Below are 57,671 nucleotides of genomic sequence, written 5' to 3'. Positions count from 1 at the left end.
AACTGGAAGTTTGATCTTGAAAGTGGAGACACGCTGGTGGGTGGCGATAAACTCCGCCGTTATCCGGTGCGCGTGACCGATGACGGTGTTGTCGAACTTGATATGACCGACCCGCCGCAAGATCAGCAACGTGATGAAATCCTGTCCAATCTGGATGTTGCCTTGCACGAACATGATTATGATCGCTTGTGCCGCGAATTGGCACGGCTGGAAATGATCGGTGTGAACCCGCTTGCGGCCATTAAATCGGCCTTTGCCCTGCGTATGGACCGGTTTGAATATGGCACCACCCACGCCATGCCCGGTGCGGCGGACTGGCTGGCCTATCGCGAAGAACTGAGCGATGACTATGAGCGGTTAGCCAGCCTTGCGGAAATCGTCGGTCACATCGCCTGGGATAGTAGCTATCGCCCGGTTTACCCGTTTACATCAGACGTGGCAGATTGGTCCGAACCCGAATTTTCCCGCGCGGTCGAGGCCGAAGATGAAAACACCGCCGTGGCGCTGGTGCGCGGGGCAATGGCAGCGGGCCTGTCGTGGGAGGAGCTGCGCCCGGCTTTTGCCCGCTGTGCCATGCGCCATTATGCCGGTTTTGGTCACTCGGTGATCTATGTTTCCAAAGTGGCCCCTTTATTGGCAGCACTGGGGGCAGATGCGCTGGAAAGCCTGCTTTTGCCGTTAACCCGGCATTTATGCACGGTCACCCGCGAAGATTTGATCCCCGAATTTCGGGCGTTTCATGTCGTGCGCAAAGATTGGGATAATCTTGTGGGCAGTGATCCGGTGACAAAGGATGATTTTCTGGGGTTGCCTGTTGCGCGGGTATTGGCGCGTGTCCGTCGCTCGGCGGGGGATGTGCACGGGTGCTATCACGCCTTGCTGGGGGCGGCAGCCTGGCAGGTGCGCCATTTTGATGAAAGCGTTATGTATCGCACCAATATGCCGATTGGCACGAATGTAAACTGGCTGGATGTTACCCACGCTTTGACAACCGCGCAGGCAGTGCGTGAACTGGCAACCGAAATGCCCGAATTGTGGGCCGATGGCCTGTTGCAAATTGGTTGTTTCATTGGCCGCAATGTTAAATATATGAATACAGACCCGGACCAGCCCGATCATGCCGCCAGTCTTGGTATTGGCGGGGATCAGGAGGACGAAACCATCCTGCGCGATCTGCTGCGCGAACGTGTGTTAAACCATGGTTGCAGTGATTATATTGAACCCGTGCATCGCCTTAAAACCATCATGATGGCCCGGGCGGAACTGGCCGCTTTTCCCGATGCCCCGTGGCGCGAAGATTTGCTTGTTGCGGTGCACCGTTATGTCAACGGTGAATTCCCCCGGCGGCGTGCGGTGCGCATCGCCTATCAATCCATGAGTTTTGTCGGTCGGGAATAGGCGATCTTCGCCGCGTTCCCTCACGCCCGCATTTCCGGCTGACAAATGACCCCGTTCCGGCGTGAAAACCGGAACGGGGTCAGTTCTGTGCGGCGGCGTTTGGGATGGGGGCAGGTCAGGCGATGGTATCGACCACACCGCCATCAACCCGCAAGGCGGCACCGGTCGTTGCCGATGATAGCGGTGATGCGACATACACCACCAGGTTCGCAACTTCCTCGACCGTGGCGGCGCGCTGAATGATCGATGTCGGGCGGGCCGACATAACAAAATCGGCGGCAACTTCTTCAAGCGGTTTGCCAGATTTTTTCACATCATCGGCCAGCATGGCCTCAACCCCTTCTGACAGGGTCGGTCCGGGCAGAATGGCATTTACGGTAACACCGGTGCCTGCCATGCGTTTGGCAAGGCCGCGCGACAGGGCCAGATAGGCGGTTTTGGTTACCCCGTAATGGATCATGTCAGCCGGAATATTCAGTGCGGATTCAGACGACAGGAACAAGACCCGTCCCCATCCCTGTTTTTCCATACTTGGCAGATAGGCCCGCGACAGGCGCACACCCGACATCACATTGACATCCATAAAGTTCTGCCAGTCGCTATCGGGGGTTTCAAAAAAGTCCTGCGGGCCGAAAATCCCGACATTATTGACCAGAACATCGATATGCGGCACCGCTTTTACCAGCGCGTCACATCCTTCTGCCGATCCCAGATCGGCGGCAACCCCGCGAATGGAGGCATCGGGAAATTGCGCTTTCAGCTTTTCAACCGCCTTGGCTGTTTTGTCATCCTTGCGACCATTGACAATAACGTTGGCACCGGCACCTGCAAGCCCGGCCGCAATGGCAAAACCAATGCCACCGGTCGATCCGGTAACAAGGGCGGTTTTTCCAGTCAGGTCGATTTTCATTATTCAATCCTTTGGTTTCAAACGGCTAAACGTAAGGTAATCTTTAAAAGAACTTCGGCAAGTCAGAATATGTGCTCAAGGTTAAGGACGTTGATGTGCTTGTGCCAGGGGACGCGTATTGCGGGGCCGGAGCCGGTCCGTATTTGAATTGCCTCCTTGCCCAAAAGCGGCAGACACCGTAAGTTAACGTAAACGTCAACTTGTGTTGCAGGGCAAAAATGAAATTTCAGGGTACGGAAAATTATGTTGCGACCGAGGACCTGATGGTTGCGGTGAATGCTGCCATCACGTTGCAACGCCCCCTTTTGGTCAAGGGTGAACCGGGTACGGGCAAAACCGTGCTGGCCGAAGAAATTGCCAGATCGCTGGGTAAAAAACTGATCACATGGTCGATCAAATCCACCACACGCGCCCAGCAGGGCCTTTATGAATATGATGTGGTGTCGCGCCTGCGCGACAGCCAGTTGGGCGATGCACGGGTGCATGACATTGCGAATTACATTGTCAAAGGCAAGCTGTGGGATGCGTTCGAGGCCGATGACGCCCCGGTATTGCTGATTGACGAGATTGACAAGGCCGATATCGAGTTCCCCAACGATTTGCTTCAGGAACTCGACCGGATGGAGTTTTATGTTTATGAAACCCAAAAGATGGTCACGGCGGTAAACCGGCCGATAGTCATCATCACCTCGAACAATGAAAAAGAACTGCCCGACGCATTTTTACGCCGCTGTTTCTTTCATTACATCCGCTTTCCCGATGCCGATACCATGATGCAAATCATCGATGTGCATTTCCCCGACATTCAAAAACGTCTGGTGGCCGAGGCGTTGAACCTGTTTTATGACATGCGCGATGTTGCCGGGCTTAAGAAAAAACCCTCCACATCGGAATTGCTCGACTGGTTAAAACTTCTGATGGCCGAAGACCTTTCGCCCGAAGCCCTGCGCGCCAAAGACGTCAAATCATCCGTGCCGCCTTTGCATGGTGCGCTTTTGAAAAACGAACAGGATGTACACCTGTTTGAACGCCTTGCCTTTATGGCGCGACGCGAAGGGCGCTAGACCATGTTTATCGGCTTTTTCTATAAGCTAAAAGATGCGCGCGTGCCGGTTTCCCTGCGCGAATATTTAACGCTGCTTGAAGCCGTTGAAAAGGGTGTTGCCGGATATTCGGTCGAGGATTTTTATTATCTGGCACGCGCTACCCTGGTGAAGGACGAGCGCAACCTTGATAAATTCGATCAGGTGTTTGGTGCGCATTTTAAGGGGCTTGCCAGTCTGGCCGATGCAGGCGCGGAGATTTCGGCGGAAATCCCCGAAGAATGGCTGAGCAAGCTGGCCGAGAAATATCTCAGCGAGGAAGAAAAGGCGCAAATCCAGTCGCTGGGCGGCTGGGACAAGCTGATGGAGACGTTAAAACAGCGTTTGGAAGAGCAGCAAAAACGCCATCAGGGCGGTAATAAATGGATTGGTACGGCGGGCACATCGCCCTTTGGCGCCTATGGCTATAACCCCGAAGGGGTGCGGATTGGCCAGGATAAATCGCGTCATCGCCGCGCGGTCAAGGTGTGGGACAAGCGCGAATTTAGAAATCTGGATGACAGTGTTGAAATCGGCACCCGCAACATCAAGGTGGCGTTGCGAAAATTGCGTAAATGGGCGCGCACTGGTGCGGCGGACGAGCTGGATTTGGCGGGCACCATTCGATCAACCGCCCGGCAGGGCTGGCTCGATGTGCAAATGCGGCCCGAACGGCACAATGCAGTTAAGGTGTTGATGCTGTTTGATATTGGCGGCTCGATGGATGATTACATTCGGATATGTGAGGAACTGTTTTCTGCGGTGAAAACCGAGTTCAAACACCTGGAATATTACTATTTCCACAACTGCCCCTATGAAGGGTTGTGGAGGGACAATGCGCGCCGTCGTAGCGAACAAATATCAACCCTTGATGTGATCAATACCTATTCCAGCGATTACAAGCTGGTTTTTGTCGGTGACGCCACCATGAGCCCCTATGAAATCACCTATCCCGGCGGCTCGGTTGAACATTGGAATATGGAAGCCGGGCAGGTATGGATGCAACGCCTGCTGGATCATTTCAACCATGCCGCCTGGATCAACCCGCAGCCGGAAAAATGGTGGCATTATACCCCCTCGATCCAGCTTCTGCATAAGATGATGGCAGGGCGGATGTATCCGTTAACCCTGGAAGGGTTGGACCGGATGACCGGGGAGTTGAACCGTTAACACCATTTAAGGGCAACGGTATTTCCAATGGGTCTAGTGTAAGCTATAAGGTTGTATCGTGCAACTTTATAGCTGGTTCGGTTATGGATGACATGACGGTTGATCCCATTCGGGAGGCTTCGCGCCGTTTGGTGCGCGAGCTGGGTTTTATGAAGCCAACCCTCGCCCGGACAGATATGCCACCCTCTGCCGTTCATGCGCTGGTTGAGGTCGGGCGGCGGGGGAATATGACGGCGTCGGAGCTGTGCGAAGTGCTGGGGCTTGAAAAATCAAGTGTAAGCCGCCTTTTGCAAAAACTGGTGCGGGCCGGGGAACTGGCCGAAGGGGCGTGCGCGCATGACGGGCGGGCCAAGCCGCTTTGCCTGACGCCAAAAGGGCGCGAGACTTTATCCCGGATCGATGCCTTTGCCTGTGCCCAGGTGCGCGCAGCCTTGCAATTTCTTCCGCCCCATATTCGTATTTCGCTGCATCAGGGCCTTGGCGCTTATGCTGATGCCTTGGCGGCAAGCCGCACCGAAGCATCGGTTTTGGCAAAAACGGCTCCGAAAATGATGTGGGGCTATCAGCCGGGCATCATCGGGCGTGTGGTGGAAATGCACGCAAATTACTATGCACGCACAACCGGTTTCGGGGCCTTTTTTGAAAGCAAGGTGGCATCGGGCATGGCAGAGTTTGCCGGGCGGCTGGATCGCCCGGTTAATCAGATATGGTCGGTGATGGACGATGGTGGGCGCATCGTCGGCTCCATCGCTATCGATGGCGAGGACCTTGGCGATAATAGTGCCCATTTGCGCTGGTTTATTGTCGATGACGGGCAGCGTGGCGGTGGCGTGGGACGTTTGTTACTTATAGAGGCACTATCATTTTGCGATGCTATCGGGTTTGGTAAAACCCGGCTTTGGACATTCAAGGGGCTTGATGCCGCACGTAAACTCTACGAGGCCAATGGCTTTATTCTTGAAAATGAACAGTCAGGCCAGCAATGGGGCACGGAAGTGACAGAGCAGATTTTTGTGCGGCATTCTCAGGCTGAGAAAGTTTAACCTCTGGCCGGTTCTCGCTATCTTCAGGCAGGCCCCAAAAACAGATAGGTTTCGGTTTTGGCAATACCGTCCATGCTGCGGATATGGGTGACGATGCGGTTGAATTCGGGCAGGCTGCCAACTTCCACCTCGGCGATCAGGTCCCATTCACCATTGGTGGTGTGAAGGGCGCGAAAGCCCAGGGTTTTGCGCAATGTCGCCACCAGCGCCTTCACATTGCGGGTTGAAAGTTCCATCATCATCACCCCGCGAATGGTGCCGTCGCTGGCATCTTCGCGCAATCGCACGGTGTAACCGGCAATCACGCCGGTTTCTTCCAGCCGCGTCATGCGGGCCTTTACTGTGCCAGGTGCGACGCCCAAAAGGGCTGCCAGTTTGGGCACGGATGCGCGGGCATTGATGCGCAATTCGGCGATCAGGCGGCGGTCAAGATCATCCAATTTATCCTCCATTGCCGTTTTCGGCAATTTGTCTGCTGATTTAAGCAATTTATGCCACATAATTGCATCGAACTGGCATTTTTATTGATCCGGTGTCGGGGTAATCTGGGTTAACCACCATAAACAAATCAGGGTAGTGCCTTGTCATGACGACCGTCTTTTCCCCTTGGGGCCCAGAAGTCCGCACCCGCGAAATTGCCGACCGCCTGACCCGCTGGCCCAGTGTGACCGGCAGCAAGGACGAGGCCGATTTTGCCGACAAGCTGGTGGGGCTGTTGCGCGAAATTCCGTATTTTCAGGAAAACCCCGACGACATTGCGGTGATTGACAGCCATCTTGTTGCCAATGGCACGGCGATGGCGAAAAATGTGGTGGCGCTGGTGCGCGGTCAGGGGCGTAAAACGCTGGCGTTGGCGGGCCATTTTGATGTGGTGTCGATTGAAAATTACCACGATTTGCAACATCTGGCCTTTGCGCCGGACGTGCTTTGTACGGCCCTGATCAAAGATTTATCCGAACGGAGCAACCTGACAGCCAAAGAAAAACTGGCGCTGAAAGATTTGCAAAGCGGCGATTTTATTCCCGGTCGCGGGTTGTTGGACATGAAAAGCGGCGATGCTGCCGGGATTGCTTTTCTGGAGCATTTTTCGCAGCTCGCCGATCGCACCGGCAATGTGGTGTTGTTTTTAACCCCGGATGAAGAACGCAATAGCTGCGGGATGCGCAGCCTGCGCAATGCGCTGCCCGATTTGGTGCGCCGTTGGGATATTGATATTGTGGGTGGCATTAACCTGGATGCCAGCAGCGATTACGAAAATGGCGATACGGGCCGGGCAATTTTTCATGGCTCCATCGGTAAAATGATGCCCTTTGCCATGATTGTGGGCCAACCCACCCATGTGGGATACCCGTTTGATGGCATTAGTGCTCATGTCATTAGTGCCGAAATCATGCAGATGATTGAGGGCAACACGGATTTTTCTGACACCGCACGTAACGTTATGGCCCCGCCGCCGGTATGCCTTGAATGCCGCGATTTGCGCGAAAATTATGAAGTCACCACGCCCGAACATGTGTGGATGGCGTTTAACTGGCTGATACAGGGAAAAACATCAACCGATGTCTTGGCCGAGTTTGCCGCGATTGTTGAGGTTGCGGCCAACCGGGCGTTGACCCGGCTGTTTGAACGGGCAAAAATCCATGCGCAGGCCAATGGCGAACCCGCCCCAATGGAATATCGCCCGTTGGCGGTGGTTTCCTATGCCAGGTTGCTAGACATGGCCCGCGATATGGGCGGGGAAGCGGCCCTTGCCCGTATTGCCGCAGTGGAAGAAGAATATCGCTATAGCAATAATCCGCTTTTGCGCTCCCGCGTGCTGGTGCAAGCCACCCTGGCCGAGGCCCGTCTGTCGGCCCCGGCGATTATCACGGGCAATGCCAGCCTGCATTACCCCGCCGTGCATCTGGATACCACCCGGCCGCTGGACCACGCATTTATTGATGCCATTCATGCCGCCCGGCAGGTGATTGAAGCCCGCCATGACACCAAAATCATTGATCGGGGATATTTTGGCGGCATTTCCGATATGTCGTTTTTCGGAAAGTGTCCAGAAAGTGACGAATCGAAAGTTATTGCCGAAAACACTCCCGTGGGCGAACTGGTCGATCATCCGGTTGTCGATGCGCTGGAATATCCGGTGGTCAATATTGGCCCGTGGGGACGGGAATATCACCAGCGCCTGGAACGGCTGTATGCGCCCTATTGTTACAAGGTTTTGCCCGATTTTCTGGCCGAAATTGCGCGAAAATTGCTGGGGTAAGATCGGCGAGACTGGCTGAAAACCGATCTTAACCAGTGAAATTTCGATGAAATCTGTTCGGCAGGTACGATAAACCGTCGATTGTGCAACCGAACTGCCTTGATCCTGCCGCTTGGGCGCGTCACTATCGCGCAAAATTTGTTCGAGATTAAGGAGTTGCAGATGTTGAAGGCAGTGGCGTTGGCAGCAGGACTATTTTGTGCGGCCTTGGTGCCTGTGTCGGGGGCAGGGGCACAAACCATAACCGACGATCATGTTGTGATTGCGCATCGTGGGGCGTCCGGTTATTTGCCTGAACATACCTTGCCTGCGGTGGCGCTGGCATATGGCATGGACCCGGACTTCATCGAACAGGATGTGGTGATGTCCAAAGACGGCGTGCCGGTGGTGATGCATGACATTCACCTTGATACCACCACCGATGTTGCCAAAAAATACCCCAAACGGCACCGCAAGGATGGCCGATATTATGCCATTGATTTTACCCTGGCTGAGTTGAAAACCCTGAATGTGCATGAACGGGTTGATGCCAAAACCGGCAAGCAGGTTTATCCGGCGCGTTTCCCGCTGGAATACGGCATTTTCAAAATTCCGACCTTTGAAGAAGAAATCAAACTGATTCAGGGTTTAAATAAATCCACCGACCGCGATATCGGGATTTATGCCGAAATCAAGGACCCGGCCTGGCACCGTGCGCAAGGGCAGGATATTTCCAAGGCCGTCATCAAGGTGATGGAAAAATGGGGATACGGCACGCGCGAGTCCAACGGGTATATTCAGTGTTTTGACTGGAACGAAACCAAACGCATTCGCAACGCGCTTAAATATCAGGGCCGCATGGTGCAGCTTTTGGGGGAAAACAGCTGGAAAGTCGCCCCCAATGTCGATTTCGATTTTTTGAAATCCGACGAGGGTGTGGGCGAAATGGCCAAGGTCGTGGACGCCATCGGCCCGTCGCTTAGCCAGGTGATCGAAGGTTTAAGCGAAAATGGCCATGCCATCATGACACCGACCCTTGTCGCCGCCCAGCGCCGCCATCTGCCGGTTCATGTTTATACTTTGCGGGCCGACCAGTTGCCACAATGGGCCGGTGATTTTCGCATTGTCATGACGGCGGTATTTGACGATGCCGGGATCGACGGTGCCTTCACCGACTTCCCCGATCAGGTGGTCGACTATCTGGCAGCAACCCCGGAATAAGACCGTTCCGCACGGATTGCCAAAGACCCGATTAAAAAAAGGACCGGGGCACAATGTTCCGGTCCTTTTGCCATTTCCGGGCGAAATTCACTGTTTCCATTCTTGCCCTTTTCGTTGCCGGTCAAACAGCCCATGATGTCATCTGACCGGATTAAAAATGGTCCAACCCTTTAAACAGGAGTCTCGGAATGGCAAAAGTATTGGTGCTGTATTATTCGATGTATGGACATATCGAAACAATGGCAAAGGCGGTTGCCGAAGGTGCGACCGGTGTTGCGGGCACCACGGTTGATGTGAAACGTGTGCCCGAAACCATGCCCGAAGACGTTGCAAAAGGGGCGGGTGCAAAACTTGATCAGGATGCGCCAGTCGCAACGGTTGCCGAACTGGCCGATTATGATGCCATTATTTTTGGTGTGCCGACCCGTTTTGGCAATATGTGCGGTCAGATGCGCACCTTCCTTGATCAGACCGGCGGCCTGTGGGCGCAGGGTAAGCTGATTGGCAAGATCGGGTCTGTTTTTGCCTCTACCGGCACCCAGCATGGCGGCCAGGAAACCACCATCACCTCGACCCACACCACGCTTTTGCATCACGGCATGGTCATTGTCGGTGTGCCTTATAGCTGTACCGGCCTGACCAAAATGGACGAAATTACCGGTGGGTCACCCTATGGTGCCACAACCCTGGCCGGGGCCGACGGATCGCGCCAGCCTTCGGAAAACGAGCTTGAAATTGCCCGTTTCCAGGGCAAGCATGTTGCCGAGCTGGCGGCAAAACTGTCAGCCTGATAACGGTCGATTTTAAAACAGGAAATGCCGTGTTGGTTGTATGACCGGCACGGCATTTTGCGTTAACGCGCAAGGCATGGCGGCGTTTTAGATCAATCATAGAACAAATCTATTGTGCCACCCTGAAGTTCGTTACCTGCATCAGGGGCCGGTAATTTCAGAACCTTGCTTGATTAAAGCATATTTCCTTTAATATGACCCATTTTGCCAGCTCAGTCTGCCGCCTGGCAAGGAGAAGTCCGCCGGGCGTAATGGGTTTACGGACAAGGATTTCGACGCGGCCAGGCGGCAGACTGCGCTGGCCCACAGGGTTTGATTTTGGCGGTGTTTGGCGGCGTTACACCGCTCGCCCGATGCGCCGCATCGCGCAGCGCGCTGTGCCTTGCCAAACGACACGCCAAAAACAAACAAAATGGGTCATATTAAAGGAAAAGTACTTTAAAGGGCATCCGATTGACGTGCTGTCACGACACTGTCGTTCGCACCTTTGCCCTTTGCCTTGCCCCAACGTCAATCTTGAATAGATTATCGCTCTCTTTGTAGATATTATAAAGACGTCTTCATTGCATTTTGACGTCGGGAACAGCGCATTATTCGGGGGGATAGACATTGGGGGCGGCAATGACCTATCTACAAAACCACAAGATTTTATCTTCGACCGATTTAGATCAGGTTCGAGAGTCCATCATGAATTTGGCCTCTCGACATGACCTGGATGTCAAGGGCTGTGATGCGCAATTTAAGGCCTGCGTTGCCGCTGTGCAGTGCGGTGACCTCAGCCTTATGCATGTGACGTTCGGGGAGTCCAGACTTAGTGTGAAATCTTCGGAAGAAGATCCCGACGGGCTTCTTTTATATATGGTTACCAGTGGCCTGGGTGTTGCCCAGCATTGCGGAAAAGAAGTCGAATTTTCGTCGGGTGAGGGCTTCATGCGTAATTTGGCGGCCCCGGTCAGCGCTACTGAAGATAATTTCGGCGCATTTGTTCTTCGTTTATCCAAAGATAAATTGAAAAACCATGCACGTTCTCTGGTCGGCGAAGATGTCGATTTGATGGGACTGAGCTTCGATCCTGTGATTGATTCCAGTGCACCTGGCTGGAATGTTTTTCGCAATACCGTTTACTATGTGGCCGAAGTGCTTGATGGTCCATTGCGCGAATTGCACAATCCAATCGTCACAGCACAAATGGAAGACATCCTGTTAACCCAGTGCCTAAGCCTGTTGCCCAACAGCTATCAGGACCTCATGAATGGCCATGACGTCACAAAGGTTGTTCCCTATTACATTAAACGTGCGCGTGATTACATCCATGCTCATGCGGACAAGAAAATAGGGCTTGCCGATATCGCAGCAGTGGCCGGATGTGGCTATCGCGGCATGCAAAGAGGATTCATGGATGCGTATGGGACAACGCCGATGGCCTATTTGCGCATTGTTCGATTGAAACGCATCCGCGCAATCTTGCGCGGCGAGTTGGACGGACATGCGATCTCTGATGTCGCGAAACAATGGGGCTTTACACATATGAGCCGTTTTGCTCGGGATTATTGTCGGGAGTTCGGCGAACTTCCCTCCGAGACTGTGCGTAAAAACGCATAGAGTATGGGTCCTCAATATCCGAAAAACGACCGCAATATCTCAAATGCGTCATAAACGTATGACAGCTTGTCAATACGTGTTTCCTTATCGCTGCACCTGTTCAATTCTCTGCACGGGGACTGAGCCATCTTATCTTCTTTTGCAGATTTGACGGATATTGGGGCGCGATTTTGCTTACGGAAAAGTCCGGACATCACGTGGGCTTTTCCATCTGACGGTCATCCCGGCGTTGGCCTTGTTCTGTAACCAGACCTGGTGTGTCGCGGTATGGTGTGCTGTTAGGTAAGCAATCCGAATTCTCATAGCGTTTCTCATCCCCCACGCAGTCCATGGGCAAATCTCATGGTCTTTGCGCCGTTAGTCTTGGCTGCTTTACCGCAGGCAGGGCGCACCACGTGTTGATTGGATGAGGAACACCCTATGAGAACCTGTTTTAAGTCTGCGGGCGCAATTCGGCGGGCTTTGCTTGTGCTGATTTTGCTGACCGTCGGCGTATTGGCTGGCGCATCGGATGCAGCAGCACAGCAGACGCAAGCACCGTTTACAGAACCGGGATATGCCATTTGTGGCGCAATGGATTTGCGCACCAACACCCTTTTGGGGGCATGCGGTTTTGCCTCGGCAACCAAAACAGGCAAGGCCGTTGGTGAATGCCCACGGGGATCGTTCTTTGATATCGGGACCTGGGCCTGTTTTTCGTGCCCCAGCGGGTACAATAGAACCGGTTTTGCGGTTGATACGCCCAAGGCCTGTTCCAAGACCGTTAGCGCCCAATACAAATCGGCAACACGCGTTGCTGCACACAAATCCTGTCCGGCCGGGTCGTTCAAAGATCCGCGCAATGGTGGTGAATGCTGGTCGTGCCCAACTGGTTTTGGCCGGACTTTTTCGGCGGTGAATGAATGGGATGCCTGCGGCGCGTTCGGCCAATCGGCCCGCCGCGCGGAATTCATTGACCGGGTTTGCCCCGAAGGTTCGTTTCCGGACCTGAATGGCAGTTGCTATACCTGCCCTGACGGGTTCCGTCGCACGGCCAATGCGGTAACCGCGAACAATGCGTGTTTCCGTAATGAAAGTTTGGTGCCCGCAGAACAAACGGCGGCCCTGACCTGTAAGGCGGGCGAGCATTTCGATTTTGTCGATGGCGGAACATGTTGGTCCTGCCCCGAAGCGTCGGTCCGGTCCGTTTTCGGTGTCAAGACGAACCAGGCCTGTGAATACACAAATATGCGCTGGAATTCGGTCAAGCGTACACCGAATGGTTTATTTGGTTTGCCCGGCGGCCATGAGATCGCCGCTCAGGTGATTCAGGAACGTGTGAGGATTGATGCCGCCATTGCCAAATTCATTTCGGAAAGCAAGCTCAGCAAAGCCGAAGGCGCTGAGTATGGAACTGCTGCCTGGCAACTGATCTTAACCGAACCAGAGAGTTCGCCGATCCTGATGGCAGCCGTCTATGATCATACTTATGACATCATCAAAAATGGGGCAAAGACCAAGGCTGAACGCGATTTATTGAACTATCTGGCGGCTTACGTTCAGAAGTCCCGTCTTCTGGTTGCAGAAGAGATGAATAATGTCTGGGAAAGCTGGCAGCGCGGCCGGCAGGCGTGGCGGCAAACGCGCGGGAACAATATGGTAGCGGCATATGATACTGGCGTCGCTCCGCCAGATATGAAAAATATGGTTGATGATGTGTTGCTGATAGCGCCCCCTGGCTTGATTACCATGACATTTATTGGCGCATCGGCACTCTCAGCTGCCGCCCCCGGAGTCAGCAAGCTAACGCTAAGTCTGGCCCAGGCAATCCTTCCATACCGCAAAGCGCTTAGTGCAGGATTGGCTACGGCACGAGGAGGAACAGCCAGTGCCGCCGGAGCTGCTGCCCTCGGACCACCAATGATTATTCTGACGGTCACGTCGATTCTTGCAACAATCGCAACTGACATCGCCCTAGACCAGAACAAGCAGGAAGCGATCGTCAAAGACGCCCTCGCCGTGGCGCAGCGTCCAGTCAATCTCGCCCGTCTGTTAAAGACAGATGAAGGACGAACCGAAGTTGCGAGCAACTGGGCCCTGATGACCCAAGAGCCCATCAAGCCGAACACACGTACCTGGGCGCAATTGATGCCGTCTGATAAGGCACCGAGTGCCGACGATTACAGCGTAACGTTTGAAGACGGCAATGTTGTTGTCGACAACTTCGAAATTGATACCGTTATTGATGGCGGCCAAACTAAGACGGACACGATCACGTTAACCCAGGTTGGATCGACCAGCACAACCAGCAAAGCGAGCGCTGCTGGTAGTGCAACGAAATGGGATCTCATACGCGGAGACGCCACCGATGTTGCGATCGGCACCGACGGCACCACCTATGTCATCGGTGTGGCCCAAGCCGGCGGCGGGTATGAAATCTATAAACGCGCCAAGACCGCAAAGAAATGGACAAAGATGGCCGGTGCAGCAAGCCGGGTTGCCGTTTCCGATAAAGAGGCGTGGGTCGTCAACGAAACGGGCCTGATATTCGCCCAATCAGGGTCCAAATGGCGACGTATTCCTGGCCCGGCGGCACAAGACATCGGCGCCAGTGCCAAGGGTGTCTGGATCATCGGTGTTGATGGCAGCATCCATGTCCGGGATGGAAACCGGTGGCAAAACGTTCCCGGAACGGCAAAGCGGATCGACATTGATCAGAATGGCCGTCCATGGGTCGTGAACGACCAAGGCAACATCTATGTCCATGACAACAACAAGAAGTGGGAGAAGCTTCCTGGTTCTGCCGTTGATATTGCGGTTGATATCCCGGGTGCGGCCTTAATCATTGGCACGGATGGCAAAACCTATCTGTTTAATGCCACGAAACGCGATTGGGATCCGATTTCACCAGACACGGATTCTAACACCATCGGTGCGGGCGGCGGGCAGGTATGGCGGCTGACCAAAAAGAATGAAATTTACCAGATGAACTAAGGGAAAAGGGCTGAGGCAATTTCAGCCCTTTTCGTTCTGCTTTCAATTTTTGATGGCGTGGGCAATCCGGACAGTCTTGCACCCCGGATTGCCAAAGACCGAATTGCAAATGACTGTCGGTGCTGGGGGCGCTCTGTTTTCAAGCAATAAGGTAGTTGATTTTTTGTGGGGAAGTGGCGGTTGATCCAGATACGTAAACAATTTAAGCGCGAACCTATGCTTAAAACGTCTTTTAGAGGGGCATTGGTTTTATCGACATTGCTGGTTGCCGGTTGTCAGACCGCCGGTTCGATGTCTGACGGTTCGCTGAACGCCAGCGGCGTGCAGTCAGTGGGGCACGAGGGGGCGCAACAACCGGCTTTCACACATTCCATCACCCAGGATGATGCCGTTCAGGTCCTGGTGCGCAAAAGTATTGACGCGTTGGAAGCCCAGAACATGGATGAAGCATCACGCTTGATCAATCTGGCTTTGAAACTTGATATCACCAACCCGGATTTACAGTTTCTCAATGGCTTGACCTACCACCTGATGGGGGTACAGGGCGACACCAGCAAGTTTGATCTGGCCGAGCAAGGCTATAAGCAGGCGCTTAAATTCGACCCGGGCAACTTGTCGGCCAATTACCAATTGGGTCTTTTGTATATGGACCAACGGCGTTATGGCCTGGCACAGGGCTATTTCGCAGCCGTCGCCCTTCATCGCGGGGATGACCCGGCGGTGCTTTATAGTCTGGCGTCGGCATCCTATTATGCGCGTGATCCCAAAACGGCAGAAGCCGCATTAAAGCACTTGATGGCTGTGGCACCAGAGACCAAGGAACAACCCGAGATCCTGAAAGCTGCGGCATTGTCGCTGGCGGCAATGGATGATCGCGCGGGGGCATCGTCGTTTGTATCGGCCTATCGCAAGGCGGTTCTGGGACCGGAAAACATCGCCTATCTGGAAAGCCGGGTTCAGGGGTGGCAGTCGTTTTATGACAGCGATGCCACGGTTATGATGGCGCAATATGGCAATGATCCATATGGTTCCGGAAATAATCCATATGGTTCCAGCGATCCCTATGGTGCGGCACCTGCGCCTTATGGCACCCAGCCGCCGCAGCAGCAAGGTGCATATGGGGCGCCTGCCCCGCAAGGTAATCCGATGCAACAAGGCTTTGCGGATTCCAGCATGGTGGTGGTTGATGTTGTCTTGATCGGCACGCAGGAAGATGTTCGCAATTCGCGTGGGATCAATTTGTTGAACGGGTTGCAATTGCAGTTTGGCGACCCCCTGACCGGGACAACCGGGTTTGGCTATGAATCAACACGCACCAAGGATTATTTGAATACCGGGTTGGAGCAAAGTACGCAAACGATCACCCGCGCAATCAGTATTCCCGCCGTGACATATTCGCTCAATATTGCCAATTCCGCCGATGCCAACAATCAGGTTCTGGCCAAACCAAGTCTGGTGGCACAGGCCGGGCAAACGTCGGAATTTTTCTCGGGAACTGAAATTCTTGCTGCGGCGGTTTCGGGCGGCAATGGCGACAGCGTTTCGGTGCAAAAGGAGGTTGGCGTCAAACTTGCGGTAACACCGGAAATTTTGCCCGATGATATGATCCGCTTGCATGTGGTCGCAGAACGCACCTTCCTGACCGATCCGTCCAATTCGGTTGTGTTTGAATTCCGCCTCGACACCACCAAAACCAATGTGAACTCGACCGTGACCATGAAGTTCGGCGAAACACTGGTACTGGGGGGATTGAGCGAGCGCGAGACATCCAAATCGGCCGATGGCGTGCCGGGTTTGATGGATATTCCGATCCTTAATCTGTTGTTCTCGCAGCGGGTCGAACGCCACTTCGAACGGTCTGTCCTGATTTTGATGACGCCACGTCGTCCGCTTTATGCCCGTCGGGCGCAGGCTGATCGGGATGGCGTGATCGAGGAAATGTCCGATCTGGAACGTGACATTGAGCGTCTGGAGCATCGCCACAAGGATTGGTTCACACCGCGCGCGACCTTTAACGAAGTCATCGAAAAACTGCAAGGACGTGAATTTTTTGAGGAATTCAGAAGCGGGGATGTGAAAATTCAGTCTTGGCAAAACGATGCCAACGGCCAGCAACATATTGCGATGGTGCGCGACCGATTGCTTGACCAATAACGTTTTTGTTACAGAAACTATGATGCGAGGTCGTCGAATGGCGCGGGCAAGGGTGCGGTTTTGTCGGGTTGTGGTCTGTATCGTATTTGCGACAGGCCTGCTTGTTAATAGCACTTGGGCGCAAGACAGTTCAACGTCTGTGACATGGACCCGCTTGCCCGGCACTGCGGTTGATATATCGATCAACAGCCAGGGGCAGGCTTATGTCGTTGCCCTGAATGGCACGCCGTGGCGGTGGGATGCGCTGGAACAACGCTGGCGCAAAATGTCCGGGGATTTTGTCCGGATTTCCGCAGCTGAGGGAAACCGCCCGTGGGCGGTCAATCCCGAAGGCGTGGTTTTTCGCTATAATGGTTTGTGGTGGGAAAACAAAGATACAGATGTTGTCGATGTCGCCGCCGATGCGCTGGGTAATGTCTATATCGCCAAAGTGAGCGGCCAAATCAAAAAATGGAATCCGTTGCGCAGTGAATGGCACCCCATTGAAGGTCTGGCGTTTCGCATGACACTGGACATGTCGGGCAATCCCTGGGTCGTGACCCGCGATGGACGTATTGCTGCGTTTGATGGCAAGGCTTGGGGGGCGATGCCCGGACGTGCCGTCGACATTGCCGTTGGCGGGGACAATACGGTGGTGATTGCCGATACCGAGGGCCGGATAAGGACGTGGAACGGTTTACAGCGCAGTTGGCAGGCGGTCGCCGGGGTTGAAGGTGTGACAGCGGCAGCAGCAGCACCCGATGGCGGGCCATGGGCCGTCATTACCGATGGCGTTATTATGGCAACCACCTTGTTGGTTACGCCAGAGAAAATCAAAACCGAAGAAGGGCGCGCACCTGATATCAAGGCACCGCAGGCGGTCGCACCTGTCGATACAGCGCCTGTGGCTGTTGCGTCGGGGGTTTCTGCGGCACCTTTAACACCGTCAACGGTTGTTGCGCCGCCAGCGCAAGTACCACCGGCTACAGCAGCGCCAGTTGAGACGGCAGCGACACCAAGCGCGTCCCCGATGCTCCCTCAAACAAGCGGAACAGGCGGAACCGGGCAAACTGCCGTCAATATGGTTGCCCCGACAACGGGGAACAGTGCCAGCCTTGATCCGGCAACACTAACAACCAACGAAGACATTACCTTTGTAAATACCCAAAGGAGCGCTGCAACGCTGGCAATCGGTCGCGACGGCAGTGTGTTTGGTCTGGATGTCGCGGGCAATATCCTGCGCTGGTCAAACAGTCGCAAACAATTCGAAAGCTTCCCCGGCACATTGGTGCGTCTTGCGGTTGATGCGCAGGGCAACCCATGGGGCATTTCCACGTTGGGACGGGTGTTTCGTCATACCGGACATCAATGGAAACAAATCCCCGGTGCAACGGGTTCTGACATTGCCGTTGGCGCGGATGGGTCGGTGGTGATTGCGGATGCTTCTGGCACCTTATCCAGGCTGAATGAGGCAATGACCCGGTTTGAGCGTATTTCCGGACAGGGTCTTCTGGTGGCGGTGGCCCCGGATGGCACCCCTTGGACCATTCGTGCTGATAATCTGGTACAGCGGTGCGCATCATCACCCTGCGAAATCTTTGCGCAAAAAGCCAAAAGCATTGCGATTGGCCCGGATGGCAGCGTTTATGTGGTGTCAGACAGGGACCAGCTGATGCGTCTGGACGCGGATGGCAAAAGTTTTAACGTGGTTCGCACCCCCGGCCATACGCCGCAAAATGTGGCGGTCGGACCAAAGGGTTTTCCTTGGGTGGTTACCGCCGAGATGCTCGCACTGGCATCGACATTCTTTGAACGCGATGAGCTGACGGATCGTGCCGTCGCCGCAGCAACAATCGGGAATACCACCGGCAGCGGAAGTACTGCAGCGGTGGTCGATGTCGCATCGAACAATGCCTTTACGTTTTCAAAAAATATTCGCTTTGAAACCTATGTCACCGACCTTAATACAATTGAAGAATTGGTCGTTGGGCAAAATGATGATGTCTATGTCTATGGCGCGCCGCTAAATCAGGGCGCGAACCAGTTTTTGAAATTCAACAACACGACCAAGAAATTTGAGGAAGTCTCGCTTTCATTTAGTCAAAACCTGCAAAATATCGACGTTGCAAGCGATGGCAGCATTTGGACGGCCCAAAACGGATCGGTTTATCAATTGTCATCGACAGGCAGCCTGCGACGCACCTATGCGGTCACATCGGGCGGTATCGGCGGTTTGTCGATTGGCGTGGACGGCACCGTTTACGTCGTAATTGCGGAAAAACTTTATCATCTTAAGCCGGGAACCCGCACGTTTACCAGGTTCGGCAATGATGACGTCCATAAAGTGGCGGTTGGCCGGGCGGGCGATTTGTGGATTACGGACTCTGGCAACATCGTCCAACAATTTACCGGAACGAAATTTGAAAATCGCCCGCGAGGTCAAAGCATAAGCGTCGAAGACCTTGGTGCAGGGACGGATGGCAGTGTTTATATCACTTCATGGAGTGGCAGCCAGTACGTTTTGAAGAAATGGAATGCCACGAACAAGGCGTTCGACACGGTCAAAAATACAAATGCCGACCGGGTCGATGTGATGTCCGATGGCCGTCCCTGGATTGCCAATACCAGTTTAAATACAGATGTGAAGCGGGCAAAATTGCCGTTCCGGTAATCTTTAAACGCTTGCATCAGGTCTTTACTGTCAGCCTGATAACGGTCGATTATAAAACAGGAAATGCCGTGTTGGTTGTGTGACCGGCACGGCATTTTGCGTTAACGCGCCATGCGTGGCGCTGTGCGATTGCCGTTTTAAAATAATTTCAAATTCGGCCCATTTTAGGCGCAATTACCTTGATTGTGTCGCGGAATTGCCTTGGTTCGGGAGCATTTGATTTTTTCAAAGGGTCTTTGAAAAACGGAGCTTCCAGTGTTTCAGTCATTTTTTCCCAAGCCCGGACTGTTTTTTTCCAGTGCGATATTATGGACCGCTATTGCTGCTGCGATATGGTATGGCGGTGGTGATCAGTGGGGGCAATATGTCGGGCTGGGGGTTCCGTCGGTGGCGGATGCAAATGTCGTTGGTATTGGTTATTTTGTGACGCCAACGTTTTTGTGGTTCAGTGTTTATTATACTGTTTCAGTTGCCATTTTTGGACTTTTCTGGCGTTTGTTTTCGTCAAATCCTTGGCAGTTATGGTCTGTTTTCGGGTCGGCGGTTATTATTTTTACCACTTTTTTCGATGTTGAAGTTTCTGTTGCGATCAATAATTGGCGTCGACCGTTTTTTGATGATGTGCAAAACGCTTTGTCGGGCAAAGCTCTAGTTACAGCAGTCGACCTGTATGTTTTGATTTTGCAATTCGCCGAAATTGCCCTGTGCGCGATGTTTTTGTTTGTGGTGACCCGGTTTTTGGTCAGTCACTGGATTTTTCGCTGGCGCACCGCCATGAACAGTTTTTACATGACCCACTGGCAGAAATTGCGCACCACCGAAGGGGCCGCCCAGCGTGTGCAAGAAGACACAATGCGCTTTGCCAGTGTCGTGGAAGGTTTGGGTATTTCGCTGGTTGGCGCGGTGTTAACCCTGGTGGCATTTTTGCCCTTGCTGTGGGGGTTGTCAAAATATGTGACCCGCCTGCCGCTGGTCGGCGACATTCCCGCCCCGCTGGTCACGGCAGCAATTGTCTGGTCTGTGCTGGGCACGTTGCTGTTAGCGCTGGTCGGGGTCAAATTGCCCGGGCTGGAATTTCATAATCAGCGCGTCGAGGCCGCCTATCGCAAGGAACTGGTCTATGGCGAAGATAACCCCAATCGCGCAGAACCCGCGACGGTCAGCGAATTGTTTCACTTTGTTCGCCACAATTATTTCCGGCTTTATTGGCATTACACCTATTTCAACGTGTTTCGCGGCTTGTATCTTCAGGCCGACAACGTTTTTGCCCTGGCGATCTTAATTCCCACCATTGCCGCAGGCTCCACCATTGGTTTTACCTTTGGCGTTTTGCAACAGGTTTTAACGGCGTTTAGCCAGGTTTCAGGATCGTTTCAATATCTGGTCAGTGCCTGGACCACCATCATTGAATTGTTATCCATTTATAAGCGCCTGCGGGCCTTCGAGGCATCGATATACCTGACCAGTCATTAGGGTTTTGCAATATTAGCATTTTTTGGGAAACAATAAGGTGCCTGAATGGCGGTTGTTTGCGAACAGGTTTGTGCCACATTGACATCATGTGATGGCTGCCAGACAGGGCAGTCCCCCTCGGTTCAGGAATGGGAGTTATCCCGATGAAAGATGATGGCGTGAATTTGCGTAAAATATCCCGAGTGATTCGGGCGATGGATACATCAGACGGGGCCGGTGTGCGCTTGAAACGGTCGGTGGGCTCGCCCGCCCTTGATATGCTTGATCCGTTCCTGATGCTGGATTCCATTTCCAGTGACAAGGCCGATGACTATATTGCCGGTTTCCCCGAACACCCGCATCGTGGCTTTGAAACCGTAACCTATATGGTTGAGGGGGCAATGCGCCATAATGACAGTATTGGATCGGAAGGCGTTTTGCGCTCTGGCGGGGTGCAATGGATGACGGCGGGCAGCGGGATTATCCATTCCGAAACCCCCGAGCAGGAAGGCGGCCTTTTACAGGGCTTTCAGTTGTGGATCAACCTGCCTGCCAAAGACAAAATGCGCCGTCCGCGCTATCAGAACCTGGAAGCCGACAAGGTTGTTGAAATCAGCCCGGATCGCGGGGTGGATATTCGTTTGGTGGCAGGCAAGGCCTTTGGCAAAACCGGCCCGGTTTCGGGCATTGCGACCAAGCCGGTCTTTATGGATGTTAAACTGGCAGCCGGGGCAGAAGTGACCCTGCCGGTGCCCGACGGACATGCCGCGTTTGTATATGTCTTTATTGGCGATGCCGAAGTTGCCGGTCGGGATGTTGCCACGCACCATTTGGCCGTTTTGAAAGATGGCAATTCGGTTTTGCTGAAAGGTGGCACCAAAGGCGGGCGGATGTTGCTGATAGCCGCATTGCCGTTAAATGAACCTGTCGCCCGTCATGGCCCGTTTGTGATGAATACCCGCCAGGAGCTGATGCAGGCCTTTGAAGATTTTCAAAAAGGCCGGTTTGTGCGGGCCAAAGCCACAAGTTAAGCTGGTATCGGGTTGAAAATGCCATTTCAATAAAGCACGTTTCCTTTAAATAGCGGGCACAGGGTTAAAATCCTGCGCCCGCTATTTTTATCTATACCCGTCTTGAACCCCGCAGATCGATTACAGGTTCTGATGTGTGGCCAGTGGTTCTGGTCCTAAATCAACCCCTGACCCGGGAAACAGGCGGTAAACTGTTTGCCAGCCTTCTTTGGGGTCGCGGCAGGCACGGCCAAAAAAGGTAATCGGTTTTTCCTGGCCTAAATCAATATTGGCGCGATATTCCCGGCAAAATCGTCCTTGAAGCTGAAAGGTGCGCAGCGGTTCGATCGTGGTTTGACCGATTTTTTCCGAATTGGTGGCAAGGGCTGCACGTTTGACCTGACCGCTTTGCGTGGTTTCCAGTGTCTCGTTGATCAGCATGTCCAGCCCGGCATTATCGACCTTGGTGTCGCTGCCATTGGCGGCAACCAGCGGGGCCATCGGCGATGTTGTTCGTCCATACCATCCGCCAGCAACAAAGGCCACGGCAAGGGCCGCGGCAATACCGGCACTGGCCCACCAGCGCGTTGTTTTCGCGCGCCCTTGCATCGGGGCTGTTTCATGGGGCTGGTTTGTCGTCATCGGCGTATCGGCGATGCGATTGCGGTTAAAATGGGCAATTTGCGGATTATCCCGGCGGGCAAGCGACCCTGCTACGAAGGCGGCTGTCTGATTTCCTTTGTGCAGGGTCACGTTGCGATGACGGGGCGCTCGACCGTTAAGGTTGTCTTCGTGATCATTGTCGTGTGCGGGCTGGGATGGGGCGAAGTCGGCTGCGCCATCATCCATTCCTGTCATGGTGTCATCTTGCGTGGCTTTTATTTCGAAGCCTTCATCAAGTATGGCATCGATCCGGTTTTGCAACTGGGCCGGAACATGATCGTCACCGGGGTTTTCCAGAATATCGGCCTGTAGCGCCATGATTTCCAGGCGCGCGCGCAGGGCGGCGTCGGTATCAAGGCGGTGTTCCAGTTCCTGGCGCGGGGCCGGGTCCAGTTCGTCGTCCAGCCAGGCTGATATCAGCAAATCATCATTTGGCGTAAGGGTTGCAGTCATGGAGTCCCCCGTTTTATATCGCACGGTGGCACAGCGTGATCGGCGTCGTGTAACTCAACCAGCGCACGGCGGGCGCGGGCGACGCGGCTCATCACGGTGCCATCGGGCACTTTCAAAATCTCTGCAGCTTCGCGGTAGCTGTAACCTTCGATCAAAACCAGTGTCAGTGCTGATCGCTGGTCGGTCGGCAGGGCCGCCAGGGCGGCGCGCAAAAATACGCGATCACTGCCCCCGTGGCCCTGAACCGGCATTCCGGCATCGCGCGCATCCTGAAGCGAGATAACGTTTCCCGCCCTTTGTGCGCGCCGTTTTTCGTCAATCCAGGTGTTTTGCACAATTTTAAACATCCAGCTATCTAACCGGGTGCCGGGTGTAAATTGGGCAAGGCTTTCAACGGCCTTCATATAGGCGTTTTGAACCAGGTCTTCGGCAGCCGCGCTATCGCGGGTCAGGGACCGGGCAAAACGAAGTATGCGTGGCAACAGGCGGGACATTTCGTCGCGCAGGGCCGGGTCGAACCTATGTGTCTGCATGGCATCCAGATAAGTCGGTTAATGGGACAACGTACCAGGTCAAATTTTTATTCCGCACATTTTTTAAAAAGTTTTTGGAAGAAATAGGGCAACGTGAGCGTTGTTCATCAGAAAGCAGACAAAATCAGGGTTTCGCATCGGGAGAAAGCGGATGGCCCAGGGACAGATGGCACTGCTTAAACGGTTATTGCAAGGCAGCCTTGGCGGCATTGTAATGATTATTTCGGCGGTAACGCCCTTGTCGGCCCATACGGCGCGTGATGGTTTTTTGCCTTTTGTCACGCCGACGGTTGGCCCGGCAGGTGATACAGGAATTTGCACGCATCACATTTCGGCGGGGGCCGGAAAATGTGCGGGCGTTGCAGATCGGCCAGGTGCAGGTAACAGTTTTGAAACCGCAACTGGCCCGTCTCCCAATGGGGACGACACGGTTGGTGCGCCAGATACGGGTTCATTGCCGAACAGTGACACGGTGGCAAAAGGGCATGCCGGGGCCGGATACAACGATCAGGGCGCAGTCGCGAGCAGCGGTTTGCCGCCCGGTATTCGGGATATTCCAGGCATGGCGGGGGAGTTGTCCCATGTCATATGGCACGTTTTTGGCGCACCGGCCGGGTCGGACATTGGATTGGAACAGGAACGCAAGTTTATCAGGGACGGGTGGCAAATATCGCCGCAAAAAACCGGGCAAGACAAAAACCTGGTGGCGAACACGCCCTTGAAGAAATTATGCAATGACGGGAAATGCCCCGCCATTGTCGCGCCGCAAGGCGCAAAAGGTGTCACGGGAAGCACGACCGGGACCAGCGGCACCTGACGGCTCGAAACGTTTGATTCTGTCGTTTCTGAGCCCTGCCGCTCGTTGGGACACGTGCAAACTAACACCCCGCCAGATTTTGCTCTGGCGGGGTTTTTTTTGGTCGCGCTATTATTGGATATTTATATGCGCAGCCTTGAACCTGGCAGACCGCTGTTCGCCGTGCGGCATCGTCGCAGCGGCCCGTTAATTCTGTCAAACAAAACCCCGCCAGAATTTAGTCTGGCGGGGTTTGTCAGCTTGGCAAGACTGCCAGGCAATTACATGCCCATCGCTTTTTTCAGACCTTCATCCAGTTTGTCGAGGAACTGCGTGGTGGTCAGCCATTTCTGGTTCGGGCCGATCAGCAATGCCAGATCCTTGGTCATGAAGCCGGCTTCGACGGTGTCGACGCAAACTTTTTCCAGGGTTTCAGCAAATTTGACGACTTCCGGGGTGCTGTCAAATTCACCACGGTATTTCAGGCCCTGCGACCATGCAAAGATCGACGCAATCGGGTTGGTCGAGGTTTCTTTGCCCTGCTGGTGCTGGCGATAGTGACGGGTCACGGTACCGTGGGCGGCTTCTGCTTCGACGGTCTGCCCATCCGGGGTCATCAGAACAGAAGTCATCAGACCGAGTGAGCCAAAGCCCTGTGCCACGGTGTCAGACTGAACGTCGCCGTCATAGTTCTTACAAGCCCAAACGAAACCACCATTCCATTTCATGGCACATGCGACCATGTCATCGATCAGGCGGTGTTCATAGGTGATGCCGGCAGCTTTGAATTTGTCGGCAAATTCAGTCTGATAGACTTCTTCGAACAGGTCTTTGAAACGGCCATCATATGCTTTCATGATGGTGTTTTTGGTCGACAGGTAAACCGGCCAGCCAAGGTTAAGACCATAGTTCAAGCTGGCACGGGCAAAGCCCTTGATGCTGTCATCAAGGTTATACATCGACATGGCAACGCCCGAAGACGGGAAGTCAAACACTTCGTGTTCGATGGGCTCCCCGCCGTCTGCCGGCTGGAATTTAATCGTCAGTTTACCTGCGCCCGGAACTTTGAAGTCGGTCGCACGGTACTGGTCGCCAAATGCATGACGGCCAATAACGATCGGCTGGGTCCAACCCGGAACCAGACGCGGCACGTTGGAACAAATGATCGGCTGGCGGAAAACGGTACCGCCAATGATGTTGCGGATGGTGCCGTTCGGCGACTTCCACATTTTCTTCAGGCCGAATTCTTCAACGCGCTGCTCATCAGGGGTGATGGTCGCACATTTGACGCCAACGCGATATTCCTTGATGGCGTTTGCCGCATCAATGGTGATCTGGTCGTTGGTTTCATCGCGTTTCTGAACGCTCAGATCGTAATATTTCAGGTCGATATCAAGATACGGCAGGATCAGTTTGTTCTTGATGAAATCCCAGATGATCCGGGTCATTTCATCGCCGTCAAGCTCGACGACCGGATTGGCCACTTTAATCTTGGTCATGCAAATATACTCCCTTTCTGGCCGCGGCCCGTTATCAGCGCGGCTGCCATTTGACAAGGCGGGTCAAATTTCATCCGGCGCGCGAGGGAGCGCCCTGGCCGCGTCGGGAGAACGCAACATACAGGATGCGAACGCAAAATCAAATAGGCTGGCTTCACTTCCCTCGCAAGTTCTTTTCATCGCAATGTATCGCAAATCGTCATTGCCATTTGCTGGGGTGGCAAGTATGCGGTTGTTGCCGGGCAAAAGGCCGGTTTGCACTGTTTTTTGGACTGTTTTTGCAAGGGTCGCACGGGATCTGCGTTGTTGTTCCGGGTTGGCCGGCGCCGTTTTTTATTGGGGATTACGCCTGTGATGACGGGGGCACGTCCGTGCCGGTGCCAATTGGCTGCCCCAAACCGTAACCGGCCAGAAACAAATCCACGGCAATCGTGACATGTTCTTCCAGGTTCGCGGTTCTGGGGACCCACTTGATAAAGGTGACCTGGCGGATATCATAGTCCGACTTGATCAGGCTGATCAAAAAGCTGGCGGCAAGTTCGGGGTCGCCCTTGGGGAAGTTACCCAGGTGCATTTGCTGTTCAAAATAGCTCGACATCAGGCGCCGTCCGGTCATCAGGCCGCTTTCGTAGAAAATCTGACCAAGATGGGGAAAACGCGATACTTCCGCTAAAAACATCCGCATATAACGTAGCGTGTCGGACCCGGTTAAGGCCGTCATCAGGTTGTTGCCAAACTTGATCAAGGTGTCACGCAGGGGTTTTTGGGACACGGGCAAATCGCGCATGATTTTGGTAATCCGCCCTGTGCAGTCGCGAATCACGGCTTCAAAAACACCGTCCTTGTTGCCAAACAATTCATAGATCGTACGCCGTGATCCGCCTGCTTTTGCGGTGATCATTTCCAGGGTCGTTCCGGCAAGCCCATGCTCGCAAAAAAGTTCACGGGCCGCTTCAATGATGGCTTCGCGACGTTTTTCAGTGCGTGGGTCAATTTTTTTCATTTCAGACAAGCTGCCATTCCATTTTTAGATCAATTTAATTCTTGACCGGGGTACTGACCAGTACCATATTGCACGAAATGGTACTAATCAATACCAAAAGGAATGACGCTAAAAAATGAACGCTAAAAAAATCGTGCTGCCTTTAATTGCCCTGGCTGCAATTGGTGGCGCTGCTTATTACGGTTTCTATTGGCTGACCGACGGTCGCTATCACGAAGAAACTGATAATGCCTATTTGCACGCTGACCAGGTGGCAATTTCGCCCAAGGTGTCGGGTTATATTGACCGTTTGCTGGTGGAAAATAACCAGACCGTCAAAAAGGGCGACCTTTTGATGGTGATTGGTGACGAAGATTATCAGGCCAAATACAATCAGGCCAAAGCCGCCTTTGAATCGCGTATGGCTGCCCTTGATACAATGGACAAGCAGATTGACCTGCAACAGGCCTCTATCGATCAGGCTGCCGCAAATCTGGCCATTGCCAAGGTTGACCTGAAGACAACCGGCGAAGATTTTGACCGTTACAAGGATCTGGTCAAAAGAGGGGCCGCCAGCCGCCAGAAATATGACTACGCCGTTGCCGACCGTAACAAGGCCGTTGCCCAGGTCAATGCATCAAAGGCAACGCTTGCGGTGCAGCAAGGGCAGCTTGAAGTTCTCAAGGCACAAAAGATCGAAGCAGAACGTGCTGTGTCCGAAGCCGGTGCCGATCTGGATCTGGCCCAGCAAACCCTTGACGATACACGCATTTTTGCACCGTTTAGCGGTGTCATCGGCAATCGGTCGGTGCAGTTGGGCGCATTGGTGCAGCCCGGCGAGCAATTGCTGGTTTTGGTGCCGTTGCCCGGCGTTTATGCGGTGGCCAATTTCAAGGAAACCCAAATTGGCCATATGGCACCGGGACAGAAAGTGACGCTTGAAGTCGACGCCTTTCCTGACACGGAAATTACAGGCGTGATCGATAGTTTTGCCCCGGGCACCGGCGCACAATTCAGCCTGTTGCCGCCTGAAAATGCCACCGGCAACTTTACCAAAATCACCCAGCGTGTGCCGGTGCGCATCAAACTCGATCCCAGCCCCGTTGCTGATGCGCTGCGCCCTGGCCTGTCGGTGGTGGTTGACGTTGATGTGCGTGATGCGTCGGGTGACATGCATGCCTCGGGCACCGGGCTTGCGCCGAACCAGGCCTTGGTCCGCGACCTGTCGGAACTGCAATAATGGCCGAAAACACCCGTTACCCGGAACGTGAACAGCACATGGCAGCAGATGCCGGTGCCGCGAACGTAACGGATATGGCAAACAACAATAACCCTCCGGATTTGCGGGCCAGCGCCGATGACCGTATCGCGTCAAGTGCTGATGCTGGATTTGACTCTGCATCTGTTCGCGCATCGGGCAGGGCAGGTGGTGGTGCTGATGGCGGTAATGGGGGAAAACCCGGCGGGCCCCCCCCGCATGGCCCCGACCATATTGATCCGCTGCACTTTATTGGCTGGATCGCGATGGTGATCGGCATGTTTATGGCGATCCTTGATATTCAGATTGTTGCCAGTTCGCTTGAAAATATTCAGGCCGGGCTGTCGGCCAGCCCCGATGAAATTGGCTGGGTTCAGACATCCTATCTGATTGCCGAAGTGGTGATGATTCCGCTATCGGGCTTTTTGTCGCGGCTGATTTCAACGCGCTGGCTGTTTGTGCTTTCGGCTGCCGGTTTCACGATCATGAGCGTGTTTAGCGCCATGGCGTGGTCGATCAACAGCATGATTGTGTTTCGGGCATTGCAAGGTTTCCTTGGTGGCGCGATGATCCCGACGGTTTTTGCCACGACCTATATCATTTTCCCCAAATCCCGCCAGAACGGGGCCAGCGTCATTATCGGCCTTATTGCTACAATGGCACCCACGGTCGGCCCGACTTTGGGGGGCTATCTGACCCAGTCATTGTCATGGCATTGGCTGTTTTTGATCAATATTGTTCCGGGGATCATTGTTGGTATCGTTGTTGCGATGACCTTGCGGATCGACAAGGGCGATCGCTCTTTGCTGAAGGGCTTTGACATCGAAGGTCTGGTGGCAATGGCGGCTTTTCTGGGCAGTCTGGAATATGTGCTCGACGAAGGGCCGCGCAATGACTGGTTTGATGATCGGGCGATAACCTATGGCGCGGTGATCTGTGTGCTGTCGGGGCTGTATTTTCTGTGGCGCATGTTTACCTACGAAAAACCGATTGTCGATTTAAGTTCGTTTACCGACCGTAATTTTTCCATGGGCTGTATTTTCAGTTTCACCCTGGGGATCGGCCTTTATGGCAGCGTTTATATTTTGCCGTTGGAACTGGCCCGTATCCGCGGGTTTGACAGCCTGCAAATCGGCACCATCATGGCCGTCACCGGCGCATGTCAGTTCATTTCCGCGCCGATTGCGGGGCGCCTGATGAAGGTTTGGCCACCCCGTGCGTTGCTGGGGCTCGGGTTGGCCTTGTTCGCGCTGGGCCTTGGCCTGAACGGTTTTCAAAACAGCCAGCTTGGCTTTGATGAATTGCTGGTTCCCCAGGCAGTGCGCGGCTTTGCCCTGATGTTTTGTATGCTGCCCATTACCAGTCTGGCACTGGGCACCTTGCCACATGACAAAATCAAAAACGCCTCGGGCCTGTTTAACCTGACCCGTAATCTTGGGGGTGCCATCGGTCTGGCCTGCATTAATACGCTGCTTGATAATCGTTCCGATCTGCATTGGGCGCATCTGGCTGAATATATCAACCCGGCCAACCCGATATATCAGAACTACCTGAAGATGTTGACGGCACGTTATGAAGCACTTGGCATCGCGGAACCGGCTACGGCGGCGATGAAGTCGATCAGCGGCATTCTGACCCGTGAATCCAGCATGATTGCCTTTAATGATGTGCATCTGGCAATGGCGGCGGCGTTTGTTCTTGCCCTGTTATTGTTGCCGTTGGCGAAAAAACCCAATGCAATGGGGGCTTCTGCCCCGGCCCATTGATATTCTGATTGGTTCTTTGCCGATATGGGAATGAACCGAAGGAGAAAACCGCGCTGGACTCTCCCCCCGACCCCGCCTGCGCGGTTTGCCGACCCCCGAATTGCCTTGTGCAGTTCGGGGGTTTGGTTTTGGGGTGTGGTGAAGCACGACAGGGCGAACAGGGATTGCACGTTTACCGCGATACCCAAAACCCCGGTTCAGGCGTCACGGTGCGGCACGGGGAAGCGTATTATTATTGGCTGGCAACGGCCAGCCGGGTGGCACGAATTTTGGCCCCCCGTCGTTTGCCAAATGTGATCATGGTAATGCCACATACCACCAAACCGGCGCATACCCAGAACACACTATCTGGTTTGGGGCTGGGGGTTGTGGTGAAACGTGCCGCTGCGGCTTCGATGGCCAGCAACACAAATGGCAAAGAACTGGTGGCGAGGATATAGGACTCAATACCTGCCAGTTTGATGGACCGAAGGGTCAACACCATGGCCGGGCCGCGCAACAGGGCACCAATGATCAAACCAGACAGCACGGTTTCGAGGCCAAAGAATTTTTCCAGCGACAGGGACGGCAAATCAATCGGCGAGATGATGCCGATCAGGGGTGGGAAAATCAGAAACATGGCCGACGTGATCAGCAGTAAAACCCCGGTAAAGCGCAAATGCGCCCAACTGTCGCTGACCTGGTTATGCGGGTGTTTTTCCGCAACGACCGAGGATGAAATGGCGGTAACCTCGCTTGCGAGCATCAGCCAGACTGCAGGATTGGTAAAACCGCCGGGCAGGTGAAAAGCCATCCATCCCGCCCCGGTCAGCAACAGGGCATGGCCGATCCATTCGCTTTTATGGGGGGGACGACCTAAAATAAAGGTCGCGGCAAGGGCGGCCATCGGCATGCCGGTTTGTGATAAAATACCGCTTTGCGGGGACGAGATGTAAATCAGCGCTGCTGTCCAGGTTACGCCGGTCAGCACGCGCAAAAAACCGTAAAACCAGTTTACCGGCAGGGTAAATTGCCGCCACGGAATGGGCCGCCCGGGCGACAGCATAATTAATGCCAGTCCGCCAAAGGCCAGTTGCCAGCATGTCATGGCATAGGCATCGGCATTGAATTGAACCAATGCGACCCGGTTGGCAACCAGCAAGCATGCCCATATCAGTGTTGTTAACATCAGCAGCAGTAAAACAGGCATATGAAAAATCTCAAATTTGTATGAACATGCAGAGTATTGCTGTTTCAGAATTGAATATCTATGCTGCTATTTTTGATGCAGCTATTCATTTTTGTATCACCGGTCCATTTTTGCGCACCGTTTGCAAATGGGCGAGCCGTGTACGGGCAGGGAACGACGGCAGATAGAAAACAAAAGGGGGGCAGGACCATGATGCTGGCAGGAAAAACACCGGACTGGGACCATGTTCGCATGTTTCTGGGCATTGCGCGGGCCGGTAGCCTGCGCGCTGCATCGCAGGAAATGGGCATAAGCCAACCCACCGTGGGTCGCCATTTATCCGCCCTTGAGGCCAGCCTTGCCGTCACCCTGTTTGATCGCCTGCCGGAAGGTTTGCGCCTGACCGATGCCGGGCGCGATTTGATGCCGCGTGCCGAAGCCATGGAAACAGCTGCTCTGGCTTTTCACCGCCACGGCGATGCCATTTCGGGTGTGCGCGACCGCCAGGTAAGGCTAACCGCGAGCCCGTGGGCGGCACTGTTTTTGGCTGATGAAATTGGCGCGCGACCGGACGGGTTGTTTTTAGAAATCCGCCAGTCCGACGACACCCAACTTTTAACCAAGCGCGAAGCCGATTTTGCCGTGCGCCACGGCCTGCCGCTGACGGGCGATTTTGTTACACGGCGTCTGGGGTCTATTGCCTGCGCGGTTTACGCTGCCCCGCCTCTGGCAGCCCAAATGCTGGCCCTGACCAGGGATCGTATTTTTATGGATGCGCCCTGGGCCTGCTTTGCCGAGGAATTTGACCTTTATGAAAGTCAGCGCTGGCTTTTGGGGCATTTGGGTGACGCCAAACCGGTGTTTCGCGCGGGCACCACGCCCATGTTGCAACATGCCATACGAAGCGGGGTTGGGGCCGGGATTTTGCCATGTTTTCTGGGCGATGAAGACCCGGGGCTGGTGCGGGTTTCGCAACCGATTGCGGCGCTGAATTCCGACATCTGGTTGATTGTGCATCGCGATTTACGCAAAGCCGAAGGTATTCGCATCGCGGGCGACTGGGTGGCGGACCGCTTTAAAACCCGGCAATTGCGGCTTGGCGGGGCGACAGGTCATGCCAGCCATCAATGTAGCCTGGCATAGTCTGTGCCGCTGGTTTTTGGTGTTGTGCTAACACTATTCTGTCCGGGTAAGCTGTTTATGCCAAAGCTCGTTGATCGAAACTGATCAACGAGTCCCTCAAACTTCTCTGAAGCCCGCGCCAAACGCTTCCGAGCCATCTGTCCTTTGCCGGTAACAGAGGTGTCTCCGAAATCATTCCGGTTGATTGTCCGGATGCTTCATCCTACAGCGTTCTGGTTAACCTTACGGTATCATGCGATGCGGGCAGGGCCGTCATATCTGGCGAAAATTGCGCTGCTTCATTGTGACGGACCCATGGCAAACAGACTGCAAGAGTTTGGACTCCCGGCTATCAATCTGGAAAATAACGGCAGTATTTACGGATAAAAGGCTGCTCACAGGCCGATCACAGAAAGGTGTGGGGCGGGAGATTTTAACGAAAATCAGTAGGCGATATCCATTTATCTATTTGATTTTAAAAATGAATAATATTTTCTTCCGGGGCGGGCAAAGGGCCTGTTCTTATCTTGGGGTACGAAAAGCCACGATTCAGGTATTGTCATCTTACTAATCAGTAAGTAAGTTTTGCCCATGACCCAAAAGACATCGCCCAAAGCCCTCGAAATTATTGATCTTGCGCGTTTGCTGATTGCCAATGGCGGTTACAATGGTTTTAGCTATGCCGATATTGCCAAGGCCCTTGGCGTCACCAATGCCAGCATCCATTACCATTTTCCGGCGAAGGCCGATCTGGTAAAGGCTGTTGTGACCCGGTATCGGGAAGAATCCCGCCGCCAACTTGACCTGGCGGCAGCCGCACATGACGATCCGGTACAGCTTTTGCGGCTTTTTATCCAGTTTTGGGAACATTGCCTGCATGACGGACCGTTGCCGTTTTGCATTTGCGTGATGCTGGCATCTGAATTGCCGTTAATTCCCGATGCTGTTGCCGATGAAGTCCAGGGGCATTTCGACGATTTGTCTGGCTGGCTAACCACGGTAATGGAACGGGCCGACGCCCGGGGCCAGGTCTGCCTGCAGGCCGGTGCAAAGGCTGAGGCGCGGATGCTGATGACGCTGGTTCATGGATCTATGATATCGGCACGGGCCGCCCGTGACCCCGCCTGTTTTGGCGCAACGGCCTGGCCCGCGCTGGAACGATTGTTAATTAACGCCCCCGCCGCCCCGTAAATGTAAACCATCACCAACATGACCTTTCCCGCATTTCAGGTGAAGTGCCTTGAGGGATTGTCAGCCTGATCACGGCTTTTTTTGCGACACAATATTTCTGTCAGCTGGCGTGCCCAATTGACGGGAAAACGAACCTGCCTGCGCCCGTATAACAGCACTTTTTCTGCTGTTTTTAACGCTTCTCCCTCCCCCGTCTCCAATCTACAGGAAGATCACAATGAAACCTTTTATCGCTCTAACCCTGGCCACCCTTGGCATTTCCGTTGCCTTTGCCCCGTTTGCCCATGCCGAGCCCATGCCCGAACGTTTGCGGGGCAGCATTAGCGCGCTTAACCCGCAATCTCTGGTTATCCATACCCGCGAAAACAAGGATATCACTGTCACCCTTGATGATCAGACCCATTATGCTGCTGTGGTTCGCTCCGGCCTCGATAATTTAAAAGAAGGCAGCTATATTGGCACAGCCACCAAAACCATCGGTTCCAAGCTGATTGCATTGGAAGTATCGATATTTCCACCCGAAATGCGCGGTGCCGGTGAAGGCCATTATGCATGGGATAAAATTTCCGACACCACACTTGCCGCCGGTGCCGCCACAGCCAGCGCCATGACCAACGGCAATGTCGCCACCGTTGCCAGTTCGGGTGAAACCGATGTTCACAGTGCCATGACCAATGGCAATGTGTCCATGGCTGCCGCCAAAGGCGGACTTACCGTTTTGAATGTTACCTATAAAGGCGGTGAGCAGACGGTTCTTGTGCCGCCAACAGCCCCAATTGTGGCTTTGCAGGCTGGTACAAAGGCCGACCTGACAACGGGAGCGCGTGTTTTCGTTGTCGCCATTCACGATGGTGAAACCACAACTGCCAAGCTGATTGCCGTTGGCAAGGACGGCGTCATCCCGCCGATGTAAACGGCAAAGGCTTGCCTGAGCGGGTGGGGCTTGTGTGTTGTATCTTATCTTCATGCCCCACCCCCTTACTGGCTGTATGCCGCCGGTCTGATTTTCAAAATGGTGATTTTCATGAAAAATCCTGCACAACCATTGGGGCGACCTGCCCATTCGCTGTCCATTCGCATCATGCACTGGGTAAATGTTTATGCCCTTGGCTGCATGATGTTTAGCGGTTGGGAAATTTACAATGCCTCGCCCGACTTACCGTTTTTGTTTCCCCAATGGGCAACATTGGGCGGGTGGCTGGGCGGTGCACTGGCATGGCATCTTAGTGCCGCGTGGCTGTTGGTAATCAATGGGGTGGCTTATGTGCTTTACGGCATTTTTTCAGGTCACTTCAAACGCAATTTGCAACCGCCATCGCCCAGGGCCTTTTTAAGCGATATGCGGGCAGCGATTTGCCTGCGTTTGCCGCACAAAATCGGCCATTACAATGCTGTTCAGCGCCTGTTTTACGGCGGTGTGATTTGCATTCTGGCGATCGAGGTTTTAACCGGCCTGTCGATCTGGAAGCCGGTGCAGTTTGGCGGGCTGGTTTCGCTATTTGGCGGCTTTGTTCTGGCCCGCAATATTCACCTGGCAATGATGATTTTGATCGTCGGTTTTATCGTTGTTCATCTTGCTTTGGTCGCGATTGTACCGCGCACGCTTGTTTCCATGTTCAAATCTGTTCCGTCTGATCAGCAGGAGGCACATGATGCTTAAAAAGCGTATTAAGCCGGTGATTACGCCAGACGATATTCGTGCCGATCTGGATCGGTTTAGCCGCCGGGCATTTTTGCGCGGGTCACTGTCGCTGGGCGGGCTTGCGATGTTAACCGGGTGTAATTTATCCACCGATAGCGGTGTTGATGCTGCGTTAAAGGCAATCTTGCGGTTTGATGACAAGGTGCAGGCCAAATTATTTGATCCGGCGCGTTTGGCACAAACCTATCCCGCCAGTGCCATTACCGACCCGTTCCGCTTTAATGCCTATTACCCCGATTGGCAGGTGCGCGGCGTTCCGGATGACTGGCGGCTGGAAGTTGCCGGGCAGGTCACCGACAAAAAAGCCTGGACCCTGGATGCCTTGCAAACCCTGCCGCAAGAAAGCCAGATCACCCGCCATATCTGCATTGAAGGCTGGAGCCAGATTGGGCAATGGCGTGGCGTGCCACTTGCGGTGTTTTTGCGCAAAATCGGGGCGGATACGCGGGCGAAATATGTAAAATTCACCTGCTTTGATGATTATACCACCAGCATTGATATGGCGAGCGCCCTGCATCCGCAAACCATTCTGGCACTGGAGTTTATTGGAAAACCGCTAAGCCCGGAATGGGGGGCACCTGTTCGCCTGCGCATCCCCACCAAGCTGGGGTTTAAAAGTGCCAAGAATTTAAGGGTCATCGAAGTCACCAACAGCTTTTCCGGCGGTTATTGGGAAAATCAGGGATATGACTGGTTCGCCGGGGTTTGATTTTGCTGGTAACGGCTTTGCACACAAAAAAGCCGCCCGGCCCGGCAATGCGGGTGGGCGGCAGGCGGGGTAAACGAGCGGTGACAGAGTGCACTGGCGGGATAAGTCGCCCACCAGTGCAAATGCTTTAGTTCTTGATCGTCATGGCAACGGGTTTGGGCGTTGCATGGGTGCTTACCGGCAGGATCGGGTAAACGATCCGGGGTTCTTCACCCGTCAAGGTCCGCAAGAAGGCGGCAATGGCCGAAATTGATTTATCATCAAGTTCGGTGCCCAACTGGCTGGTTGCCATAATGCCAACGGCCTGTTCCAGATCCCAGACCTTGCCGGTATGGAAATAGGGGGCCGTTAGCTCGATATTGCGCAACGGGCCAGCGCGGAAGACATAATCGTCATCGGCAGTCTGGGTGACGGCGAACCGGCCTTTATCGTTGGCCGGTAAAATGTCGGAGCCGGGTTTTTCAACCACGCCAAACGGATAATAGCCGTTACCACCCACATTCACGCCATTATGGCACGAGGCACAGCCGCTATCCATAAACAGGGCAAGGCCTTCTTTTTCCTGATCGCTGAGGATCACGTCATTGCCTTCAAGGAACTGGTCAAAACGGGATGTCGGGGTGATCAGCGTGGCTTCAAAGGCTTCAATCGCTTTGGCCATGTTATCAAACGTTACCGGGTCGGCTTCGCCGGGAAAGGCTTTTTTGAAATGCTCGATATAGTCGGGCATGCTTTTTAGCGTGGTTACAACCCGTTCCGGGGTGCTGGCCATTTCAACACCGGCCTGAACCGGGCCTTTGGCCTGTGCCTTAAGGTCGGCGGCACGGCCATCCCAGAACTGGGCAATGTTGAAAACGGCATTAAATACGGTCGGCGAATTGCGCGGGCCTTTTTGCCAGCCATGGCCGATCGACGTTTCAAGGTTATCGTCACCGCCCATGCCCAGATTGTGGCAGGTGTTGCACGAAATCAGCGCACTGGATGAAATGCGGGGTTCAAAAAACAGCATTTTGCCCAGTTCGACTTTTTCATGGGTAACGGCATTGCCTTTAACCGCCGGAACAGCCGACGGAATCACTTCAAAATAATCACCTGCGGCTTTGCGCAGGGCAGCATTATCGACCTTGTCGGCGGCAAGGGCGCTGGTCACAAATCCGATGCACAGGGCGCTAGCCCCCAGCAACCGGACGAAGCTACGGGTGGTGTTCATGATGGTCCCCTCTCTCATATGCGAGTGGCGTCACATCATCACTGTAACCCGCTGAAAACCATGATTTATGTCAAAAATCTAATTTAATTAATATTGATATAAAATATATTACCCTGGTTGCTTTGAAGGGCGTTAAATATGCGTTTGCAGTGCGGTTCGCAGCCTTCCCCCTGAAGGGCGAGATCAGGTCTCGATAGTCCCTGTCGGAATTTCGTATGTGGTTTCCCGGTCAAAAATCTGGTCGGTCAGGCTTTGGGCAATAACCGGTGCCAAAATAAAACCGGGATGGGCAAGTGCAAGAAACAGGTTTTCAACATTTTTCAAACGCCCAACCCGTGCCCGGCCATCGGTGCTGTCGGGCCTGTTGCCCACATTTACCGATATGATACGCGGGTTTTTGACCTGGCGAAAAACGCTGCAAACAGATGCCAGTGTCTGATCGGCCAAGTGTTGCAAAGCGTTTGACGCCGGATTTTCCGGCATGTCTTCGGCAATGATGAACAGGTCTTTTTCAAGTTGGCGAATTTCAAGTTCCGGGCCGCACAAAACACCTTGAAACCCGGGAATTTCCGCCTGTATCGTGATCAGGACGGCAGGCGAAGATATGATGCCGTGATGATTGCCAAAGGGTGAAACCAGCGCAATGCTATCCGTGCCTGATGCAACAATAACCATATCGGTTGCCAGTTCCGTGCCATTTAGCACAATCGCGCGCGCCTGATTGTTTTGCACCACAATCTGGTCGACGTTTTGACCGAAAATCATCTCTGCACCACGATCGCAAAGGGCCTTGCGATAATGTTCAAGGACGTGGCGTGGATGCAGCGCAAAATCGTCGGGGGAATAGGCGGCACATTCGGGCGGATGAACAATGAAGGGGGCAAGCATGGCAAATTCAGTGCGGGTTACTGCACGTGTGGAGGTGCCTTGCTGCTGGTGTCGGCTGGCCAGATCAAAGGTCTGTGCGGCATTTTTTGTCCATAGAAGGGAACCGGTTGCCGGGGGAAAAAGCATGCCGTCAAAGTCTTTGTTCAGCGCTTGGTAACGATCAAATGCGGCGCGGCAATAGCGGTGCACAGAAAGATCGTCGGCGGGGTCGCGGGTGATATAATTGATCCAGCCAAAAGACCGGCCACTGACCCCGCATCCCGGTGTGTCGTGGCGATCGACCAGCCGCACAGATGCCCCGGCACGGGCCAGGAAAAAGGCCGTTGTGATGCCAACAATACCCGCACCGATCACGGTTACATGGGGGGTGGTCACCATTGTGTTCCCTGTTGTGGCCCGTTGGTGCCGGGAAAAGGAGCGGGCGGGGCGGATGCAAAGGGCGCAATGTGACACCCTTTGCACTTTTGCATTCCTTGTAATCCCTGGATCATCGCACCAGATTACAGCAGCTTTTCCTTGGGATCAAATTTCGGTCCCGGTTCAGCCGACAGCTTTTCAAACACGCCTTCGAGCGTATCGGTCACTGAATAGAGCTGGCGGTTGCTGGGCCGTGCAAAGCCATCCTCGATGATGCCTTCGATCATCGCCAGGCATTTGTCCCAGTACCCCAGTGCGTTTAAAAACACCAATGGCTTGTCGTGAATGCCAAGCTGGCGCAGGGTTAATGCCTCGAACGCTTCATCAAGGCTGCCCAGCCCGCCTGCCAGTGTGACAAAGGCGTCGGAACGGCGGAACATTTCCACCTTGCGCTCGTACATTGACTTGCACACAATCAGTTCCGAAAGACCGGTATGGCCGACTTCAATGTCGTCAAGATGGGCGGGAATAATGCCGACAACCTTGCCGCCGTTTTTCATCACCGCATCGGCAACCGCGCCCATAAGGCCAATGCGCCCGCCGCCGTAAACCAGGGTAATGCCGCGTTCGGCCATCATTTTGCCAAAGGCGATGGCGTTTTCCTTGTGTTGCGGGTTCACACCATTCGATGCACCGCAAAACACACAAATCGAGTTTATTTTCGTCATGACGGCCTGCCTTGTTGTTATCTTGTTGCAGGAAAGGATGCGTTAAAACCGGCAACGGTTTCAATGACCCTTTCATCCCCAGCTTAGCGTATGATATGCCTGCGCCGTCAATGATATCTTGATGTCAAAACCGGTTTTGATGACAGGCAGGGGGCCGGTGATGTTGCAATGCGCCATTTTGCGCAATGTCCTGCGCAGCCCGATTTGTGCCGCAATATGTCGTATTGTGGCGATCTCGCATTGTGCTTTCCTCTGACAGGGGCCGGTACTGTTGGAATATGAAAAGATGTACAACAATAAAGGCAGGTTCATACAGCGTGTTTGTCGATAGCCCATTCTGGTTTGCCATCCTTGTTTCCGGCATTATTACGGCAGTGTTGATGCTTGCCCTTTGGCTGGGGCTGGATCGCGCTGTGGCGCGGCGCATGGCCTTGTCGGCGATTATTCCCGCCATTCTGGTTGCGGTGCCTGCGGCCGTTGGTTTGCCTGAAGGTATGCGGGGCGGCGCCGGTGCGGTTTTAACCGTGATCCTGATCGGGGGGCTTGCCGGGATCATGATCGATGTGGCCCGTTTTTCGGTCCGCATCGCATCGGTTTTGGCGTGCGTTATTCTTGTCGGGGGCGGTTGGCTGGTTCTGGGCGACGATGTTAGCGGGACAGCGGCTTTGTTAGGGCAACTGACATTGCCAGGAACGGCGCATGTGGTTTCGGTGCTGGCATGGGCCGGATATTTGGCTGTGGCCCTGGTGCTGGCCTATGTGACCCTGCCCGATTTTGCCGCCGATGCCGCCGAGGATAGCGGCAAAACAACGAAGAAAACCAAAGCCAAAACAACAAAAATAACATCAACACGCAAAAACAAATCGGTCAGCAGCGATGCTGATGGTGGCGATCGTGGGCCGGGTGCGTTGTCGGTATTTTTCGCTCTGGTGTTTGGCATGGGCATTATTGCTGTGCAATTTGGCCTGCGGGATTTGAAAATCCTGCATGGGGCAATGGCAATTGCCTTGCTGATTGCCCTGATCTCGGAAAAGGCCGCGCCGCAATATCGCGCAGCGGTCTGGTTGTCGATGGTGGGGGCCATTATGGTGGCGGGCGCAACGGCAATTTTGCGTGCACCGGCCAGTCTGGTTGCCCATGCGGTGCTGGTTCTGGTGATGTTTTCCGGGACCGGAACCATCTTGTTGCATCGTGTCTTGCGCCTGGACCGGGTTGCCGCCAGCGGCACAAAGGGGGGCAGCAGCCGTGAAGCCGGTATTTTGTGGGCTGGAAGTGCGGTGGTGCGCGTGCTGGTTCTGGCCTTGCCGGTTGGCATGGCCGCCCTTGTTGCCTTTATCGGCGCTGCAATGACGGCACCCTGATAAGGTTTTTCGGTAATCCCCCCTGTTTATTGCGGGTGATGGTCATCACATGCATACTTGACGGGCATAAATACCGATTGGTAGGCCCAAAACAGGGCCGTTGAAGTGCAATTTGACGCATTTCCAACAGCTTGATGCATTTCCGGCTTTGTTACGGTATGGAAACTGTGCGATGAAAGTAGTACAAGTTTCCAATAAGCGTGTCGGGGGTGGGGACCGGATTGGATTTTTCATGATGCAAAGCCGCATATTGATGCAATTCTGACCTTCGGCGAATAAAAGACAACCATCGTTCAAGGATATTTTCCGGTGAAACGACCTTATATCCTCGTCATTATCGGCGTTTTGCTGATCATTGCTGCCATTGTGCTAAATTATACGCTGACCGGGTCAGACGATGACGCCGACGTTGTATCGTCATCTTCGGCACCTGCTGATACCGGCACGACACCTGCGGCTGATCCCGCGCCGCAAACCGGCGAAAAAGCCAAAGACACCACAGACAGCAATGCCCCTGATGTCATCGATCCCAGCTTTGATGTTGTGCGTGTCAGCCCGGATGGTAATTCGGTTATTGCCGGGCGTGCCGAACCCAACACCAGGGTTCGGGTACGTGAAGGCAAGGACGTGATCGGGGAAGCCACGGCCGATAACCGCGGTGAATGGGTGATTTTGCCGGAAAAACCGCTGGAACCGGGGGATCGTGAATTATCGGTTGAAAGCGAAGACAAGGACGGCAAGGTTCAGTCGGGCAATGAAGATGTGGTTGTGCTGATCCCGGAAAATCCGGCAACTGAAACCACGGCACCGATGGTTGCACAAAAAAGCGAGACTGCCGAACCGGAAGCAAAATCTGACAAGCAGCCGATTATCGCCCTTCGTGTTCCGTCACAAGGTGAAGGACCGACAACCGTGTTGCAGGGACCTGGGGCCGTTGCGGAAAACAAGGAAATCGCGAAGGCCGCCAATCAGGCCGCAAAGGATGCCGGCCAGCCTGAAATTGCATCGTCAATGCCGCGTCTGAGTGTGGGTGTGGTTGATTATGATGACAAAGGTCAGGTTGCGATGTCGGGCGATGCTGATCCTGATCATGATATTCGCGTTTATCTGGACAATAAATTTGTCGGCACGGCCCCGACCGATCCCAAAGGCGACTGGTCGATGACGCTGGGTGCTGATATTGACCCCGGGCAGTATAAATTACGTGCGGACGAAGTTGACAAAAAAGGCAAGGTTGTTGCCCGTGTCGAGCTGCCGTTTGAACGTGCCGATGTCAAAAAGGCCATGGAACCGGGCAAACGATATGTGGTGCAGCCGGGCAACAGCCTGTGGCGGATCGCGCGGCGTACCTATGGTAATGGTATTCAATACTGGGTGATTTATCATCGCAACGAAGATCAGATCCGCGACCCGGACCTGATCTATCCAGGCCAGATTTTTGCCCTGCCGGAAGAAAAAACATCCAACTGATCAATTGATTTAGGCCGCAATACAGCGATTTTCCGTATTGCGGCCTTGCCGTGCCATCGATTTTAGCAAATTGGCTCCTATATGCAGCGGGAGAAGGGGGTGGCGGCCCTTGTTCGATGTTGCTGACTTTTGGGCATCGATTGTGCCGGCCCAGGCTTTGTTACCGGGATCGTGACGGATAAATGCCTGCCGGTTTGGTGCAGATTGGATGGTGAATTGCTGTTGCCCTGGTGACGTGCCACAGTGCGATGACAGTTTGTTAAACTGGCCCGGCTGGAAACGCCGCCTGATTGTTAACGGGTCCCGTCGCGGGGTATATTTGCCGCCGCTGGACCGCCAAAACCGGGTGATCTGATCAACAATAGGGTCAATGATCCGATTTATGGTGAAAAAAGCACCATTGGATGATCCCCCTTGTTGAAGGGAAAGGATCGCCAATGATAAGAACATGCCAGACGTACCACTGATTGGGGCGTCGCATTGCAACCAGGGAAGATAACTTTGAAATCCGTTCTTGTGCCGATCAATTCCGAAGGCTGGAAATTTATTGCGATTTTCGCCGCTGTGACCGTGATCCTGTTTCTGATCGCCCAGCCATTGGGGTGGATTGGCGTGATCCTGACCTTGTGGTGCGCCTATTTCTTCCGCGATCCTGACCGGGTGACGCCGATTGGCGATGATCTGGTGATTGCACCGGCCGATGGCCGCATTTGCATGATTTCGCAGGCTCCGTTGCCCAAAGAACTGGAACTTCAGGACCAGTCGCCGCGCACCCGTGTTTCGATTTTCATGAATGTGTTTAACGTTCACGTCAACCGTTCGCCGATCAATGGTGAAATTGTTGGCGAAGCCTATGTGCCGGGCAAGTTTGTCAATGCAGAGCTTGATAAGGCGTCCGAACATAACGAACGTCAGATTTTGCTTGTGCGCGACAAGGATGGCCGCGAATTTGGCGTGGTTCAGATTGCCGGTCTGGTGGCACGGCGTATTTTGTGTGATGTTGGCCGTGGCTCCATCCTTAAGGCCGGGGAACGTTTTGGTCTGATCCGGTTTGGCTCGCGCGTTGATGTTTATCTTCCGGCTGGCGTCGAGCCCAAGGTCTGTGTGGGACAATTGACGGTGGCAGGTGAAACCGTGCTGGCAGATGTTTCCGAAACAACAGCGGTTCCGGCAACCGGGGAGATCCGTTAATGGCCTATGGTCCTGATCGCAAACGGCCCCGGCGTTTCAAGGCATTGTCCCTGTCACGTCTGATCCCCAATGTCGCAACCCTTATGGGGATGTGCGCCGGGTTGACATCTATCCGGTTTGCCATGCAGGACCATTGGGAAGCCGCCGTAACCGCCATTCTGATTGCGGGCATCATTGACGGGTTGGATGGGCGTTTGGCCCGCATGTTAAACGCATCCAGCCGTTTTGGTGCGGAACTTGACTCCCTGTCGGACTTTGTCTGCTTTGGTGTGGCACCGGCTCTTCTGATGTATTTCTGGTCGCTTCATCAGTTAGGGCCGATTGGCTGGGCCTTGTGCCTGTTATTTGCTGTTTGCATGTCGTTGCGGCTGGCACGGTTTAACACCCAGATGCTGGGCGAACCGGAAATGCCCACCTGGGCCTACCGGTTTTTCACCGGGGTTCCGGCCCCGGCCGCGGCGGCCCTGTCGATGTGGCCGATGGTGTTAAGCTTTCAGTTCGGTGCCTATGTTTTTAACAGCCCGTTTATTACCGCACCCTATATCGTGCTGATAGCTGTGCTGATGGTGTCAAGAATGCCGACATTCAGCTTTAAAAAGGTCAAGGTCCCGCGTGCCTGGGTGTTACCGTTGATGTTGGCATTCGGCGCATCGGTGGCCTTTCTGGTATCATCGCCATGGTTGACTTTGTCGGTCATTGCCGGGGTTTATTTTGCCACGTTTTTCTTCAGCTTCCGGTCCTATCGCCGGATGGGCGTTGAACAGCAACAACGCCAGGATGAACCCGAGGAAGAAGAAGATCTGGGTCAGCCCGATGATGACCCCGAAGACGGATTGAACCGCGTTCACCAGAACTGATAACATTGGCAACAGCCTGTATTATCAGGCCCTGTTGTAGAAATTGACGTTATTCTGACGAAAAGGCCAGCCGCTTGAAACGGTTGGTCTTTTTGCTTTGGCAATGCAAGAGGGTTATGTGCTGTCTGCCGGGCTGGGAATCAGCACATTTACCGTTTAGAACGGCGAATTGGGCTGCGACAGTCGGGCTGCTAAAATACCCTTTAGAATGTCGTTATATCGCGGGCGGTCTTTTGGGGGGATCCATGCCTTATAATATTGTGTCCAGGGCATGTCGGGATATGCATCCAGAATGTTATTCACCGCATCAATTACCTGTTTGCCTTGCCTGTTTTTGGGGCACCCCATTGTAGCGCTGACAAAGGGGGGCATATTGGCAATCGGCAGCGATATAATCTCGCTGTTGTAATTGCTTTGGCGAAGGTGATATTCGGCCTCGTCGGGCAGGTACATCACCCAGTCCAACCGGTCGATTTCCAGCAACTGAATGAATTTGTCATCACTGCCGACGGTGATGATATTGGGTCGGCTCAGATACTGGCTAACGATATCATCAATATATTGCCCATAGGATCGTCCCTGACGAATGGCTGTGATGATACCATTATTGGCCAGCAGGCGGTTGATATCGATTTCGTTTTTGTCATTCAGATAAGGTCTGAAAACGGGCATTTTCTGCGCCAGGATAACCACCGATGGCGGCAGGCTGATCAAAATCGGCTTGGCAAAATAGATATATTCTTTGCGCCTTTCGGTTGGGATCAACGTAAGTGAACAGTGCAATTCCGGGCTGCGCATTTCAGCCAGAAGGCGGGCAAGAGGCACTGTTTTGACGATGTGATGATATTGCGGCAGGCGGTCAATCAGCCAGTTTTGCGTTTGGGTTGCATATCCCTGAAGGGTGTTGTTCTGTTCGATATAAGCCGGTGGAAAAGACGAATACGTCCATGTGATGTCCGGGGCAGCGGCGGTGCCTTGCGTTCCGGCCATCCAGAACAGAACGGTCATAAAACAGGCTGTTATGGCGCGGCCACGCATCCCAGTTTCTATTGCCATGACGATCAGGTCCCCTGTTGATCGATCAACCCGTGTTTTGCATTTTGATCCTGACGAATTTCTATTCCTTGGTATAGATTAATTCGACCTTGGTGATAAAAAAGCTGCCCTTTTTGCAGGGGCAGCTTTTTCTTTTGGGAACGTTAATCAGATCAGCGTTTCAGATAGGTCGGACCATCAGAGGGTGGCAGGCTTTTCTTTGCGCGCCAGCGCCGCCACACCTGGCCGGATTTTGCAATCATGAGCAAGGAACATGGCGTAAACACCAGGGTCAGCGCGGTTGCAAAGGTCAGGCCAAAGGCGATAGAGGTTGCCAATTGGACCCACCACTGGGTGGAGGGGGCACCTATGGAAAACTCGCGGGTCATAAAGTCGATATTGATTTGTAAGACCATCGGCACCAGTCCAAGAATGGTTGTGACCGTGGTCAGCATGACCGGGCGCAAACGTTGTGCACAGGTTTGTAAAATGGCGTCCTCGATACTGTCCGCCGTTAGTTTCAAGCGGTCATAGGTATCGATCAGAACAATGTTGTTGTTCACCACAATTCCGGCCAGCGCAACAATACCAATGCCGTTCATAACAATGGAAAAGGCCTGCCCGGTTAACAGCAACCCGCCCAAAACCCCGGCGGTCGACATAATGATCGCCACCATGATCAAAAGGGAACTGGTGATCGAGTTAAACTGTGTGACCAGAATGATAAACATGATGAACAGCGCCACCGAGAAGGCGTTTTTCAAAAAGTCTGCCGATTTTTGTTGTTCTTCGTCCTGGCCTTTGAATTCAACACTCACCCGCGGGTCAATATCGAGGGTTTTTAACCACTGTTTGACCTCCTGGACCTTGGTGTCGACCAGAACACCTTCGGTCACATCGGCCTTGACGGTAAGTGCACGGCGACTGTCGACCCGGTGCAGGGTGCCGGTTTTGGGCTCGGCGGTGCGGGTAATAAAGTTTGACAACGGCACCAGTCCCTTGTCGGTCACAATCTGCAATCGTTGCAATTCTTCCAGGGTGCGGCGGTTTTGCGGGAACCGGCCGACAATGTCGATTTCCTCGGTCGAATCATCGGGGCGATAGGTGGAAAACTTGATGCCGTTGGTTACCAGTTTTACGGCATTGCCAATCGAGGTAATGTCGGCACCAAATTTCAAGGCCTGTGCACGGTCCACCTTGTATTCCCAGTCAATGCCAGGGGGGGATTTGCCATCTTCAAAATTGTAAAGGCCGCCCAGCTTGTGTAAACCGGCAATGATTTTGGCCGATGTGACATCCAGAATATCCGGGTAGTGTGATCGCAACTGAATTTGAACATCCTTGCCTTGCGGCGGGCCTGCTTCGGCGGCACGGATTTCGACCTGAATCCCGGCAAGGTCACGCGTGGCCTCGAGAATTTTATGTTCAATTTCCTTGGCCCTGGGCCGTACTTTCCAATCGGCATATTCCAGCTGGATCACACCAATCACGTCTTCAGGGGCATCATCGCCGCTTTGGGCAGAGGTGCCCGCGCGGCTATAGACTGTATCAAACCAGTGATGGCCGCTTTCAGATTGGTCATCAAGTGCCAGAATGCGGTTTTCAACCTGATGCACCAGCGCATCCTGTTCGTAATAGGACAAATTTCCCCGAGCGCGAATTTGCACTGCGGCCTGTTCAGGTTCGACCGATGGGAAAAATTCAAACCCCTTGCCGTATTGTCCAAATGCCGCCCAAACCGCAATCAGGATGACAAAGGCCAGTGGAATGATCAGCCAGTAAACCCGCAGGGACGCCTGCAGAATGCGAATGTAAAAACCGGTGCCGCCGGTCAGTTTTTCCAGCTTGTCGGTTTCACCAGCGGCGACGGCGTCGAGGGCATCATTGGCGGCCATGCCCGGTTTGCCAAACCGCGCGCCGACGGTTGGTACAAAAATAAGGGCCATGGCCAGCGACGCGGTTAACGTAAACAGCACCGTGATGGGCAGAAATTTCATAAAATCGCCGACCACATCGGGCCAGAAGGCAAGGGGCAAAAAGGCCGCCAATGTGGTTGCGGTCGAGGCAATGATGGGCATGGCCATGCGTTTGGCCGCCAAAGGATAGGCCTGCTTGCGGTGTAAACCGTCCAGCATTTTGCGATCGGCATATTCGGTGACCACAATCGCCCCATCCACCAGCATGCCCACAGAAAGGATCAGCGAGAACAACACAACGATATTTACCGTCATGCCCAATCCCCACAAAATCAGGATCGCGGTCAGGAATGATCCGGGAATGGCCAGCCCCACCAACAGACCCGAGCGCCATCCCAGCGACCAGATCACCACCACCATCACCAGCAAAATCGCCAGAATGACACTGTTTTGAAGATCGGTCAGCATGGTGCGGATATCGGATGATTTGTCCTGTGAATAGGTAACTTTTACGGTTTCCGGGTATGTTTGGGCGGCTTCGGCGGTCACCGCCTTAACGTTGTCGATGACAGCAATGATGTTTTCGCCAACCCGCTTGGAAACCTCGATGGCAATGGCAGTGCGCCCGTTAAGGCGGGCAAAACTGGTGGCATCTTTGAAGGTGCGATGGACGTCGCCAATATCGCGAAAGCGGATCACCGAATCCCCGTCGACCAGCAGCGGCATGTTTAAAATGTCGTCGACACTTTCAAACAGGCCTGGCACCTTGATGTTAAACCGCCCGGCACCGGTATCAAGCGCGCCCGCCGCAACCAGCGAGTTGGAATTGCGCACAAGTGACACAATGTCGATCCCTCTGAGGCGATAGCTCTGGATTTTCATCGGGTCGATGACAAATTCCACCAGTTCTTCACGGTTCCCGGCCAGATTGGCCTCTAGCACCGCAGGCACCCCTTCGATATCGTCTTTCAGGTTCCGCGCCAGGCGCAACAAGGTGCGTTCAGGCACCTCGCCAGACAGGGTGACGACCAGTACAGGAAACAGCGACAGGTTTACTTCGTGAACTTCGGGGTCGTCGGTATCGTCGGGCAGGTCGGATTTGGCAATATCAACCCGTTCGCGGACATCGGCCAGGGCATCGTCGATATTGATGTCGCTGTAAAATTCCAGTGTTACCGACGCACCGCCCTGATAGGCCTGCGATCGCATTTCCTTCACACCTTCAATGGTGCGCAGTTCCTGTTCCATCGGGCGCAGCAACAGGCGTTCGGCATCCTCGGGGGAAATACCGTCATGGTTCATTAAAACATACAGGATCGGAATTTGAATATCCGGGTCGGCTTCCTTGGGAATTGCGTTATAGCCAACCCAGCCCGCGACCAGCAACAGGATCAGTGTCATTATGACGGTGCGGGACCGGTCCAGCGCAAGATCAATAAGAGACATGGTGTTGTTTCCTCTGCGCTTGCAAACTAGTTGCCAGCATTTTGCGGCTGTTGCGCGGAACTGGCGGGCGTTTGGGCCGGTGCATCTGGTGTATTTGGCGCCGTTGCTGTTTCACCGGGTTGACGGGCACTGGTCGGGACATGGTCGATGCGGTCTATCGTTACCTTTGTGCCTTCCTTCACCCAGTCTTGCCCCACAACGATCAGATCGATCTGGTCGGGAAGACCGGTAATCCACACATGGTCGCGGTCACCGCCGCGCAGGGCCACGGGGTAAAATACCACCTGGCCGTTTTCCACACCGCGCACCCCCAGTTCGCCGTTATCATTTAACGTCAGTGAGGATGATGAAATCTGATGTGCCTTTTTCGTGCCAACCGGAATAACCAGCTCTGCTGTCATGCCGTCGACAATGGCCAAATTGGCGTTTTCCAGTTCTACCTCGATCCGGTAGGTGCGGGTTTGGCTGTCGCTGGCAATGGCGGTATAGCGCACAACCCCTTGCCGGATACTGCCATCAAACAGGCGGACATGGGCCATTTGGCCGACATCAAGCTGGCTAATGGAATGTTCGGGTACATAGGCAACCACCAGCATCGGGTCGGGCTGGATCACGGTGGCGATGGTATCGCCAATTGAAACCAGGTTGCCCATTTCGGCCGCGCGGGTTTCGATGACGCCATCAAACGGGGCGCGAATGGTGGTTTGTGACAATTCAACTTCGATGGCTTTTAAATCGGCGCGGGCTTCTTCCAGCTCTGCCTTCGATTGTGCCAGCCCGGTTTTGGACCGGTAATCTTTTTTTGCCAAACTTATTGCGCCGTCATATTGCAGGGCGCGCTGATCGACCAGGGCACGCGCCTTTTCGAGGCGGGCGGGGCGGTCATCGGCGGCAAGGCGCACCAGAACATCGCCTTTTTTAACCCGCACGCCTTTTTCTACGCCAATTTCCACGACGCGCGATGATGTTTGGGCGCGAATGTCGGATTTAACGGCGGCTTCGGTGCTGCCGGTCAGGATCATTTCATCAACATGGTTCTGCGCGTGCGATGCCATAACCCTGACAGAGGGGGCTGGTTCGTTCGGGGCGGTATCATTACCGGCCTTGGGGCCATCTGTGGTGGCGGCACCCTTGTTCCCTGCTTCGGGGTCGGGGGCCTCGCCGGGCAGCATGCTTGAGCCAATCCACAAAACAGCGCCAACAATCAGCGCAATCGCGATCAAACGTGAAGCATTCATTGGTTTCGCGTTCCTAAAAGATCTGTGCCTAAGTTCTATCGGTTGCCATTTTTATGTTGCGCAGTTTTATCTGGTCAGGATGCGCGCGAACGGCGTTTACGGATGTCAGCCAAAAACGGCTGTTTGTTTTTTACAATGAAGTCCAGGGTTGCCCGACAAATTGCATCGCCCAAGCCGTTGAGGAACACGCAGCCTGCGGTGTTGTCAGCGTCTTTTTGCGACGATAAAATACGTTCCAGCATTACTTCCTGCCGGGTGGCATATTCGTCGATCAGGGCTTCGCAAAGTTCCACCGGAAGCTCGTCGGCAAAAGACAGCATGAATAAAATGTCAGACCGGTAACGATCCTCGCCGGGCTGTGTTTGGAACAGGGTGCGCAAAAAGCGGCGTCGCCCTTCCGGGGTCAGGTGGTAAACTTTTTTGTCGGGCCGGTTTTCCTGCTCCTGTTCGGTGAAGGTTACCAGGCCGTCCTGGCTGAGCTTGGTCAGGGCAGGGTAGATCGAGCCCAGCGATGCCATTTGAAAAAAGCTGAACTCGCCCTCTTCAAACATTTTGCGGATTTCATAGCCGCTGGCATCACCCGCCATCAGGGCGCCAAGACATAGCGAACGCATATCCATCGTTGTATCTGCTGCTTTCTGTCGTGCGTTTAATATATCAATTCGATATATATTGGTTTGCAGTATGACGGTTCGATATAATCAACGTCAAGGTTTATTCGGATGTATCTTTTTCGCGTCACTTGTGGCGGATTTGCTATTGCGGGCTGACAGAGTGGAAACTGGCTGAAAAATAGGAAAACTGCGTCCGTTTATGCAGGATCGGACGCGCAAAAACGCATTCGGACATATAGATTAGATACAATTTAGCCGGCATGATTGATGCCTGTAATCTATAGTTGCAGGCGAAAGGGGAAATACCGGGTGTGCAGGATGGAAATGTTTTGAATACAGTCAGTTTCTATCAGGGGGTTGAGATGTTCGTCTCGGTCCTGGGACTTCTACAGGCGGCTTTTTTTTGCGTTTTGCTGTTATCTGAAGGGCGCAGGGCCTATCGGGCCAATCGCTGGATGATTCTTTTTATCGCGGCGGTTTGCGCCAATCTGATTGAGGATATTATTGACGTATTTGGCTCGTCTTCTGTCAATTATTATAGCGAACTGATTTTTCAACCGTTCAATTTCGTTATCGCCCCGGCAATCTATCTGTATTTTTGCGAAGCAGCCGGTGTGGTTAAAATTCGTTACGGATTACATTTGGCAATTGTGCCGGTCGTAGCAAATTTGACGTTTTGGCTTTTAATCGGTATTCCCGCGCCGCCTGCCAATGGTCAATTGACCTCTGAACTTGCGGCGACCGGCAGCCCATTAATGTCCGGGATTTTTAACACCATATATTTCGGGATCAACCTGCAAGCTGTGATTTATGTCGTGTTGTTATGGCATGTCGCCGCCCGTTATTTCCGGCAGGTGCAAAAACAACTGGGTGCCAGGCGCGATGAGACAGCGCGATGGCTGCGTAATGTGCTTGGCAGTGTATTGTTTATCTTTTTGGTCTTCTTCGTTCTGAAATTTGCGGGTGATTTTCACCATCAAAATGAAGTTTGGTCGTTCCAGTTTTTAAATGTGGCATTTCTGCTGGTGTTTTTCTGGCTTAGCTACACCCTCGCAACCCAGCAGGTTGTTTTTGTTTTACCCGATTGGGATGATGCCGACGGGCATAACCTTGCAGATGATCTTGAGGGGGACGGTGATGTTAAGGCGGCGGTTACCGGGGCAACATCATCACATGGGGTAAATTCGGGGTTGGGTAGTTTATATGATAAAGGTGATGGCGAAAAAATAAATGGCGGAAATTCAGGGACTCCAGAGTTACCGATTCGTCACTTTCTGGACAAAAACGAATCGGGGTTAAACCGACACGGCGAATCGAATCCAATGCGCCTGACCACGGTTGAACCAGAGGCTGTTTCGCGTCCGGATGAAACTGTATTGGGTGCATCGCAGCAGGTGGCGGATCGCGCCGATGATACCCAAACTGACACGGCAGAACCTGCCCGCGGGGGGACGGACACGCTGCCACGGCCCCTTCTTGACGAAGACGATGCCCAGCGTGCCCTTCGGCGGTTACAGGTTATTCATAATCAGGGCGACCTGCTGCATGACCCGATGATATCGTTGCCAAAACTGGCGCGTGCCGTTGGTATTTCCCCCAACCAGCTATCCTATGTTTTGAACCACCATGTCGGGCAAAACTTTTTTGACTATGTAAACAGCGCCCGTATTGCCGAAGCCCGCCGTATTTTGCTTGATCAACCTGATCGGCCCATTCTTGATGTTGCGCTGGAGGTTGGTTTTAATTCGAAGTCGACATTCAACCTGGCATTCAAAAAAATCACTGGCGAGACCCCAAGCAGCCTGCGCCGTAAGGAAAACGTAACGTCCTAATGCGCAATAGGACGTCATTTGGCGACCGAGATTACCCGCAAGGACGCCATGTGGCCATAAAACAGGCAAACTGTTCTGATCGACACGGTAATGAGCAAACAACAAAATCGTTCAGTATCCGATCACAATGACCAATAATGGAGAACTCGTTTGGACATGAGACTGCATCATATACGTTATTGCCTGGTGCCCGCGTGCATGGCAATGGTTGCCTTGCCTGTTGCGGCACGGGCCGATGACAAGCCGCCCATGTCCCAGCCGGGGGCAAACCCGGCAGATGACATGCTGCATGAAAACGGGTCGGCAGGAAATAATACTGAAAACACCATGCCGAAGAATGACGGCATATCTGCTGGCAACGCGTCCTATCGTGATCAGTGGCTGAAAGGTCGCTGGCAGTTGGGCGCGGTTGGCAATGTCGAGACATCGCCCTATCGCGGTGCCGATGATTACGATCTGGCTGGCCTTCCCTGGATCAGCTTTGATAGCGAACGTCTGCATGTCGGGATTGACGGGATCAAGGCGAAGATTGTTCAGGGTAACTGGGGCAGTGTTTCGATTCTGGGTAACTTGCGCCAAAAGCCGTTCGATGATGATGACAGCTCGTATCTAAGGGGGTTGCATGATCGGGACTGGGCGTTTGAAACCGGTGTTGCCTATGATCGTGACATTGGCCCGGGCAGCGCACATATCGAATATCTGCACGATGTAAGTGGTGAACATGAAGGCCAGCAGGCTGATGCCACCTATACCGTGCCGTTTCAGACCGGGCGTTTTCACTATGAAGTGGGCGGCGGTGTTATGTGGCGTGATTCGGATTTGAACAATTATTATGTCGGGGTTGAACCGGGCGAAGCCCGTGCCGATCGCGCGGCATATTCCGCTGACAGCGCCTTTTTGCCGCATCTTGATGCATCGGTTGGCTATCAGTTGACCCAACAAATGATCGTGCGCGCCAACGCCAGTGCAACCTTTTTGCCCGATGAATACAAGGACAGTTCGATTATAGAGGATGACGTAATTTATGGTGTTGGTTTGGGGCTGGTTTACCAGTTTTAAGCCAGCGTCAGGTTATGGACGGTCTTTGGGCAGCGTGCGAAAATGCGCTGCCCAAATTTATGTGACCATTGCATCGGCAGCGCGCAGCACAAGCGATGTGTTAATGCCGCCAAAGGCAAAATTGTTGGACATGATATGGTCGGTTTCAAGAAACCTTGGCGTTTCCATTATATAGTCCAGATCGGCACAGCGCGGATCAATCTGTTCAAGGTTGGCGGTCGCCACAAACCGGCCTTCGCGCATCATTTCAATGCCCAGCCAGGCCTCGATGGCGCCACATGCGCCCAATGAATGGCCAAAATGACCTTTCAGGGTGTGAATAGGCACCGCGCGGTCAAAAACGGCCCGCGTGGCAATGCTTTCGGCAAGGTCGCCATGGTCGGTGGCGGTGCCATGGCCGTTAACAAGGCCAATGTCATTTGCGCTTAAAGCGGCATCTTTCAGGGCATTTTGCAGGGCAATCTGCATTTTGTCGGCGGCGGGCTGGGTAATATGCGCCCCGTCGGAATTGGTGGCAAAACCAACAATTTCGGCATGAATTTTTGCCCCGCGTGCCTTGGCGTGGTTGTATTCTTCCAAAATCAGGGTTCCGGCTCCTTCGCCAATCACCAGTCCGTCGCGTCGCGCGTCATAGGGGCGCGGGCTGTGGCGGGCGTCGTCATTGGCGGTGCTGGTGGCAAACAATGTGTCAAACACCGCGACCATGGTCGGGCAAAGTTCTTCGGCACCCCCGGCAATCATCACATCTTGCATGCCATATTTGATGGCTTCATAGGCACAACCAATGCCCATGCTGCCCGATGTACAGGCGGTGGATGTGGGAATGATGCGGCCACAAATACCATACAGAACGCCAATATTGACCGCGGCCGTGTGGCTCATCATCTGGATATAGCTGGTTGCGGTAATACCGCTTGACGACCCGGTTTCAAATAACCTTGTAAACCCCAGTACCGGCGGCGTACTGCCAAAAGATGACCCATAGGCAATGCCCAGCCGCCCGCCGCGCAAGATGGCGGTTTCATCGCGCAAACCGGCATCTGTCAGGGCGCTATCGGTGGCGGCCAGCGCCATTTGCGCCACCCGGCCCATGCTGCGCAACTGTTTGCGGTTAAATTGCCCCTTCAGGCTGAAATCAGGGACAGGTCCTGCCAGTTTTGTATGCAAATCATATTTGCCGTCCCATGCGTCCATCCGGCAAATGCCGGTTTCGCCAGCGTTTATGCGGGCACGGATGGTTGGCCAGTCATTGCCAAGGGCCGTGACGCCCGACATGCCGGTCACAACAACGCGCCTTGGAAACCCCGATGACCTGCGGCTCATAACATGCCACCATTCACATTGATCACTTGGCGGGTGATATAGGCAGCATCGGGACCGCATAAAAATGAAATGGCCCCGGCGATTTCATCGGTTTTGCCAAACCGGCGCAGCGGGATCATGGCGCGCAATTCGGCCTCGGGCAGGTCGGCGGTCATTTGGGTTTCGATAATGCCCGGTGCCACGGCATTGACCGTAATGTTGCGTTTCGCCAGTTCCAGCGCCAGCGATTTAACGGCCCCGATAATACCGGCCTTGGACGCAGCATAATTCACCTGGCCGCGATTGCCCGCCAGCCCGGCAATGGATGTGAGTGCCACAATCCGCCCCGGTTTGCGCCGTTGCACCATTGGCATGACCAGAGGTTTGACTACATTGTAAAAACCACCCAGATTGGTGTTGATCACGATGTCCCAGTCAGTGTCTTCCAATGCGGGAAACGCCCCATCGCGGGTCAGGTCGGCATTAAGGACCACACCATAAGGCGCGCCATGTCGGGCAATATCGCGTTCGAGGGCAGTGCGGGTTTGGTCACGATTGGCGATATCAAATTGTATTAACCGTGCCTGCTGGCCACAGGCGGCAATATCGTCGCATACGGCCTGTGCGCCTGCCTGGTCGGAATGATAATGCACAATAATGTCAAAGCCATCACGGGCAAGACGGCGGGCCGTTGCGGCCCCGATGCCCTTGCTGGCACCTGTTACCAGAATGGTTTCTGTCATGGGTTCTTACGGTTTGTTTTGGGAAGGACGGTTGATTAATTTTACGTGTTTGGCTGATACACGTTTACACGGGCGCTGACAATCACCTGTTGGTTACAGTAAACCGTGCCATCGAACACCGCCATTTCCCCGTCTTCGAATATGTTTAAAATTGCAATTTCCAGCCGGTCGCCCAACTGAAAACCATCTGATGTTATGGTCATTTTTCGCGTTCCCAAAAGATAGCCGATTTTGGGTTTTTCGCCATTTTCGGGGCTGGTTTTGCGTGCGCGCCAGCCGCTATAGGCGGAAACAGTTTGCGCAATATATTCAATACCAACATAGCCCGGCACACCCGTTTCGTGATGATAAAACAGGCTGTCGGGGCCGATGGTCACCTCGGCTGTCATGCCATCGTCGTTGGCGCTGAGGATGCGGTCAATCAGCAGCATCGGGGCGGCATGGGGGACCAGTGTTGCCACCGGTGGAAATACCGGGTTCGAAGATGCCACGGGCGGTTTGGACATGGTTTTTCGGCCTTGTGCAAGTCAGGAATCAAGGGTCGGTTTTGTTATACTGGGTCGGACGTGGCGGTTTTATGCCAGCCGGTTGCCAGAATAAGGGCTGCATTGCTGCCGCCAAAGGCAAAAGAATTGCTGAGCATGGCGCATTTCTTTGTCGGGGCAAGGTGGCTGTTATGATCGTTCACCAGCATAAGGTTTGGCAGGGTATTATCGCGCGCGCCATCCCAGATATGGCGGGGCAGGCGGGGGCCGCTGTTTTGGGCATCACACAGGGATAAATACAAAATGGCAGCTTCGATGGCCCCGGCCGCGCCCAGGGTATGACCGGTCATGGGTTTGGTGGAACTGACCGGCACCTGATCGCCAAACAGATCGTGAATGGCCCTGGATTCCATGCTGTCATTTAACGGGGTCGCGGTGCCATGCATGTTTAAATATGCAATGTCTGTCGGCATCAACCCTGCCTGATCAAGTGCCTGTTGCATCGCTGCCCGTGCGCCGATGCCATCGGGATGCGGGGCATTGGGATGATGGGCATCCGATGTTTCGCCAACCCCAAGCAGGGCAATATCGGCCTCATCGCGACGCATCATGAAAACAGCCGCCCCTTCACCAATGTTAATCCCATTGCGGTTCGCACTCATGGGGGAACAAAGGCCCGTTGCGATGGATTGCAGTGCGGCAAACCCGGCAATGGTCAGGCTGCATAAACTGTCGACACCACCAATCAGCACGGCATCGCATATGCCCGCCCGGATCAGGCGTTGCCCGGCGGAAAATACCTTGGCGCTTGACGAACAGGCGGTGGAAATAACATAGGCCGGGCCGCCTAATCCCAGGGCCTGGCGCAGAAAATCGGCCGGGGCGCCAATTTCCTGGCCTGGATAACGGAAATTATCGGGCAATTCACCATGTTGCAGGTAATACCGACAGGATTGTGTGCCTTCATCGATGCCCGATGTGCTGGTACCCAGAATGATACCCACGCGCTGCGAGCCATAGCGGGCAACAGTTGCATGAATGCAATCGCTGATCTGGCAGGTGGCAGCCCAAAGCAGGCGGTTATTGCGGGTATCGTGACGGGACAAATTATCGGGCAGGGCCGGTGGTTCGTTGGGCACCATGCCAACGGTGACGGCACGGTCGGGCAAAAAAGTATCCCTGGTCACCATGTTGGCACGGCGATTGCCAAACAGGCTATTGCGGGTTTCCTCGCAATTCATGCCCAGGGCTGAAACAATGCCCAGGGCATGAAGAAAGCCGACCGGGCGGCGCTGCTTGCCGCCGCCCGTGCTGACGCCGTTATTTTCAGGTATGGCGCTATCCCCCGAAAAGCGCCGCACCGTCATTGTGTTCCGATCCTTGACGAGCGGATATCCAATTTATACCCGTCGCGGATGTTGGTCAGGCTTGCCTCTCCCTGCCAGCGATCCGGTGCAGGATAGGTGATGGCGGTGTAGGGGGTGTCGTCTCCGTTTTCGTCAAGCGTGGCGATTTGCCGGTTTTCCGGGTTCGATACCAGCACCATGTTCGATGGCAGGGCATCGCGCAGAATGTCGGTCGGCCAATAAACCATCATCAGATCGGCCAGCATCCGGGCCGGATCAAAGGCATCGGGCATCCAGTTTGCACGCTGGAAATCAAGTTCGGTGCGGCTCCAGTTAACTTGCATGGCGCGGCGGCCCATTTGGTCAAGCATCACCATTCGGACATGGCCCGGTGCCATGCTCAGGCGGGCCTCAAAATCGGCGGATTGGCCATTTTGCCAGGTCGCATGTACCTTTTGGGTGACATCAACCGTATTGGCATCAAGCGGCCACGGAATTTCGGGCAGCACAAACAGGGCGTTATTTTCGCCGTTCAGGGCAACGATGTGGTCGGGTCGGGCCGCGTTCAAGGCGGCCTCGTGGCGTTTTACATGTTCTTTTTGCGCGGAATTTGACAGATCAAGCGCGCTAAGATCAATCGAGCCAAGATCAAACGGCAGTTCCATCGGTTTTGCACAGGCCGCGGTTAGCAACGCTGTGGCGATTATCAGGGCATGACCAATTTTCACAGGCATAACTCGTGTAACAGGTTCAGATATCGGTCTGTCTTGGCGACCAGCGGGTTTTCCATATTCCAGGCGTATCCGGCCAAAATTGAAACCACCATGCGTTTTAACTGCAAGTCCTGATTTGGCTGGTTAAAAATAATCTGTTGCAGGCGGCCATCATACCACGCCTCGACATAGGATTTGAACGTGGCAATGCCAGCGCCTAGCGGCTGTGCAAAGTCGTTTTCCCAGTTTGGCTGGTGGCCGTGATGCCGGGCGATCAGGGTTTTGGCGGCAAGTTCCGCAGAATACATTGCAATGGTAACGCCCGAGGAAAAGACAGGGTCCA

47 protein-coding genes (2 of these 47 running past the window's edge) are annotated in these 57,671 nt (G+C 53.9%); 27 read left to right on the top strand and 20 right to left on the bottom strand.

The window, feature by feature from the left end; genetic code table 11:
• Positions 1–1,398, top strand: partial view of a Rieske (2Fe-2S) protein gene (locus tag AAC086_RS14880; RefSeq protein WP_339779735.1) — the 3' portion only. It extends 318 nt beyond the left edge of the window; the window shows 1,398 of its 1,716 coding nt (coding positions 319–1,716); its start codon lies beyond the left edge, outside the window; it ends in the stop codon at positions 1,396–1,398.
• Positions 1,399–1,513: 115 nt separating this feature from the next.
• On the opposite strand, the gene AAC086_RS14875 is transcribed toward AAC086_RS14880, so the two are convergent.
• Complete coding sequence (locus tag AAC086_RS14875; protein WP_339779733.1) at positions 1,514–2,308, bottom strand: SDR family oxidoreductase; 795 nt, start codon at positions 2,306–2,308, stop codon at positions 1,514–1,516.
• Between the two features lie 218 nt (positions 2,309–2,526).
• Between AAC086_RS14875 and AAC086_RS14870 the strand changes: the two genes are divergently transcribed.
• The 3 genes from AAC086_RS14870 (at position 2,527) to AAC086_RS14860 (ending at position 5,603) form a co-directional block, all read left to right on the top strand.
• Complete coding sequence (locus AAC086_RS14870) at positions 2,527–3,372, top strand: MoxR family ATPase (protein WP_339779731.1); 846 nt, start codon at positions 2,527–2,529, stop codon at positions 3,370–3,372.
• A 3-nt stretch (positions 3,373–3,375) separates the two neighbouring features.
• Positions 3,376–4,560, top strand: a complete 1,185-nt coding sequence (locus AAC086_RS14865) for a VWA domain-containing protein (protein WP_339779729.1) — start codon at positions 3,376–3,378, stop codon at positions 4,558–4,560.
• A gap of 92 nt (positions 4,561–4,652) precedes the next feature.
• A complete protein-coding gene (locus tag AAC086_RS14860) occupies positions 4,653–5,603 on the top strand; it encodes a helix-turn-helix domain-containing GNAT family N-acetyltransferase (protein ID WP_339779727.1) in 951 nt (316 codons plus the stop codon).
• Between the two features lie 23 nt (positions 5,604–5,626).
• Here AAC086_RS14860 and AAC086_RS14855 read toward each other — a convergent pair whose 3' ends face one another.
• Positions 5,627–6,055 (bottom strand): Lrp/AsnC family transcriptional regulator, encoded by a 429-nt coding sequence (locus AAC086_RS14855; RefSeq protein ID WP_339779725.1) that lies wholly within the window; start codon positions 6,053–6,055, stop codon positions 5,627–5,629.
• Between the two features lie 134 nt (positions 6,056–6,189).
• Here AAC086_RS14855 and AAC086_RS14850 point away from each other — a divergent pair, with 134 nt between their 5' ends.
• From AAC086_RS14850 to AAC086_RS14810, 9 genes are all read left to right on the top strand, one after another.
• Positions 6,190–7,863 carry a M20/M25/M40 family metallo-hydrolase gene (locus AAC086_RS14850; RefSeq protein WP_339779723.1) on the top strand — a complete coding sequence of 558 codons (1,674 nt, stop codon included), beginning with the start codon at positions 6,190–6,192 and terminating at the stop codon, positions 7,861–7,863.
• A gap of 162 nt (positions 7,864–8,025) precedes the next feature.
• Positions 8,026–9,063, top strand: coding sequence for a glycerophosphodiester phosphodiesterase (gene glpQ, locus AAC086_RS14845; protein ID WP_339779722.1), 1,038 nt, complete (start codon positions 8,026–8,028; stop codon positions 9,061–9,063).
• Between the two features lie 188 nt (positions 9,064–9,251).
• A complete protein-coding gene (gene wrbA, locus AAC086_RS14840) occupies positions 9,252–9,854 on the top strand; it encodes an NAD(P)H:quinone oxidoreductase (protein WP_339779721.1) in 603 nt (200 codons plus the stop codon).
• Between the two features lie 621 nt (positions 9,855–10,475).
• Positions 10,476–11,456 carry an AraC family transcriptional regulator gene (locus AAC086_RS14835; RefSeq protein WP_339779720.1) on the top strand — a complete coding sequence of 327 codons (981 nt, stop codon included), beginning with the start codon at positions 10,476–10,478 and terminating at the stop codon, positions 11,454–11,456.
• An 894-nt stretch (positions 11,457–12,350) separates the two neighbouring features.
• On the top strand, positions 12,351–14,429 hold the full coding sequence (locus AAC086_RS14830; protein WP_339779719.1) for a tectonin domain-containing protein: 2,079 nt from the start codon (positions 12,351–12,353) through the stop codon (positions 14,427–14,429).
• 216 nt (positions 14,430–14,645) lie between these two features.
• Entirely contained in the window at positions 14,646–16,583 is a 1,938-nt protein-coding gene (locus AAC086_RS14825; protein ID WP_339779718.1) for a hypothetical protein, read from the top strand.
• A gap of 139 nt (positions 16,584–16,722) precedes the next feature.
• Positions 16,723–19,233 (top strand): tectonin domain-containing protein, encoded by a 2,511-nt coding sequence (locus tag AAC086_RS14820; RefSeq protein WP_339779717.1) that lies wholly within the window; start codon positions 16,723–16,725, stop codon positions 19,231–19,233.
• A gap of 255 nt (positions 19,234–19,488) precedes the next feature.
• The gene (gene sbmA / locus AAC086_RS14815; RefSeq protein WP_339779716.1) at positions 19,489–20,706 is read left to right on the top strand and encodes a peptide antibiotic transporter SbmA; all 1,218 of its coding nucleotides are present in this window, start codon (positions 19,489–19,491) and stop codon (positions 20,704–20,706) included.
• 143 nt (positions 20,707–20,849) lie between these two features.
• Positions 20,850–21,716 carry a pirin family protein gene (locus tag AAC086_RS14810; protein WP_339779715.1) on the top strand — a complete coding sequence of 289 codons (867 nt, stop codon included), beginning with the start codon at positions 20,850–20,852 and terminating at the stop codon, positions 21,714–21,716.
• Between the two features lie 120 nt (positions 21,717–21,836).
• Here AAC086_RS14810 and AAC086_RS14805 read toward each other — a convergent pair whose 3' ends face one another.
• Positions 21,837–22,811: a hypothetical protein gene (locus AAC086_RS14805; protein ID WP_339779714.1), complete on the bottom strand. Its 975-nt coding sequence runs from the start codon at positions 22,809–22,811 to the stop codon at positions 21,837–21,839.
• The gene (locus AAC086_RS14800; RefSeq protein ID WP_339779713.1) at positions 22,808–23,344 is read right to left on the bottom strand and encodes an RNA polymerase sigma factor; all 537 of its coding nucleotides are present in this window, start codon (positions 23,342–23,344) and stop codon (positions 22,808–22,810) included. The genes AAC086_RS14805 and AAC086_RS14800 overlap by 4 nt, the downstream gene beginning before the upstream one ends.
• 151 nt (positions 23,345–23,495) lie before the next feature.
• Between AAC086_RS14800 and AAC086_RS14795 the strand changes: the two genes are divergently transcribed.
• A complete protein-coding gene (locus tag AAC086_RS14795) occupies positions 23,496–24,161 on the top strand; it encodes a hypothetical protein (RefSeq protein WP_339779712.1) in 666 nt (221 codons plus the stop codon).
• Positions 24,162–24,421: 260 nt separating this feature from the next.
• Here AAC086_RS14795 and AAC086_RS14790 read toward each other — a convergent pair whose 3' ends face one another.
• Complete coding sequence (locus AAC086_RS14790) at positions 24,422–25,639, bottom strand: NADP-dependent isocitrate dehydrogenase (protein WP_339779711.1); 1,218 nt, start codon at positions 25,637–25,639, stop codon at positions 24,422–24,424.
• A gap of 343 nt (positions 25,640–25,982) precedes the next feature.
• Complete coding sequence (locus tag AAC086_RS14785) at positions 25,983–26,642, bottom strand: TetR/AcrR family transcriptional regulator (protein WP_339779840.1); 660 nt, start codon at positions 26,640–26,642, stop codon at positions 25,983–25,985.
• Between the two features lie 115 nt (positions 26,643–26,757).
• Here AAC086_RS14785 and AAC086_RS14780 point away from each other — a divergent pair, with 115 nt between their 5' ends.
• Both AAC086_RS14780 and AAC086_RS14775 read left to right on the top strand, forming a co-directional pair.
• A complete protein-coding gene (locus tag AAC086_RS14780) occupies positions 26,758–27,861 on the top strand; it encodes an HlyD family secretion protein (RefSeq protein WP_339779709.1) in 1,104 nt (367 codons plus the stop codon).
• Positions 27,861–29,645 (top strand): DHA2 family efflux MFS transporter permease subunit, encoded by a 1,785-nt coding sequence (locus AAC086_RS14775; RefSeq protein WP_339779707.1) that lies wholly within the window; start codon positions 27,861–27,863, stop codon positions 29,643–29,645. The genes AAC086_RS14780 and AAC086_RS14775 overlap by 1 nt, the downstream gene beginning before the upstream one ends.
• Before the next feature lie 232 nt (positions 29,646–29,877).
• On the opposite strand, the gene AAC086_RS14770 is transcribed toward AAC086_RS14775, so the two are convergent.
• Positions 29,878–30,834 carry an EamA family transporter gene (locus AAC086_RS14770; protein ID WP_339779705.1) on the bottom strand — a complete coding sequence of 319 codons (957 nt, stop codon included), beginning with the start codon at positions 30,832–30,834 and terminating at the stop codon, positions 29,878–29,880.
• Between the two features lie 189 nt (positions 30,835–31,023).
• On the opposite strand from AAC086_RS14770, the gene AAC086_RS14765 reads away from it, so the two are divergent.
• The 5 genes from AAC086_RS14765 (at position 31,024) to AAC086_RS14745 (ending at position 35,537) form a co-directional block, all read left to right on the top strand.
• Complete coding sequence (locus AAC086_RS14765) at positions 31,024–31,956, top strand: LysR family transcriptional regulator (RefSeq protein WP_339779703.1); 933 nt, start codon at positions 31,024–31,026, stop codon at positions 31,954–31,956.
• 570 nt (positions 31,957–32,526) lie between these two features.
• A complete protein-coding gene (locus AAC086_RS14760; protein WP_339779702.1) occupies positions 32,527–33,126 on the top strand; it encodes a TetR/AcrR family transcriptional regulator in 600 nt (199 codons plus the stop codon).
• Positions 33,127–33,343: 217 nt separating this feature from the next.
• The gene (locus AAC086_RS14755) at positions 33,344–34,039 is read left to right on the top strand and encodes a hypothetical protein (RefSeq protein ID WP_339779701.1); all 696 of its coding nucleotides are present in this window, start codon (positions 33,344–33,346) and stop codon (positions 34,037–34,039) included.
• A 111-nt stretch (positions 34,040–34,150) separates the two neighbouring features.
• Positions 34,151–34,786 carry a cytochrome b/b6 domain-containing protein gene (locus AAC086_RS14750; RefSeq protein WP_339779700.1) on the top strand — a complete coding sequence of 212 codons (636 nt, stop codon included), beginning with the start codon at positions 34,151–34,153 and terminating at the stop codon, positions 34,784–34,786.
• Complete coding sequence (locus AAC086_RS14745) at positions 34,776–35,537, top strand: molybdopterin-dependent oxidoreductase (protein WP_339779698.1); 762 nt, start codon at positions 34,776–34,778, stop codon at positions 35,535–35,537. The genes AAC086_RS14750 and AAC086_RS14745 overlap by 11 nt, the downstream gene beginning before the upstream one ends.
• A gap of 127 nt (positions 35,538–35,664) precedes the next feature.
• Here the strand turns inward: AAC086_RS14745 and AAC086_RS14740 are convergent, their stop codons facing one another.
• From AAC086_RS14740 to AAC086_RS14730, 3 genes are all read right to left on the bottom strand, one after another.
• Positions 35,665–36,747 (bottom strand): cytochrome-c peroxidase, encoded by a 1,083-nt coding sequence (locus AAC086_RS14740; RefSeq protein WP_339779696.1) that lies wholly within the window; start codon positions 36,745–36,747, stop codon positions 35,665–35,667.
• A gap of 183 nt (positions 36,748–36,930) precedes the next feature.
• Positions 36,931–38,013, bottom strand: a complete 1,083-nt coding sequence (locus AAC086_RS14735) for an FAD-dependent oxidoreductase (RefSeq protein WP_339779695.1) — start codon at positions 38,011–38,013, stop codon at positions 36,931–36,933.
• Positions 38,014–38,135: 122 nt separating this feature from the next.
• Positions 38,136–38,720: a TIGR00730 family Rossman fold protein gene (locus AAC086_RS14730; RefSeq protein WP_339779694.1), complete on the bottom strand. Its 585-nt coding sequence runs from the start codon at positions 38,718–38,720 to the stop codon at positions 38,136–38,138.
• 317 nt (positions 38,721–39,037) lie between these two features.
• Between AAC086_RS14730 and AAC086_RS14725 the strand changes: the two genes are divergently transcribed.
• The 4 genes from AAC086_RS14725 (at position 39,038) to pssA (ending at position 43,599) form a co-directional block, all read left to right on the top strand.
• The gene (locus AAC086_RS14725) at positions 39,038–40,081 is read left to right on the top strand and encodes a hypothetical protein (protein ID WP_339779693.1); all 1,044 of its coding nucleotides are present in this window, start codon (positions 39,038–39,040) and stop codon (positions 40,079–40,081) included.
• Positions 40,082–40,390: 309 nt separating this feature from the next.
• Complete coding sequence (locus AAC086_RS14720) at positions 40,391–41,551, top strand: Ig-like domain-containing protein (RefSeq protein ID WP_339779691.1); 1,161 nt, start codon at positions 40,391–40,393, stop codon at positions 41,549–41,551.
• 501 nt (positions 41,552–42,052) lie between these two features.
• Positions 42,053–42,742: a phosphatidylserine decarboxylase gene (locus AAC086_RS14715; protein WP_339779689.1), complete on the top strand. Its 690-nt coding sequence runs from the start codon at positions 42,053–42,055 to the stop codon at positions 42,740–42,742.
• Positions 42,742–43,599 (top strand): CDP-diacylglycerol--serine O-phosphatidyltransferase, encoded by an 858-nt coding sequence (gene pssA, locus AAC086_RS14710; RefSeq protein ID WP_339779688.1) that lies wholly within the window; start codon positions 42,742–42,744, stop codon positions 43,597–43,599. The genes AAC086_RS14715 and pssA overlap by 1 nt, the downstream gene beginning before the upstream one ends.
• A 156-nt stretch (positions 43,600–43,755) precedes the next feature.
• Here the strand turns inward: pssA and AAC086_RS14705 are convergent, their stop codons facing one another.
• From AAC086_RS14705 to AAC086_RS14690, 4 genes are all read right to left on the bottom strand, one after another.
• Positions 43,756–44,655 carry a TIGR02285 family protein gene (locus AAC086_RS14705; protein ID WP_339779687.1) on the bottom strand — a complete coding sequence of 300 codons (900 nt, stop codon included), beginning with the start codon at positions 44,653–44,655 and terminating at the stop codon, positions 43,756–43,758.
• Positions 44,656–44,807: 152 nt separating this feature from the next.
• Entirely contained in the window at positions 44,808–47,996 is a 3,189-nt protein-coding gene (locus AAC086_RS14700; protein ID WP_339779686.1) for an efflux RND transporter permease subunit, read from the bottom strand.
• Between the two features lie 26 nt (positions 47,997–48,022).
• A complete protein-coding gene (locus AAC086_RS14695; protein WP_339779685.1) occupies positions 48,023–49,234 on the bottom strand; it encodes an efflux RND transporter periplasmic adaptor subunit in 1,212 nt (403 codons plus the stop codon).
• Between the two features lie 74 nt (positions 49,235–49,308).
• On the bottom strand, positions 49,309–49,854 hold the full coding sequence (locus AAC086_RS14690; protein ID WP_339779684.1) for a PadR family transcriptional regulator: 546 nt from the start codon (positions 49,852–49,854) through the stop codon (positions 49,309–49,311).
• A gap of 449 nt (positions 49,855–50,303) precedes the next feature.
• Between AAC086_RS14690 and AAC086_RS14685 the strand changes: the two genes are divergently transcribed.
• Together AAC086_RS14685 and AAC086_RS14680 are read left to right on the top strand one after the other, a co-directional pair.
• Positions 50,304–51,680 (top strand): helix-turn-helix domain-containing protein, encoded by a 1,377-nt coding sequence (locus AAC086_RS14685; protein WP_339779683.1) that lies wholly within the window; start codon positions 50,304–50,306, stop codon positions 51,678–51,680.
• Positions 51,681–51,836: 156 nt separating this feature from the next.
• Positions 51,837–52,739 (top strand): MipA/OmpV family protein, encoded by a 903-nt coding sequence (locus tag AAC086_RS14680; RefSeq protein ID WP_339779681.1) that lies wholly within the window; start codon positions 51,837–51,839, stop codon positions 52,737–52,739.
• Positions 52,740–52,796: 57 nt separating this feature from the next.
• On the opposite strand, the gene AAC086_RS14675 is transcribed toward AAC086_RS14680, so the two are convergent.
• The 6 genes in view from AAC086_RS14675 to AAC086_RS14650 are tightly spaced (at most 44 nt apart) and all read right to left on the bottom strand, a layout consistent with a single transcriptional unit that may run on beyond the window.
• Complete coding sequence (locus tag AAC086_RS14675; protein ID WP_339779679.1) at positions 52,797–54,062, bottom strand: beta-ketoacyl-ACP synthase; 1,266 nt, start codon at positions 54,060–54,062, stop codon at positions 52,797–52,799.
• Positions 54,059–54,784: a 3-oxoacyl-ACP reductase FabG gene (gene fabG / locus AAC086_RS14670; protein ID WP_339779677.1), complete on the bottom strand. Its 726-nt coding sequence runs from the start codon at positions 54,782–54,784 to the stop codon at positions 54,059–54,061. Before fabG ends, AAC086_RS14675 begins: the two co-directional genes overlap by 4 nt.
• A 41-nt stretch (positions 54,785–54,825) precedes the next feature.
• Entirely contained in the window at positions 54,826–55,290 is a 465-nt protein-coding gene (locus tag AAC086_RS14665) for a hotdog family protein (RefSeq protein WP_339779676.1), read from the bottom strand.
• Between the two features lie 44 nt (positions 55,291–55,334).
• Positions 55,335–56,636, bottom strand: a complete 1,302-nt coding sequence (locus AAC086_RS14660; RefSeq protein WP_339779675.1) for a beta-ketoacyl-[acyl-carrier-protein] synthase family protein — start codon at positions 56,634–56,636, stop codon at positions 55,335–55,337.
• Positions 56,633–57,343, bottom strand: coding sequence for a DUF3261 domain-containing protein (locus AAC086_RS14655; RefSeq protein WP_339779673.1), 711 nt, complete (start codon positions 57,341–57,343; stop codon positions 56,633–56,635). Before AAC086_RS14655 ends, AAC086_RS14660 begins: the two co-directional genes overlap by 4 nt.
• Positions 57,340–57,671, bottom strand: the 3' end of a protein-coding gene (locus AAC086_RS14650; protein WP_339779671.1) for an NAD(P)/FAD-dependent oxidoreductase. It continues 907 nt past the right edge of the window; only the last 332 of its 1,239 coding nucleotides appear in the window; its start codon lies beyond the right edge, outside the window — the gene reads right to left on this strand; it ends in the stop codon at positions 57,340–57,342. The genes AAC086_RS14655 and AAC086_RS14650 overlap by 4 nt, the downstream gene beginning before the upstream one ends.

It is taken from the genome of uncultured Thalassospira sp. (assembly GCF_963976115.1).
Taxonomy (GTDB): Bacteria; Pseudomonadota; Alphaproteobacteria; order Rhodospirillales; family Thalassospiraceae; genus Thalassospira.
Note: the sequence above shows the minus strand (reverse complement) of the source record. Positions and strands in the feature narration are given on the sequence as shown.

What these genes read in the sequence shown, in the direction of transcription:
- AAC086_RS14760 (WP_339779702.1), top strand. Translation starts at nt 32,527, where the DNA reads ATGACCCAAAAGACATCGCCCAAAGCCCTCGAAATTATTGATCTTGCG.
- AAC086_RS14730 (WP_339779694.1), bottom strand. Translation starts at nt 38,720, where the DNA reads ATGACGAAAATAAACTCGATTTGTGTGTTTTGCGGTGCATCGAATGGT.
- glpQ (WP_339779722.1), top strand. Translation starts at nt 8,026, where the DNA reads ATGTTGAAGGCAGTGGCGTTGGCAGCAGGACTATTTTGTGCGGCCTTG.
- AAC086_RS14825 (WP_339779718.1), top strand. Translation starts at nt 14,646, where the DNA reads ATGCTTAAAACGTCTTTTAGAGGGGCATTGGTTTTATCGACATTGCTG.
- AAC086_RS14750 (WP_339779700.1), top strand. Translation starts at nt 34,151, where the DNA reads ATGAAAAATCCTGCACAACCATTGGGGCGACCTGCCCATTCGCTGTCC.
- AAC086_RS14685 (WP_339779683.1), top strand. Translation starts at nt 50,304, where the DNA reads ATGATTCTTTTTATCGCGGCGGTTTGCGCCAATCTGATTGAGGATATT.
- AAC086_RS14735 (WP_339779695.1), bottom strand. Translation starts at nt 38,013, where the DNA reads ATGGTGACCACCCCCCATGTAACCGTGATCGGTGCGGGTATTGTTGGC.
- pssA (WP_339779688.1), top strand. Translation starts at nt 42,742, where the DNA reads ATGGCCTATGGTCCTGATCGCAAACGGCCCCGGCGTTTCAAGGCATTG.
- AAC086_RS14835 (WP_339779720.1), top strand. Translation starts at nt 10,476, where the DNA reads ATGACCTATCTACAAAACCACAAGATTTTATCTTCGACCGATTTAGAT.
- AAC086_RS14785 (WP_339779840.1), bottom strand. Translation starts at nt 26,642, where the DNA reads ATGAAAAAAATTGACCCACGCACTGAAAAACGTCGCGAAGCCATCATT.
- AAC086_RS14810 (WP_339779715.1), top strand. Translation starts at nt 20,850, where the DNA reads ATGAAAGATGATGGCGTGAATTTGCGTAAAATATCCCGAGTGATTCGG.
- AAC086_RS14800 (WP_339779713.1), bottom strand. Translation starts at nt 23,344, where the DNA reads ATGCAGACACATAGGTTCGACCCGGCCCTGCGCGACGAAATGTCCCGC.
- AAC086_RS14860 (WP_339779727.1), top strand. Translation starts at nt 4,653, where the DNA reads ATGACGGTTGATCCCATTCGGGAGGCTTCGCGCCGTTTGGTGCGCGAG.
- AAC086_RS14675 (WP_339779679.1), bottom strand. Translation starts at nt 54,062, where the DNA reads ATGAGCCGCAGGTCATCGGGGTTTCCAAGGCGCGTTGTTGTGACCGGC.
- AAC086_RS14680 (WP_339779681.1), top strand. Translation starts at nt 51,837, where the DNA reads ATGAGACTGCATCATATACGTTATTGCCTGGTGCCCGCGTGCATGGCA.
- AAC086_RS14660 (WP_339779675.1), bottom strand. Translation starts at nt 56,636, where the DNA reads ATGACGGTGCGGCGCTTTTCGGGGGATAGCGCCATACCTGAAAATAAC.
- AAC086_RS14875 (WP_339779733.1), bottom strand. Translation starts at nt 2,308, where the DNA reads ATGAAAATCGACCTGACTGGAAAAACCGCCCTTGTTACCGGATCGACC.
- wrbA (WP_339779721.1), top strand. Translation starts at nt 9,252, where the DNA reads ATGGCAAAAGTATTGGTGCTGTATTATTCGATGTATGGACATATCGAA.
- AAC086_RS14795 (WP_339779712.1), top strand. Translation starts at nt 23,496, where the DNA reads ATGGCCCAGGGACAGATGGCACTGCTTAAACGGTTATTGCAAGGCAGC.
- AAC086_RS14775 (WP_339779707.1), top strand. Translation starts at nt 27,861, where the DNA reads ATGGCCGAAAACACCCGTTACCCGGAACGTGAACAGCACATGGCAGCA.
- AAC086_RS14700 (WP_339779686.1), bottom strand. Translation starts at nt 47,996, where the DNA reads ATGTCTCTTATTGATCTTGCGCTGGACCGGTCCCGCACCGTCATAATG.
- fabG (WP_339779677.1), bottom strand. Translation starts at nt 54,784, where the DNA reads ATGACAGAAACCATTCTGGTAACAGGTGCCAGCAAGGGCATCGGGGCC.
- AAC086_RS14780 (WP_339779709.1), top strand. Translation starts at nt 26,758, where the DNA reads ATGAACGCTAAAAAAATCGTGCTGCCTTTAATTGCCCTGGCTGCAATT.
- AAC086_RS14765 (WP_339779703.1), top strand. Translation starts at nt 31,024, where the DNA reads ATGATGCTGGCAGGAAAAACACCGGACTGGGACCATGTTCGCATGTTT.
- AAC086_RS14690 (WP_339779684.1), bottom strand. Translation starts at nt 49,854, where the DNA reads ATGGATATGCGTTCGCTATGTCTTGGCGCCCTGATGGCGGGTGATGCC.
- AAC086_RS14850 (WP_339779723.1), top strand. Translation starts at nt 6,190, where the DNA reads ATGACGACCGTCTTTTCCCCTTGGGGCCCAGAAGTCCGCACCCGCGAA.
- AAC086_RS14695 (WP_339779685.1), bottom strand. Translation starts at nt 49,234, where the DNA reads ATGAATGCTTCACGTTTGATCGCGATTGCGCTGATTGTTGGCGCTGTT.
- AAC086_RS14865 (WP_339779729.1), top strand. Translation starts at nt 3,376, where the DNA reads ATGTTTATCGGCTTTTTCTATAAGCTAAAAGATGCGCGCGTGCCGGTT.
- AAC086_RS14805 (WP_339779714.1), bottom strand. Translation starts at nt 22,811, where the DNA reads ATGACTGCAACCCTTACGCCAAATGATGATTTGCTGATATCAGCCTGG.
- AAC086_RS14705 (WP_339779687.1), bottom strand. Translation starts at nt 44,655, where the DNA reads ATGGCAATAGAAACTGGGATGCGTGGCCGCGCCATAACAGCCTGTTTT.
- AAC086_RS14740 (WP_339779696.1), bottom strand. Translation starts at nt 36,747, where the DNA reads ATGAACACCACCCGTAGCTTCGTCCGGTTGCTGGGGGCTAGCGCCCTG.
- AAC086_RS14770 (WP_339779705.1), bottom strand. Translation starts at nt 30,834, where the DNA reads ATGCCTGTTTTACTGCTGCTGATGTTAACAACACTGATATGGGCATGC.
- AAC086_RS14790 (WP_339779711.1), bottom strand. Translation starts at nt 25,639, where the DNA reads ATGACCAAGATTAAAGTGGCCAATCCGGTCGTCGAGCTTGACGGCGAT.
- AAC086_RS14665 (WP_339779676.1), bottom strand. Translation starts at nt 55,290, where the DNA reads ATGTCCAAACCGCCCGTGGCATCTTCGAACCCGGTATTTCCACCGGTG.
- AAC086_RS14755 (WP_339779701.1), top strand. Translation starts at nt 33,344, where the DNA reads ATGAAACCTTTTATCGCTCTAACCCTGGCCACCCTTGGCATTTCCGTT.
- AAC086_RS14855 (WP_339779725.1), bottom strand. Translation starts at nt 6,055, where the DNA reads ATGGAGGATAAATTGGATGATCTTGACCGCCGCCTGATCGCCGAATTG.
- AAC086_RS14745 (WP_339779698.1), top strand. Translation starts at nt 34,776, where the DNA reads ATGATGCTTAAAAAGCGTATTAAGCCGGTGATTACGCCAGACGATATT.
- AAC086_RS14870 (WP_339779731.1), top strand. Translation starts at nt 2,527, where the DNA reads ATGAAATTTCAGGGTACGGAAAATTATGTTGCGACCGAGGACCTGATG.